The organism is Streptomyces clavuligerus, assembly GCF_005519465.1.
GTDB classification, from domain to species: domain Bacteria; phylum Actinomycetota; class Actinomycetes; order Streptomycetales; family Streptomycetaceae; genus Streptomyces; species Streptomyces clavuligerus.
Map to the genome: position 1 here is coordinate 1,379,271 of NZ_CP027859.1, position 57,671 is coordinate 1,436,941.

Genomic DNA, 57,671 nt, shown 5'->3' on the forward strand with positions numbered 1-57,671 from the left:
CCGCGATGCCCAGCCAGGAACTGGCGGCGATCCGCACCCCGGCCTGGAGGGCCTGAACGGTGTTGGCCAGGCCGAGGCCCAGATCGTTGTGGAGATGCGCGCCGAGCACCGTCCCGGCACCGGCCGCGGCGCCGACCCGTGCGAACATCCCGGCCGCCTCGGCCGGGAACTGCCGTCCCACGGTGTCGGCGAGGATCACCGCACCGGCCCCGGCGGAGGTGAACTCCCCGGCGGCGTCGCCCATCAGCGCGGGGTCGGCACGGGAGGCGTCGGCCAGGCACACATCGGCCGCGACCCCCTCGTCCAGCTCCCGGACCGCCTTGACCAGATCCGTGCCGCGCGCCAGCGCCGCACGGGCATCCTGATGGACCATCACCCGCGCCATCGGGTCGGACGCCGGGACGACCACCATCACCCGGGCATGGGCGCTCCCGCGCACCGACGCCACCGCCTGCCGGACGTCGTCCCGGGTGCCCCGGCACACGGCCGCCACGCTGACCTGTCCCTCGGCCTCGACCGCGACCTGCCGCACCGCCTCGAACTCCTCGGCGCACACGGCGGGAAACCCCGCAGCGAACACCACATGGCGCGGCCCGTCGGAGCCGAACACCGCACCGTGCTCGCGCGCCAGCCGCACCCGGAAACCGGGCGGCATCAAGGTCTTGGCCTGAGCGCCGTCGCGTGCGGACTCCTCCCACACCACCAACCGGCCGGCCAGCGCGGATTCACGGACGACATCCCGCATCGGCGGGCCCCCTCTCCCTCGTACGCCCACCGGGCGGGAACCCCCGCGCAGCGGCGCACCGACGAGGGGAAACGATAACCCTCCCCGGCTTCGACCAGCACCGCCGGGGAGACGTCCGCGTCACGCCCGGTCTTCGGCGGTCAACGGTGGGGCCGGGGAGACCACTTCCGGGCACGGGCCCGTGCCGCCGAGGGGATCGGGGCCGGGGGGCAGCCGTCGGTCGACCGCCCACACGGCCAGCGCGCACACCGCGAATCCGGCTCCGAGGAGAGCGGAGCCCGTCCAGCCGTGGGCGGTGAGGACGGCGGTGGTCGCCGCCGCGCCGAGGGCGGAACCGAGCGAGTAGAAGACCATATAGGCGCCGATGACGCCGCTGACGCGCGCGGGATACGCGGCGGTGAGCAGATGCTGGTTGCTCACATGCACGGCCTGGACCGCGTAGTCGAGCAGCACGACGCCGACGACGAGGAGCCACAGCGACCACATCAGCTGTCCCGTCGCGGCCCAGGAGAGGACGAGCAGGGCGAGCGCGGCCCCGGTGACCGGGGCCGCCCGTCCCGCGTCCGCCCACCGCCCCGCGCGGGCCGCGCCGAGGGCCCCGGCGAGACCGGCGATCCCGAACAGCCCGATCTGACTCTCGCTCAGCCGCCATGGCTCGCCCCCCAGCGGCAGGGACATCCCGCTCCACAGGGTCCCGAACGACGCGAACAGGAAGAACGCGATGAGCCCGCGCGTCAGGAAGACGCGCCGCCCGAAGAGCCCGCCGAGCGCGACGACGGCCCGTCCGTACCCGGTGGGCCGGTCGGGGCGCCCGTCCGGCGGCAGCGCGACGAGGACGAGGACGGCGAGTCCGAGCGAGACCACCGCGAGCACGAGATAGACACCGCGCCAGCCCGCTGTCTCCGCGAGCGCGCCGGTGACGATCCGCGCGCCCAGGATGCCGACCACGACACCCGAGGTCACGACGCCGATACCGCGTCCGCGTTCGGCGGGCGGCGAGACCGACGCGGTGTAGGCCACGGCGGTCTGCACCACGACCGCGAACACCCCGGCCACCGCCAGCCCCGTGAACGCCACCCACGCGGTCGGCGCGGCTGCCGTCAGGAGCAGGCCCACCGCGGTGATCGCCAGGTGCGCGGCGATGAGCCGTCGCCGGTCGACCACGTCACCGAGCGGCACCAGCAGCACCAGCCCGGCCAGATAACCGATCTGACCGGTCGCCACGATCCACCCGGTGAGCCCGGTCGGCACACCGAGGTCGCGTCCCATCGGCTCCAGAACGGGCTGTGCGGCGTAGACGCCCGCCACAGCCACTCCGCACACCGTCGCGAGCAGCGCTCGCCGCCTCGCGTCCATGACCCTCCCACGGTAAATGAGTAGCAAATTGCAACTGATTTGACCGTAGGGCATGATGGTTTCACTTCGCAACTCATCGTTGGATCCGGCTCCCTCGTGAATCCGGCCTCATCGTTGAATCCGGCCCGATCGTGAATCCCCACCCACCGGGAGCTGCCATGTCGCCCCCCACCCGGCACGCGCCCGGCTCCGACTGGACCGACCCGGACTGCCCCGTCGCCCGCGCGCTCGACCTCGTCGGCGACAAATGGAGTCTTCTGGTCGTCCGTGACGCGATGGACGGGGCCCGGTCGTTCACCGAGTTTCAGCGACGCACCGGCATCGCCCGCAACATCCTCACCGACCGCCTCAGGAAACTCTCCGAACGCGGGCTCCTCACCCAGCGCACGGCCCCGACGGGCCGCCGCCAGGAGTATGTGCTCACCGATGCCGGACGGGACCTCTTCCCCGTCATCGTCACCCTGCGGCAGTGGGGCGAACGCAACGCCTTCGCCCCCGGGGAGCCCCGCTCCACCCTGGTCGACCAGCACGGAACCCCCGTTCCCGACCTCACACCGACCGGCGGCGACGGCACCCCCCTCGACGCGGGCACCACGCGGGTGCGCCGGACGGGATAGGCGGCGGACCGGCCGCCGCGCGCGCCCTCACCAGCGCGTCCGCCCCCTTTCGCGGCCCCCGGCGGTTCTGTAGGTTCGGCGGCGATCACCGGAGCAACTGCCCCGCGGGTCACTGTGTTCGCCCCCGTACCGCTGTTACCACCGGTTCACCCGTTCAGGAGAGGCAACACCATGCGCAACCCCCTGCGAAGAACCCCCCACCGCCGACTGCGCACCACCGCGGCCGGAGCCCTCGCGACGGCGCTCGCCGCGCTGGGGCTCGTGGCTCTCCCCGGCCCCGCCGCCGCGACGACCGCACCGGCGCTCACCGTCCAGTACCGCACCGGCGTCACCGGTGCCACCGCCGGGCAGGCGGCGCCCTGGTTCACCGTCCGCAACACCGGTACCGCCCCGGTGCGGCTCGCGGACGTGAGACTCCGTTACTACTTCAGCTCCGACGCGCCGGACGCCTCCTACCGCTTCGCCTGCGACTGGGCCGTCCGCGGCTGCTCGAACCTCACCGGCGCGTTCGCGGCGCACACACCCGCGACGGCCACCGCCGACCGCTATCTGGAGATAGGCTTCACCGCTGCCGCGGGCACCCTCGCGCCCGGCGCGGACACCGGCGACATCCGGCTCCGGATGCACCGGAGCGACTGGAAGCCGCTGCGGCAGGGCGACGACCACTCCTTCAGCGCCGAGCGGACGACGTACGCCGACTGGGACCGGGTCACCGCCCATCTCTCCGGCACCACCGTCTGGGGCTCCGTGCCCGGCGGCGGCCCGGTCGACCCGCCGCCCGCGCAGGCCCTCTTCGACGACTTCGCGTACACCGCGCACGACGACCCCCGGCTCGCCGCCCGGGGCTGGGCGCTCCGGAGCTGGCCGGGCGGGCCCGGGGTGCCCGGCGCGGGCTGGTCGCCGCGGAACATCTCGTTCGGCACCGAGAACGGCGCCTCGGTGATGACCCTCAGGACCGAGACCGACGGCACCGCGGCAGGCACTCGGCAGGCCGAGATCCTGGCCACGTCCATGAAGTTCCGCAAGGGCACCTACGCGGCCCGGGTGAAGTTCAGCGACGCCCCCGTGCACGGGCCCGACGGCGACCACGTCATCCAGACCTTCTTCGCCATCAACGACCTGAAGGCGCCGATGGCGGACGACTACGCGGAGTACGACTTCGAGTACCTGCCCAACGGTGGATGGGGCGAGACGGGCAACACCCTCTTCGCCACGTCCTGGGAGACATACGACTCGACCGGCGCGCAGCCGCCCGTGAACACGCACACCGCCGACCGGGCGGGCTACGCGGGCTGGCGCGACCTGGTGTTCACCGTCGACGACACCGACGTCCGCTACTACGTCGACGGGCGGCTCTTCGCCACCCACGGCGCCGCCTATCTGCCGGAACGCCCGGTGCTGATCAGCTTCAACCAGTGGCTGACGGATCTCGCGGGCCCGCCGGAGCGCACCCCCCGCGCCTATGAGCAGGGCGTCGACTACGTCCTGCATGTGAAGGACAAGGTCCTCACCCCGGCTCAGGTCGCCGAGCGGGTCGCCGCGTACCGGACGGCGGGCACGGCCTTCGAGGACACCGTCCCCGCGCTCTGACCCGTCCGTCCCCGTCCGGCCTGTTCCCGTCCGTCTTCGTCCGGTCTGCTCCCCTCCGTCTTCGTCCGGCCTGTTCCCGTCCATCCCCGTCCGGCTTGTTCCTTTCCATCCGCGTCCGGCCTGCTTTGGCCCGGTTGCTTCAGCCGGCAGACCTCTGCCATGGCCTGCCATGGCTCCCTGTCAGGACCGCTGTCCTGACGCGCGCCCACCGTCCCCGGCCACCAGATTCCTGCTCTGGGACGGAGGGCGTCCCCCCTGGTGGAATCGGGACACCGGCAACGGCCGGACGAAACAGGGCCACGACGGAGGATCACCTATGAACACGGAAGACCTCATGGGCGGCTACGCCGCGTACACCAGCCCCAACGCGGCCGTTCAGGAGGCCGCCACCACCCACGCCGAGGCGTTCACCCCGACCATCACCGTGACCCCGACGACCGAGGTCATCGTCAGCGTCGTCGTCTCGCTGCTCACACCGCACGTCTGAGCCGAGCCGGACCGGGCGGGAAACCGTTCGCCGGGCGTTCCATCGGGTCCCGGGCACCGACAGGTGCCCGGGACCCTTTCCGTGCGCCCCCCTCGTGCCCCCTTGCGCCGGTATCTCCGCGCCCCTGTGCCCGGGTGCCTCCGCGTCCTTCGTCCGGATGGTCCGCGACCCTGAACTTCCCCTGAATCATGGCCTTATGTGACGGGGAACCTCTGTTCGCCTCTTTCATGATCAGTATGATGTGCGGGCAGTGGGTCGACGGGTGGCGGACGTCGGCGGAGAGCCCGGGGCGGGGTGGCCCCGGGCAGAACGGCGGGCCGGTCACGGCCGGAGGACGGACGCGTGGCAGCGTCCTTCGTCCCGCCGGAGCGGTCCCCGAGCCACCCGGAGGAGGCGTACGTGCGTGCAGGGAGACAGGCGCGGCGGATGTGGCGGCGCACCCGCCGACTGGCCGACACTCTGGAACTGCCCACTCCGTTCAGTGCGGAGGCCCTGATCACCGCCCTCGCCGAACGCCGGGGCAGACCCATCGAGATCCTGACCGCCCCACTCCCCGCGCCCGTCCCCTGCGGGCTGCTGGTGGCCACCGACCGCGCCGACTACATCGTCTGCACGGCGCAGACGACCGAGCTGCACCGCCAGCACATCCTGCTGCACGAGGCCGCCCATCTCCTCTGCGGACACGACCGGACCGCGCTCCCCGAGACCCCGGCCCTCCCGCTGCTCGTCCCCGGCCTCCCCGACGGGCTGGTCCGGCGCGTCCTCGGCCGCACCGGCCACAGCGAGCCCCAGGAACAGGAGGCCGAACTGCTCGCCTCGCTGATCCTGCGGCGGGCGCTGCGCGAGGCGGCCGGCCGGGCCGAGGACATCGCCGCCCAGGGCGGGGCCGGCGCCCTCATCGGCGCGCGGACCGCGGTGCCCCCGCGGTGAAGGCGCTCACCGGCTACCTCCCCGCCGTCGTCGCCCTCGGCGTCGGCTGGTACGAACTGCTGCTCGCCCGCGACCGCCGCCAGGAGCGCGCCGTACGGCTGCTCTGCCTCTTCGCCCTCTTCCTCGCGACCTCGATGGCCGTGCTCGCACCCGCGACCATGGACGCCGTGGACCGGGCGCTCCCCCGCCACTCCGAACTGGCCCATCTGCTCGGCCGGGAGCTGGAGATGGCGGCGCTCGCGCTGCTCCCTGCGGTGGTGGGACGGCTCGCCCCGCGCGGCCCCTGGGAGGCCCGGCAACGGACCCACCTGGCGGTGTCCGCCGCCGTGCTGACGGCCGCACCGGTGCTGTTCCTCCTCTCCGGCGCCGATCTGACGGCCGGCCGGATCGTCGCGGACGGCCGCGGCGGATACGCCCTCGCCGGATTCGGCCTGCTCTTCGCGGCGTTCAGCCTCTGGTGTCTGTGGGGACTCGCCGCACGGGTCCACCGGCACGCGCGCACCCTGCCGCCGGGCCCCCTGCGCACCGGGCTGCGGCTGATCGTCGCCGGGGCCGCGACCGGCGCGCTCTGGGCCCTGTGGGGGCTGACCGGGGTCGCCAACGTCCTCCTCCACCAGGGGCAGGGCGCGGGCCAGGACCCCGTCGCGCTGCTGCTGGGCACGGCCTGTCTGCTGATCTCCGCGTCCGGGGTGACGGCGGCCCGCTGGGCGCCCGCGGCCTCGGCCGTACGGCGCTGGCGGCGCTGTGTGCGCGGCTACCGGGCGCTGGAGCCGCTGTGGTCGCCGCTGGCGGAGGCGGTGCCGAGGAACGCGCCGACGGCGCCGCCCGGGCGGGTCATGCTGCTCCGGGACGCCGAACTCGCCCTCTACCGCAGGGTGATCGAGATCCGCGACGGCTATCTGGAGCTGCGGCCCTATCTGCCGCCGGGCTTCGCGGACTGGGCGGAGGACGGCTTCCGCCGCCACCCGGTCGCCCCGCCGTCCGAGGCGGCGGCCACCGAGGCGGCGGCGGTCGGCGCGGCCCTGGAATACCTCCGCTCCGGCCGCCGCCCGTCCGCCCCCGGCACCGCCCCCTTCCTCCCGTCCGCCCCGGTCCCGGGCGCCACGGTCGACGCGGAGGTGATCTGGCTGACCCAGGTCGCCCACGAGTTCGCCCGCTCCCCGGTGGTGGCGCATGTCCGGCGGGTGGCGGCGGAACGGGTCTGAGGGGGCGGGGACGCGGGTGGCTGTGCCCAGTTGGGTGGGACGCCCGGTCCGGGGTGGGGCGGGGGTGCGCTCGGGGTCGCGGGGTGGGTGGTCGGGTATCGATTGCGGGGTGGGTGGTGTCTCGCTTGCGTAGGGGGTGACGGCCGCCGTGCGAATGGTCAAGGGTGGGTAAAGGGCTTGCTGGGGTGCAGGTCGGGGAGGGGTTTCCCCACGCGGGTGGGGGTGTTCCGGCCCTGCGCGAGCATGGCCGCGGCTCCGAGCAGTTTTCCCCACGCGGGTGGGGGTGTTCCGTAGCCCATCTGCGTGATCGTGGCCCCGATGTCGTTTTCCCCACGCGAGTGGGGCTGCTCCGGGGACCCGGGGCGGGCCCGCCCCCGGGTCCCCCCTCAAACCGCGTCGCGCCGCACCCCCGCCCCAGGCGACAACGACATCCCCGCCGTGGCGGCCCGGCGGTGTTCCGCCTCGTGGGCCCAGCGGGCGATGCCGACGCGGGAGGCGCAGCCCAGGCGGCGCATCACCTCGCGGATGTGGTTGACCACGGTCCACTCGGAGATCTCCAACTGGCGGGCGATCTGTTTGTTGCTCAGCCCGAGGGCGACCAACTGCGACACCTCGGTCTGCCGAGGGGTCAGTTCCTCGGTGGCGGCGGCGGTGGCGGGGGCGCGCCGCTCCAGGACGGCGGGCGCGGGCGGCCCGCCGTACCCCGCGCGGGGGGCCTCCGGGGCGGCGGGGGCACCACCGTCCCGGCGGCGGGCGGCGAACGCGGTGACCAGGTCCAGCAGCGACAGCCCCGCTCCCTCGGCCAGCGCGGCCCGGAACGCCTCCTCGCCGAGCAGCCGCCGTACGGGCTCCTCACAGCGGGCCGTGGTGAACGGGGACTCGTCGGGGTCGTCCAGGAACGCGGCCCGGGAGGCGTAGAAGCAGCCCAGGACCCGCGCGGTGGCCCGCGCCCGCCCGGTGGGCCCGGGGAGCAGCGGCCCGGCGAGCAGGGTGAGATGCGCGCCGAGCACGGCGGGCGCACCGAGCGAGCGCAGGCTCGCCAGGGCGCGGGCATGGCGGTCGGCCGCCTGCCGGGTCCGCCCCGCCGCCGCCGCGAACAGCGCCAGGTGCAGCAGCGCCGAGCCCGCGGCGAAGACATCGCCCCGCCGCAGGGCGCCGCAGAGCGTCTCCAGCGCGGTGTCCTCGCCGCGCCGGACCTCCCCGTACAGGAGATCCGCGAGCGCCGCCTCCAGCGCGACCCGGGCGGCGCCGTGCCGGTCCCCGTCCGCCGCGCGGCGCTCGGCCGCCCGGCGCAGTGACGCCGTCCCGTCCGCCGGGTCGGAGTGCACGGCGGCGAGACCGCGCAGCCGCAGCAGCCGCCCCCCGTCCGGCCCGGACGTATCCGCTCCGGCGGCCCCGTCGAGCAGCGGCCGGGCCGCCTCCGGGTGCCCGGCGAGCACGGTGGCCTCGGTGAGCAGCGACTGCGCCCGCCGACAGGGCCGGTGGGTCGCGGCCCGCCGGGCCAGCGGGTCGAGGACCCCGGCCCGGATCGCCGTCGGCCCGGTGGCGTACCAGTGGACGAGCAGATCCTCCGCGAGGTCGAGCGCCTCGTCCGGGTCCCCGTCCCCGTGGGTGAACAGGGTCTCCAGCGCCGCCCGCAGATTGGCCTCCTCGGCGCGGAACACGGTGATGCCCGCGCGCTGGTCGCCCTCCGCGATCTGGCGGGCCGCCGTGCGCGCGACCCGGGCGTAGTAACGGGCGTGGGCGAGCCGCGCCGTCTCCGCGCCGGGGTCGGGCGGCAGGGGGAGCGCCGTCAGCGGCACCTGGAGCCGGGTCCGCACCGGTCCGTCGAGCTGTCCCGAGGGCTGGGCGGAGAGGGTGAGCAGCCCCTGGGCCAGCAGGGTGTGCAGGGCGGTGGCGAAGCCGGCCGTCCGGACGCCGGAGATCTCGCGCAGCGCCTCGGTGCCGAAGCCGTCCGCGAACACGGCGCAGCGCGCCAGCAGCCGTTGGGCCGAGCCGCCGTCCCCACTGTCCCCGCCGTCGTCCCCACCGCCCGCCCGGCCTCCGTCCGTCTCGGCGTCCGTCCCGGCCGACGGAACGCCGTACATCCGGAGCAGGTCGGTCAGCCGTCCCCCGTACGGTGCGCTGAGCGCGTTCCACACCGTCTCGGGCCCTTCCAGCGCGGCCATCCGGGCCGCGAGCCCGAGCGCGCCGGGGACCCCGCGCAGTTGCGCGCAGGTGCGGGCGATCGCCTGCTGGTTGCCGCCGTGGACGGCCGCCTCCGGGTTGAGCGTGCGCAGCCGGGCCAGATAGAGCTGTACGGAGGGGACGGCCGCGAAGCCCTCGGGGTCGGCCGTCGAGCAGTCCCGGGGTAACCGCAGCCCGCGGACCGGGACGGAGACCAGCCCGGCGGCGGGCCGGTCGGCACGGGCGGTCGCGAGCACCACCACCCCTGCGGAACCGGCGGCGGCCAGCAGGTTCCGTTGGTCGACGGCGTCGGCCCCGTCGACGGTGAGCAGGGGCGCGGGGCCCTGCTCACCGCGGACGGCGGCGAGCGCGAGGGCCGCTTCCACGGCGGCGGACCCCGGGTCCCCTGTGGCCGTCGGCGGGACGACGGTGGCGGTGGCCGCCCCGGTCGCCCCTCGGTACGCGGCGGTGACCGCCGCGGCCAGCCGGGACTTCCCGACGCCGGGGGCGCCGTGCAGCAGGACGGCCGCCGGGGCGGGCCCGGGACGGGTCAGCAGGGAGAGCAGGTGCGCGATCTCCTCGTCCCGCCCGATGAGTTCCGCGGGGGAGGGGGACGAGAACGAGGAGGGGGGCGGGGTCGGGGTCGGGGGCGGTGACGGGGGCAGGGACGGGGACGGTACCGGGGCGTTCGGGAAGGGCAAGGGGTGCTCCGCAGAGTGGGACCCGGGCGGACGCCGCCGCGAGGGCATTAGCTGAAATGAATCAACCTCAACTGCTCATTTATCTTGGCTAATGTGCATGCTGGGCGACGGCGGCTCCTCTGTCAACTAAAATGAAACCCGGGCCAGTTCATTCACATCGGCTGATCGGAAAGAGGTGGGCATGGCCGACGACGACCGCGTGCCGTCGACGCTCTCCGGGAAGATCGAGGAGCTGTTCCGGGTCGTCCGCCGCCCCGACAACCAGCCCTACAGCAACGAGGAGGTCGCGGCGAGCTGCCGCCGCACCACGGGGGAGTCCTTCTCCGCCACCTACCTCTGGCAGTTGCGCACCGGCCGCCGGGACAACCCGACCAAGCGCCATCTGGAGGCGCTGGCCCAGTTCTTCCAGGTCCCGCCCGCCTACTTCTTCGACGACGCGCAGGGCGCCGACGTCTCCGCCCAGCTCGCCCTGATCGCCGCGCTGCGGGACGCCGGGGTGCGCAATGTGACCCTCCGGGCGGTCGGGCTCTCGCCCGAGTCGCTCGGGACCGTCACCGAGCTGATCGAGGTGATCGCCCGCCGGGAGCGCGCGGCGCGCCGGACCGACACCGCCGGGGACGGCTGAGCCCCGGCCCTGTCAGCCTCCCCCCGCCGACGGGCCGCCCAGCCTGACAGAAACCTGCCGTACACCGGTTCCCGCCCGCGCTCAACCGGCGGACTCCTGCCACTGTCCGGCCCGGTCCGCCGCTGCCTAGCGTGACCGTCATGGCAGCGACGACGACCGCAGAACAGCCCGCCCGGACGGCGAGCGCCGGACCGCCCGGAGCGCTCGCACCGTTCCCCCTCGACCATGCGCCCGAAGTCGCCACCGCACTGGACCGGCTCCGGATCGCCCCCCTCGTCCCGTCCACCCTCAGCGGACTGCCCGGCCGCAACGACAACTGGAGCGGGCTCACCGAGGACGGACGGGCCGTGTTCGTCAAACGGCTCGCCCAGCCCGGCGCCCAGGACCGCTTCGACCGGGCGCTGGCCTTCGAGAGGGCCCGTTCCGCCGCCGGAACCCTCAGTTGGCGCGCGCCCCGCTTCCTCGGCGGCGACCGGGAGAACGGAGTCCTCGTCCACGAACGGCTCGACGGCCCCGTCACCGCCGCCGCCCTCGCCGACGAGGGCCGCCACACCCCGGACCTGGCCCGGCGCACCGGCCGCGCCGTGGCCGAACTCCACTCCCTGCCGTACGCGGAGGCCACGTCCGGGGCCACGTCCAGGGCCACGACCGAGGTCACATCCGGGTCCGGGGGCGGGTCCCAGGCCGGGGGCGGAACGGCGGCGGGGGAGGGCGGCCGGAACCGAGTAGGTTCGTCCGCTCCGCCGCACCCCGCCACCACCGCGCTCAGCCTCGACACCTACCTCCGCGGCAGCGGAGCCGAACTGGAGGCATGGGCCCTGCTCCAACAGGACCGCAGGGTCGTCGCCGCCCTCACCGGACTCGCCGAGGCCGCGGCAGCAGCACCCCGGCTGCCCGGCCACGGAGATCTCCGGCTCGACCAACTCCTGCTGATCGGGGACGAGCTGTATCTCACCGACTGGGAGGAGTTCCGCCCGGCCGACCCCGCCCGGGACCTCGGCGGCTACCTCGGCCAGTGGCTCCACCGGGCCGCCACCCGCATGTTCAGCGAACTCGACCCCGACACCTCCGCCGACCCCGCCGAGGCCCACGAGGCCATCGTCCGCAACGGGGAGCGGCAGCTCGCCGCCGTCCGCCCCCGGATCAGCGCCTTCTGGCAGGGCTACCACGCCGCCCGCCCCGAGGCCGCCGACGATCCCGGACTCGCCCGGCGCGCCACCGCGCTGGCCGGATGGCATCTCTACGACAGGCTCTTCGCCGCCGCCACCTTCGGCCACCGGCTCACCGCCGCCCAGCGCGGCTGCGCCGGAGTCGGCCGCAACGCCCTGCTGCGCCCCGCCGACTTCGCCTCCGTCATCGGGCTGGTGGCGGAGTGAACCCCGTGCCCCCGCCACCCGCCCCGACGGCCGCGCCGCCCACCGGCCCGGTGCCACCCAGGACTTCCAGAACAACCAGGACAACCAGGACTCCCATGAACACGACTGCGGCGACCTCGCCCACTCCGCCGACCTCACCGCCCCCGATGACCCCGCCGTCCCCGATGACCCCGCCGGTCGGGGAGACCCCGCTCTGCCCGGCCCTGCGCGAGGCCCTGCGGACCGTGGAATTCCCCGGCGCTGGCCGGATCTCCCTCGCCGGGGAGACCTTCGACGAGGACTCGCCGAGGAAGCTGCGCGCCGTCCTCGCCGGAGCGCTCTACCGGAACTGGCACGCGGGCGCGGCACCCGACGCCGACGGGCGCGGCACCCCGCTCCGGCGCGTCCCCGCGTTCGAGGACCGGCTCACCGCCGTCGTCCCCCACACCCACACCTCCGTCCCCGCCGAACTCGCCGAGACGCCCGCCGCGCCCGACGCCGAGTCCGTCACGGTCAGGATCGGCCGGCTGCTGGTGCGGGTGCCCGTGGCCGCCGTCCGCCCGAGGGGCGGGCCCGGCGGGGCCCCGCGCCCCGGCACCCCGGTCACCGTGGAACTGCCCGCCGTACGGCCCGCCCTCTCGCCGGGCTTCCTCCTCGTCGACGGCGGAACGGGCCTCCCGGCGGGCGGGGCCGGGGACCGGCCGCTGCGGCTGTACGCGCACATCACCGACGCGGACGCCGCGCCCGCCGTCTGGGGCACCGTCCTGCTGACCCTCGCCGACCAGGACCTCCCCTACCGGGCCAAGGTGCTCTCCCGGCCCTGGTCCTACCCCCGGCGCGACGCCCTCGTGGTCTATCTGCACGGCCCCCACGCCGAGCGCGGTCCGGCCGCGCGGGCGCTGACCGCCGCGCTGGCCGACGTCCCCGGCGTCGGCGACACGACCTCGCTCTTCGCCCACCGGACCGGGCCCGGGACCGCGCTCGCCTGGGACCCCGACGACGAGCGCCCCGCCCACCGGGGCACCAGTTTCGGCCAGCACCGCTCGGCCGCCGTCGCGGAGGGGATCGTCCGCCATGCCCTCGCCCCGGACGCCGGACCGCTGGAACGGAGCGTCGCCGAGGCCCTGACGGAGGCCGGGGCCGACAGCGCCGCCCCCTTCCGCAACACCGGCTCGCCCGTCCTGCCCCTGGCCCCGGTGTGACCGCCGCAGCCGGAGCCCGGGCGACACCGAAGTCGGCGCCCGCGCCCGCGCCTGCTGCCGCTGCCGCTGGTGCGGCTGCGCCTGGTGCCGTGTTCGCTGTTGCCGGTGCGGTTGTGTCTGGTGCCGCTTCTGCTGCCGGTGGTGCGGTTGCGCCCGGTGGTGCGGTTTCTGTCCCGGCGCCCGCGCCCGCTGCTGCTGGGGTGGCTGTGTCTGCTGCTGTGGTTTCTGTTCCGGCGGCTGTGGTCCCTGTCGCCGGTGCGGCCGCACCCGGCGCCGCGTCCGCCGTTCGCGGAACGGCCGCACCCAGCGCCGAGGCCCTCGTACCCGGTACCGGCACCGGCACCGCAACGCCCGCTCCCGGCACCGGCACCGGGGGCACGGGCCGGGCCACCACCGCCGCCGCAGCCCTCCCGGCATCCGCGTGCCTGTCCGTATCCCCGTCCGGAGCCGTCTCCGAGGCTGTCTCCGGTGCCGGTGCCGGTGCCGGAGACACGGCCCCGGGGCGGGGCCGGGTCTCCGTCCTCTTCCCCCATCAGATCCACGACCTCACCGAACTGACCGCCCTCGCCGCCCTCGTCCGCGACGGCGCCGCCGACCGGCTCTGGCTCGGCCAGTCGCTCGCCGTCGAGAGCCACCACGCGCTCGCCTGGCTCGCCGGAGCCGGTTACCGCGTCCCCGTGGGCCTCTCGGTCGCGCTCACCGCGCTCCGGCACCCCTACGACGCCGCCGCCCAGGCCCGCTCGCTCGCCCTGCTCACCGGGCACGCCCCGGTCATCGGCTACGGCGCGGGTCGGCCGGGCTTCGTCCGGGCGCTGCACGGCCACCCCTACGAACGGCCCGCCGCCGCGGTCGCCGAATACCTCGGCGCCGTCCGTGCCCTGCTCCACGGCGACCCCGCCGCCCACCGGCCCGAACTCTTCCCCCTCGGCGCCGACCTGCCCGCCGCTCCCGCCGCACCCCTTCCGGAACTCGCCGCCGGGGTGCTCCGCCCCGGCATGGCCAAGGCCGCCGCCCGCACCGCCGACACGGCCGTCGGCTGGATGACACCCGCTCCCTATGTTCGCGATGTACTGATTCCGGCGCTGGACGAGGGGGCTCGCACCGCGTGCCGCCCCCGGCCCCGGATGGTCACCGTGACCCACGCGGCCGTCGCCCGCCGGGGCCGCAGCCCGCTCATCCTGGCCCAGCGCGGGGCCGCCGCCCATCTCGCCGCCCCGCACTATGCCGCCATGCTGCGCCGGGCGGGTCTGGCCGTCGATGCCTCCGACCCCGTCGCGGGCGCCAGGGAACTCGTCGAGGAGGGCGTCTTCCTCTACGGCGACCCCGCCGAACTGGCCGACCGTATCCGGGACTGCTTCGCGGCGGGCGTGGACGAGGTGGTCCTCAACCCGGCCGGCACGGCCTGGACCCATGGCTTCGCGGCGGCGCTCGACGATCTCCGCGACATCACCGAAGCCCTGGGCACACCCCACGGCTGATCCACGTCTCAGCGGTCCCGTCCACGTCCGCACCGGCGACACCACGGCCTGGCACGGGTCGCGGCGGGCCGCCGTATCCACCGGTACGGGTATCCACCGGTACGGCCGTGGTCGCGCGGCTGACGCCGCTCAGCCGAGGCGGCTCCGCGTCCCCGGCGCCGACACGCCGCGACGGCCCCGCGTCCGACGGCTGTTTTTCGGCCGCTGCGGCTCACCCTCCAGCCCGGCGGCCCGCCGCGCCAGTTCGGCCAGCCGGGCCGGGGGGAGGCCCAGAGCGCGGACCATCGCCGTCACCCGGCGGGCGCACCCCGGCCTTCCGCAGTCCAGGACCACCCCGGCATCCTCCGACGGCAGACGCAGCACGCGACAGGCCAGGCATACATACCAGGTTCGGGTCATATCAGTGCCTTTCTCCGGTACCGGAGCAGACCGTGCACGAGCCTGTCCACCTGTGGACCAGGGGCCGCAGCTCGCCCGTCTCGGGGTGAGGCTCCACAGTATGCCGCTCGTGCTCGGTGAGCCCGGTTCCACCGCACCCCGGGCAGCGCTCTCCGCTCATGGCTCCAGCATGGCGGAGCAGGGGCTCGCGGGTCAGCGGGACGGCGCTCTTCACGCGAGCGGGTGCGGGGTGCGGGTGCGGGTGGCGTGGTCGCCGTGCGGAGCCGAGGAGTGTTGAACGATCGCCCGAGGGTGACCGAGCGCGCGAGGGCGGACGGGCCTCCGGGAGTGAACGAACGCCCAAGGGTGGACGGGCAGCCCGAGCGCGTCTCCGGCGAGTGATGACCGCGCGAGTGAGCACCGCCCCCTCGGGCCGCCCTACCGCCCGCCGGGATCTCCGTCGACGGTATCGGCGCACTCCTCGGGCACCGCTGTGGCCAGGATGACCAACGGCCCTTCTTCCGTGACAGGCGGCGCGGTCGCTCGTTCCCCGAGGCCGTGCCCCGTCGTGAACTGCTCGCACTCCACCACGAGAGCCGGATCGACGGCCGGATCGGCTGTCGGTCCGGCTGTCGGTCCGACAGCCGGTTCCCACCGGCGTTCCCCGGCGGTCGGCCCCGGGTCCAGCACGGCGATGGCGGCGAGGCCGCCGAGGCATGACACCGCCCAGAGACCGGCGATCCAGACGCGGGCTCTCACCGTTCGAGCGCCGGAACGGCCGGGGCGGCCCCCATGGTCACCGGGGAGGCGGCGCCCGCGCTGCCGGCGTTTCTTATGATCTTCACCTGGGCGCGTCCATGCCGTCCACCGTACCCAGGGCACGGGAACAGGATCAGGGAGACAGGTTGATCACGGAGTATCAGCAGCGGCTGCGCGAGCGTTACCTCACCGCTCCCGTCATGCCCGCCCCGGCGCCCTGGAAGCCGGTCCCGGACGGGGGGATCGCCGTCGGCGGCCTGCTGGGCATCGGCTTCGCGGCACACCCGGACACCGGGCACGACCTGGTGATGGTCGTCTCCAGCGCCGGACACGGGCTCTTCGACGCGGTCACCGGCGAGAAGATCGCACGCGACCGGGACCCCGACCCCGACACCAGCACCCCTGACGCGCACCCGGACCTCACCTGCCCCGGCCTCGGTCCCCTCGCGGGTGTCCCGGTGCGCATCGCGGGACTCTTCGGCGGCGGTCTGCACACCACCACCCCGGACGGCTGGACCATGGACGTCGTCAACCCCGACTGGCCCCACGACCGCGTCGTCCTCTCCGCCGACGGCGGAGCGTACAAGGGACCGGCGGGAGGCACCTGGTGGCATGTCCACCACTCCGTGCATTCGGAGCTGCGCACGGCCGGTTTCTCCCCGTCGGGACGGACCCTGGCGGTCGCCACCAGCAGCGACCTCACTCTCTGGGCCCGCCCGGAGCTTCCCGCCCCCGGCCTCACCGACTGACACAGGACATCCCGGCAACCGGGTACGGAAAAGGGTGACCGTCCTGGCCAAGTCGCCCACTTCGTGGGCCTGTCGAGGCAACCTCCGGGGTTCCCTCCTCCTCTTCTTCCGCGGTTGCGCCCCCGGGCGAACCGCCGTACCGGTCCGGAAGGGGCCGGTGCTCACCGATACCGAGAGGCAGCAGGACTTGAGGGCAGGAACAGGTACGAGCGTTCTCGCGGTCGCGTGCGCGGCCGTGTTCATGGCACCGTCCCCGGCCGCCGCGGCCCAAGCGCCCCAGGCGACGGCCGGTTCCCACTGTGTCGCCGATCTCGACACCCAGAAGACCACCTGCTACGACACCTTCCGCGAGAGCGTCGCCGCCGCGACCGGCGGCAGGATCACCGACGCCGCGCAGGAGAGAGCCGCCCGGGACAAGGATTTCGTGGCCAAGCTCAATACGCGTACGGACACCCGGACCTCACGAGCGGCTTCGAACACGCATGTGGTGGGCGTCTTCTACTGGGAGGGCAACTACACGGGGCACACCTGGATAGCCAGGGCGGGCCGCCCGTGCTTGAACGATGGATCGTGGGACCACAGATGGCGTGACCTGGGTGGCTGGAACGATGCCATCAGCTCTTTGCAGCTCGCGGGCAACTGCTACGTCCGGGCGTGGGAGCACAGCGATTACGGCGGCGCCACCCAGTACTACACCTCCGACACCGCCTGGGTGGGGGACGCGATGAACGACCGCATCAGCTCACTTCAGTTCCAGTAGTCCTCCATAGGCCGCCAGCGCTGATTCACCCACCGGTCGCGGTGGGTGAATCAGCCCCTCCGGCATGTCCGGACGGGTTCTCAGGGCACGAAGACGACGTCGGGGAAGTGCGGCGAGGGACCGTCGAGGAGACCGCGGTCGTCGTCGCCGCGCAGATGGCGGCCGAAGAAGGCGGTGATGTACGCCCGCTGGGCGAGGACGGAGCGGTCGGCGGGGGCGGCGCCGAACAGGGCGGCGATCCGCTCCGGGGCGACCCCCACCCCGGCGGCGAGCTGCTGGTGCACGGGGGCGCTGGTCGTGAACGTCATGTGCCGGGAGCCCCGGAGGGTGACATCGCGCTTCCAGCTCCGGGTGGCGGACCAGAAGCTCTTCCAGGACGCCTCGAACCGGTCGTTCTCGTGGTCGTGCGGGGACGGCCCGCCGGCCTCGCTGCCGGGAGGCGCCGCGTACTCGGCTCCCATCAGCGGGAACGCCTGATCGCGCCGGACGGGGCGGGCTCGGGGAGCGCGGAGGGGACACGGGCGGCGGTCATGGACGTCCTTCCGGTACGGGCCCGGCCCGCGCACCCCGGTCAGGGGCGGGGCCGGTGGCCACGGGACGGACGCCAGCCTGCCGGGGGGCCGGTAGGAAGTCCGTACGTAAGTTCTGTGTGGCTGCCGTGCGCTGTCCATGAACGGGCCGTCCATGAACGGGCCGTCCATGAACAGGCTTTCCGCGAACGGGTTTCGCGGCACGGGAGTCGCCGGGGAGCCACCCGCCCCCTCCCGCGCCACGGCTCAGAAGCACTTCGTGGCGACGGCCACCCGGTGCCGCTGGAGTGTGACGGCCGTCTGACCGCCGACCAGAGGCACGATCTCATCGAGCTTCCCCATGATGACCCGGGGGTCGCTGGTGTGGGGATCGCGCCCCAGACCGGTCAGAAAGATCCGTGCCTCCACCACGGCGGTGCGGCATGCCGGGCTGTAGGCGTCGGCGCCGGTGGTGACGGCCCGTGCCACGGGGGCGGCCAGGGACAGCAGGGCCGCGGCGGCCAGGGAGGCCGCGGTGATACGGGCGGGGCGGGGCATGGTCATGACGAGGCTCCAGGGGAGTGGCGGAGGGGAGGAACACCTGAAGTCTGTCCCGGCGGCGGCGGGCCGTGTTGCTCGTGCGTGCACGCCTCTGGTCCCTGGCCGCAGCGTCGCCCCGGCAGTCCGGCCCGGCAGTCCGCCCCGGCAGTCCGGCACGGGCGGCGGACCGGCGGACCGGTGGGCCAGGCAGGCCAGATGGGTCAGACGGATCAGGTGGCGGACTCCACCCTCTGATGGAGGCTCCCGACCCGGGAGCCGAAGTACGGGCTGAGCGAGAAGCAGCCGCAGCAGGGCGGCAGGGACTGCACACGCCGGCTGCCGAACGAGGCCGGACAGGGGCTTCCGCCCGTGCCGCCCGCCCAGTCGCAGTTCACCGGGACGCGTCCGTCCGACGGGTAGGGGCGGCCGGAGGCGCCGCGGTGCATCCGTCGTTGTGGTTCCTGACCGGGTCCGGGTGGGCCGACCGCGTCATCCCCCATCTGAACGGCTGGTCAGGGCCAGTGGTTCGTCCTGTTCCGGTCCGGTTCTTCGGAGAGTTCCGTCCACAGGTCGAGCAGGGCCCGCAGCGGCGGACCCGGCCGGGGGCCCAGCCGCCAGGCGAACACCTTCGGCAACCGGATGACGGGTTCCAGCGCCATCGCGACGATCCGTGGGTCCGAGGCGACCACCGGACTCGCGTGCGAGGTCAGCGCGATGCCGATGCGTTCGGCGACCAGCGCCACCTGGAGGGCGACATCGTTGGTCGCGTACGCGATGTCCAGCGGCAGCTCCTGCGCGGCGAAGGCGTCGCGGATGAACGCGTACGCCCCGCTGTCGGGGCCGTAGCTGATGAGGGTGGAGCGGGCCGCCTGGGCGAGCGTCAACGGGCGGTCCGCGGTCCGGGTGCCGACGGGCACCACCGCGATGATCCTGTCCTCCAGGAGGAGCCGCGAACCGATGTGCGCGGGCAGGCCCTCCGGCGGTGCCGCGACGATCGCCGCGTCGAGCGTCCCGCTGCGGACCTGCGCCAACAGGGCGGGGCTCGACGCCCCGGTGAGACGGACGGCGACGCCGGGGTACCTGCGGTGGTACTCCCCGAGCAGCCGGAGGACACGGGTGCCCTCCAGTCCGCCGACGGTCCCCAGCGCGAGCGAGCCGCTGAGCAGACCGGAGCGGTCGGCGAACTCCAGGGCGGCTGCCGCGGCAGCCGCCAGACAGGCCCGTGCGTGCGGCAGCAGGGCGATACCGCCGGAGGTGAGCGCGACCTGCCGGGGCAGCCGTTCGAAGAGCGGCTCGCCCAACTCCTTCTCTAGGGCCTGGATCTGCTGGCTGATCGCGGGCTGGACGACATGGCAGCGGGCCGCCGCCTTGGTGAACGAACCCTCCTCCGCCACGGCGACGAAGTACTCAAGGGTGCGCAGCTCCATGGTCACGAGGCTAGCAACTCCCGCTGGGGGAGGCCGTGTCGAGGGTGGGTGCCGGTCCGGGGCGGGGTCCGGGTCCGGCTGGTTCCCGGGGGTACGCACCGTCAGCCGTCCCCCCGGGGGAGCGCTGTGGCATGTGCCGGCGCACCGGCGCCGATGACGGGGACGCGCTCCGTCCCGTCCGCCGGGGCGCCGCCGGTGGCACCGCCCGCGCTGTCCGTGGTGGCGTCGGAGGCGCTGCCCGCGCTGCCCGCGCCGCCTGTACCGCCGCCCGCGCTGCGGCCTGTGCCGCCGTCCGGGTGTCTGTGCCCGCCCGGCCCGTGCCCCCGGGGGACCGGCAGTGGCGGACGGCGGGGGCGGCCCGCCGGAGGGGTGGGCTCCCCGGTGCCGTCGGAGCCCCGTAGTCCGGCGACCGAGGGGGCGGCCTTCCCGTCCGGGCACGCGGCTGCGGGCGGTGCGGCGGCCACCGGGGCGATGGCCAGCAGAACGGCGGCGACCAGGGTGATCGCCCGCAGGACGGCCGCGCGCGGAACGGTACGCCGACACGGCGACCGGGGCGCGGCGGCGCGACCGGCGCCCCTGGCGGAACCGTGCGCCGCGGCGGCACGCGTACACCGGACGGGTGCCGGAGCGCGCGCTGTCGTCATCGGCGTGCGACGGTTCCGCGCGCCCCCTGCCGCCACGGCGCCCCCTGCCGCCACGGCGGGCCCGTGCCGACCGGACCCCGGCGGAATCCCGTCTGCCGGGCAGCGGGGCCCCGACGGCCGGGACGGCGGCCGACGGAACCCGTGTTCCCGGGGGACGGGATTCCGCTCGGCTCCGCCCGGGGAACCGGTCCGGGCCCTTCGGCGCCCCGCTCTGCCGTGGGCCCCCTCGGGCGGGGGACAGCCGGCCCACCGGTCGCGAGGCCGCGCCCCTCCACCCGGTGGTTCCGGCGGTCCGGACATGACCATGACTACGCCTCCGCTCGCTGGGGTACTGGACGTGGGCCGCGGACGGGCGGCCGTCCCCAGCCTCCGGCCACCGCCCCGGGGGCGTCCAATACCCGTCCGTGATGGCAGCCATCACCCCCGGTGATCGTCGCCGGACGGGCCCGGGAGCGGGGGGCGGGGGAGGGCCATGGGACGCTCCCCGGGCGGCACAGCCGATTTCCAGACCGGATGTATCACGCCACTCCCGGCCGGATTCATCGAGTAGTTGAGCGCCTTTCGGTCATGTGGTCGGGACATAACGGCTGTCAACGGCTGGCTGAGGAGAGAAAAACGGTCATCTCGGCCGAGCCCCTTGCGCCGCCTTCCGCAACCGCCGTCTACTGAGGCGGCATCAGCCCGGCCCCGTGCCGACGAGCTGATCGACACCGGCGTGCCCGCCCCCCGGGACGGTAGGGACGCGGCAGCCGGACGACACCGCCCCCGAATCCCGACGCCTGGGCGACCGCACGGCACGGGCCCCGCGCCCGATGGCTGGACGGCCGGTCCGGGCCACGGGGCCGTTCCGCCGGGTGACCGGCCCCCGAGGCCCGCGCCGGACGACCGCGGCCCGCCCCGGACGACCGCGACACCGACGCGCGGCCCCGTATCCGCCGTATCCCCGTACCCGCATTCCTCTCCCTATCTCTATCCCTATCCGTACTGCCCTATGACGTGTCCCTTTCGCGTACCCCGCGTACGGGACCGACAGCCCTGGAGGTGATGACGCTGAGCACGACAGCGGTGATCGGATCCGGCGTGGCGGGACTCACCGCCGGCTATCTGCTCGAACGTGTCTCCCGCGTGACCCTGTACGAGGCCGACACCCGGCTGGGCGGCCATGCGCACACCCACACCGTCGAGGTGCCCGGCCGCCGTTCCCCCCTGCGGCTGGACAGCGGCTTCACCGTCTACAACGAGCACGCCTACCCCCTGCTGACCCGGCTGTTCGCGGAACTCGGCGTGCCCACCCGCCCGACCGAGATGTCCCTGAGCGCGGGGTGCGCGGGCTGCGGCCTCTCCTACGCGACGGGCAGCGCGCTGCGGGCCCTGCCGCGCGGACTGGCCGACGCGGGCCGTCCGCTCGGCGCCGATCTGCCCGGGGAGACGGCGGAGTTCAACCGCCGGGCCCGCGAGCTGTCGGCCCGGCACTCCCCGCCGGGCCCGACCCTGGGCGAGTTCCTCGCGCAGGAGGGCTTCTCCCCGGTGTTCACCCGCCATGTCGTCCTGCCCCTGGTGGGCCTGGTCTGGTCCTGCGGACCCGAGCAGGCCCTGCGCTACCCGGTACGGCTCCTCGTCGCCTGCCTCGACCACCACGGCATGCTCACCGCCGGGCGGGCGACCCGCTGGCGGACCGTCGTCGGCGGTTCCGCCACCTATGTGCGACGGGTGGCCGCGCGCATCGGCGAGATACGGACGGGGACGCCCGTCCGCGCGGTCCGCCGCGACCGGGACGGCGTACGCGTCGAGGACGCGAACGGCGGGGTGCGCCGCTTCGACCGTGTGGTGATCGCCGTCCACCCCGGCCGGGCACGGGCCCTGCTCACGGACCCCACCCCGGCGGAGAACGAGATCCTGTCGGCGATCCCGTACACGCCCACCCCCGCCGTGCTGCACACCGACAGCTCGGTCCTGCCGCCCCGCCCGGGCGAGCGTTCCTCCTGGAACCACTGGCAGCCCGCCTGCCGTGCCGCCGACGGGGACGTCCGGCTGACCTACTGGCTCAACCGTCTGCACGGCCTCGACGGGGACACCGACTATCTGGTGACCCTGGGCAACACCGACCAGGTGGACCCCGCGCGGGTCCTGGCGCGCATGGAGTACGAGCATCCGCTCCAGACCCACGGGAGCGCCGCGGCCCGTGCCCGCGTCGGCGAACTCACCACACCGCGCACCGCCTACGCCGGGGCCTGGGCAGGCATCGGCTTCCACGAGGACGGCTGCCGGTCGGGCGCCGCCGCGGCCCGGTCCTTCGGGGCCGTGTGGTGAGCGCCGCACCTTCGGACGTCCCGCCCGTACCTCTCCCCGTACCTGCCTCCGACCGTTCTCCCGGCCGTTCCCCCAACCTCGACCGTCTGACCGTTCCTCTCCCCGTACCTGCCTCCGGCCGTTCGCCCGGCCGTTCTCCCGACCCCGCCCCGGCCGTTCCCCCGACCCCGACCCCTCCTCCGGCCGTCTGACCGTTCCTCCCCGTCCCGTATCCCCCTCCCCCCTCTTCTCGGAAGGCGCCCCGCCATGCCGGACCACCACCTCTTCCTCCACGGGGACACCCTGCCCGAGGCCCTGGCCCATGTGGTCCAGGAGACCCCGGACACCCCCACCCTCTTCCCGCAGCAGCACAGAGAACTCACCGCACGCGACCTGGCGGTGGCCGCCGAGCGCCACGCCCGCGGCCTGATCGCCGCCGGGGTCCGCCCCGGCGACACCGTGGGCGTCCTCGGCGCCGCCGTCCATGAGGTCCTGCCCTGTGTCTTCGGCACCGTCCTGGCGGGCGCGTCGGTGAGCGTCCTGCCCCCGCCCGACGGCCCGCGCACCGCCGAACGGCTCGCCCGGCGCCTCGCCGCTATCGCCACCACCGCCCGGATGCGGCACCTCGTCACCGGCGGCGAGGAGAACGGCGCCGCCGCCGCGATCCACGCGCTCCTCCCGTCCCTGCGCGTCCTGCCCCTGCCCCTTTCCCCGCCCCTGGACGGGGGCGGGGACGGCCCGGCGGGTCCGGGACGGCGTCCGCTGCCCGCGCCGCGCCCCGACGACACCGCCGTGGTGCAGTTCACCTCGGGCAGCACCACCCGGCCGAGGGGTGTCGTCCTGAGCCATCGCGCGGTCCTCGCGGGCCTGCGGGCCATCCTCGTCTCCGCCCGCTACACCCGCGAGGACACCGTCGTCCAGTGGGCCCCCTTCCACCACGACATGGGCCTCTTCGGCTGCCTCGCCCAGCTCCTCAACGGCGGCACCTCCCATGTCTTCGACCCGCGCTTCCTGATCCGCCACCCCGGCGAGCTGCTGCGCCACTTCGCCCGCTGCCGGGGCACCGTCCTCACCGGCCCCAACTTCTCCTACGACCTGCTGATCCGGGCCGCCCGCCCCGAACTGGTCCGGGAACTCGACCTGTCCTCCTGGCGCCTCGCCTTCAACGGTGCCGAACCCGTCTCCGCCGCCACCTGCGACGCCTTCCACCGGGTCCTGGAACCCGCCGGAGTCGGGCCCGCCGTGATGTTCCCGGTCTACGGGCTCGCCGAGGCCACCCTCGCCGTCACCTTCCCCGAACCCGGCACCCGGCCCCGGGTGGTCACCGTGGACCGCGAGGAACTCGGCGCCGGGCGCGTCGTCCTCGTTCCGGAGGACCACCAGCGGGCCAAGCCCCTCGTCGCCGTCGGCACCCCCGTCGAAGGCGCCGCGACCGAGATCAGGGACGAGTACGGCCTGCGCCTCGGCTCCGGTCTGCTCGGCGAACTCCACATCAGCGGCCCCATGGTGACCAGCGGCTATCTGGGCGAGTCCGAACCCCTGCTGAGGAACGGCTGGCTGCCCACCGGGGACCTGGCCTTCCACCTCGACGGCCAGTACTTCATCGCCGGGCGGCGCAAGGAACTGGCCGTCGTCCACGGCAGGAACTACTTCCCCGAGGACGCCGAGTCCGCCGCCCGCGCCGTCCCCGGGGTCCACCGAGGACACTGCGTGGCCGTGCCGGGGACCGACCCGGGCGGGGGCGAGCACATCAGTGTGATCGCCGAGACCCGGCTCACCGGCCCGCCCGCCGGAGCCCTCGCGGAAGCTCTGCGGGAGAGCGTGGTCACGGCCCTCGGCATGCCCCACGTCCGGGTCCACCTCGTACCGCCGCAGTGGCTGACCCGGACCACCAGCGGCAAATGGCAACGTCTGGCAGCCGCCCGGCGGCTGCGCGGCGAGAAGGGAGCGGCATGACCCCCGACACCACCTCCACCCCCTCCGACACGCTCGGCACCCCCGGCATCACCGCGGCCGATGCCGTCGTCGCCACCAACCACCACTACGACCTGCCCCCCGAGGTCTTCGCCACCTTCCTCGGCGAACGCATGAAGTACACCTGCGGCCTGTACGGCACCGCCGATCTCTCCCTCGACGAGGCCCAGACCGCCAAACTGCGCTTCATCGCCCGCCGGCTGGGCCTGCGCGGCGGCGAGCGCGTCCTCGACATCGGCGCGGGCTGGGGCTCCCTCACCTGCTATCTCGCCGCCGAGTACGGCTGCGAGGTCGTCGCCGTCACCCCCTCCCGGGTCCAGATCGACCACCTCACCGAGCGGGCCGCACGCCTCGGCCTCGGCCACCGCGTCACCACCGACCGGCGCTCCGTGTACGACCTCGACCCGGACGGCTCCTTCGACGCCGTCGCCCTCGTCGGCGTCATCGAGCACCTGCCCGACCACCACGCCGCCCTCGCCACCGCCGCCCGCTCGCTGCGCCCCGGCGGACACCTGTACGTCTCCGCGAGCTGCTACCGCAGCCAGTGGCACCGCGCGGTCTACGCCCCCCGCCCCGCCAGCAGGGACGTCGCCGAGAACATCTTCGGCCACGCCGACCTGCGTCCGCTGTCCGCCCTGCTCGCCGCCGTCGAGGACACCGGACTCAGCCTGGTGTCCACCACCGACCTCACCCGTGACTACCGGCGGACCGTGCGGGCGTGGGCCGACAACGTCCGCGCCGCCCGCACCCGCGTCGACGCCCTTGTCCCCGGCCTCGCGGACAAGCTGCTGCGCTATCTGGAGACCACCGAGGCGGGCTGGGGCCGCACGACCAAGCACTACGCCTTCACCGCGGTGCGCTCCCGCTGGGGACACCACGAGGAGACAGCGTGACCACCTCCGCCCCGCGCGCCTCTGCCCCCGGCGGTATCCCGCCCGCCCCGCTGCCCCCGCTGGGACTCACCGTCGTCCGCGAAGCCGTCGCCCCCGTCGTCCAGCGCGGCGCCGACCGCGCCTGGAGCCTCGCCGACCTCGACTGGCGGCAGGTCCGCCCCGAACTCCTCACCGACGAGGACCGCTCGGCGGTCCGCTTCGTCACCTTCATCGAGGACCACATCCCCGGCTATCTCACCTGGCTGCTGCGCACCGCCCCGGTGGACGGCTCCGACCTGCCCACCGCCCGTGTCGCCGTCCACCGCGAGTACGTCCGCTTCTTCATCGCCTGGGCGTACGACGAGGAGCGGCACGCCGCCGCGCTCACCCGGTACCAGGAGGCGGCGGCCGTCGACACCCCCGACGCCCTGCGCCTGTCCCTCGCCGAAGCGGGACGCGCCCACTTCGACCGGCCCTGTCCCGACCTGCTGGGGACCTTCACCTACACCATGCTCCAGGAGAAGGCCACCCAACTCTTCTACCAGCGCTTCCGCGCCGTCACCCGGGAACCCGTGCTGCGCAGGCTGCTCACCCTGCTCGCCCGCGACGAGGCCCGCCACTTCGGGCTCTACTCCCAGCTCGTCGAGGCGTACGTCCGCCGCGACCCGAAGGCCGCCGCGCCGCACCTCAAGGACGTCCTGCGGACCTTCCGCATGCCCCTCGCCGAGACCCTGCCCCGCTACCGGCGCTGGTCCCTCGACGTCGCGGACCACTGCGGCTACGACCACACCGAGGCGTACGGGGCGCTGGAACGCCTGCTCCGGCGCTACACCGACAGCCGAGGCGGCGACGGGGTCGACGACCTGGCCACCTTCGTCACCTCGCTGCGCGCCCTGCCCTGACCGCGCGGGCCTGCCGCGACCCCTCCCGTCCCGTCGACCCCCAGGAGAATCTCAATGATCGTGTCAAGCCGTCTGTGTGACCGGCGGAGCGGGGGTGAAGAGCCTCTTGTCACGCAGCATCGCCCAGAGCACGTCGACCCGTCGGCGGGCGAGGGAGAGCAGGGCCTGGGTGTGCAGCAGCCCTTCACCTCGCTTCTTGAGGTAGTAGTCCCGCGATGGGCCGGGCCGCATCATCGCGGTCTGGGCGGACATGTAGAACAGCCAGCGCAGGCGCCGGTTGTAACGCTGGGGCCGGTGATAGTTGCCGGTGCGGCGGCCGGAATCCCGGGGCACCGGGGCCAGGCCGGCGTGGGAGGCGAGTCGGCCGGCGTCCTTGTAGCCGGACAGGTCACCGACGATGGCGACGAACTCGGCGCCCAGGACGGGACCCATGCCGGGCATGGACTCGATGATCTCGGCGCGGTCGTCGGTGCGGAAGGTCTCGCGGATCTCGCGGTCGTTGTCCTTGATCCGCTCGTCCAGGGCAAGGAGCTGGTGAGCAAGGTCGCAGACCAGCTTGGTGGCCCGCTTCTCCCCGGGCAGCACGACCTGCTGGGTCCGGGCGGCCTCGATCGCCTTGGCGGCGACGGTGTCGGCGTCGCGGACCTTGCGGCGTCCCAGCCACGTCGTCAGCCGTTTGACGCCGGTCCGCCGCAGGGCGGCGGGGGTCTGATACTCGGTCAGCATGACGACCGGGCCCTTGGCCGCGGAGTAGTCGAAGGCCCGCTCCAGGGCCGGGCAGATGCCGGTCAGCAGGTCGCGCAGCCGGTTGATCAGCCGGACCCGGTCGGCGATCAGGTCGGCCCGGTGGTTCGTCAGCAGGCGGAGCGTAGTGACCAGCTCGGGGGGCCTGTCCAGCGGGGCGAAGTCCCGGCGCATCCGGGCCTGGTCGGCGATGACCCGCGCGTCCTTCGCGTCGGTCTTTCCCTCGCCCTTGTAAGCCCCGGACATCCGGTTCACGGTGCGGCCGGGCACGTAGACGACGTTCTGCCCGTGGGCGACCAGCAGGGCCAGCAGCAGCGTGGAGGCCCGCCCGGAGATGTCCACCGCCCACCGGACCTCTTCAGCCCGCTCGCGGGCCGTCTCGATGAGGGTGAGGACCTGGGCCTCGTCGTTGATCACCTTCGTCGAGAACAACGTCTCCCCGTCGGCGTCGACCGCCACCGCCCAGTGATGCCCCTTGCCTGCGTCGATGCCGACCCATATCCGATCATGCCGCGTGCTCAACCGCCTCGCTCCGTTCCACCACCGTGACCAGCACTTCCGTGGCCCGGAGAACACCCCGCCGACAGGTCCCTAACCAGCGATGACCGCAGTTCTCAATCAGCAGTCGGAGCATCCCGGAGGACCGGGCGGCCATTCTCCTGGAGCCATCAATGGCAAACCACCATCAGCCACACCCGGTCCTCCCGGACCGCCTCACATTCTTAGGGAGACCACCATGTCCCGGAACCCCGCCCTCGACCACCCCGCCGTCCTCGCCACCGTCATCCGCGTCCTCCGCTCCGAACTCGGCTTCGACGCCCACCCCGTCGAGCCCGGCGATCGCCTCGACCTGCTCCCCGAGGCGGACTCCGTGCGGCTGATGCGGGCCGTCAGCACTCTGGAACGCCTCTACGGCACCGAACTCGACGACAACGACGTCCACGCCGCCGAGACCGTCGCCGACCTCGTCGCGCTCCTCCAGGAACACGCCACCACCGGACCCGTCGCGGAGCCGACCACCGAAACCGGGGCCGAAACCGGGGCGGCGGCCGGGACCGGGGCCGGGGCCTCGCCCGAGCGGCCCTGAACCGCCGTCTGCCGCCCGCGCCCCGTGGCCACCGCCCCGCACCCCGCGCCGCCCCCGACGGGCGGCGCGGGCCCCCTCCTCGTCGCCGCCGACTGGACGGGCCGACAGCCGCCGACGGCCCTCCTCGGCCCGTGGGAACGGCGGCACGCCGAAGCCCTGCCGCCCCGGCGGCGGCGGCAGTTCACCGCGGGCCGCCTGACCGCGCGCGCCGCGCTCGGGCTCGCCCACGGCACGGCCCCGCCGCCCCTCGACATCCCCGCCGACGGGAACGGGGCCCCGTACCCCGTCCCCTGGACCGGTCGCGCGCTGTCCATCTCCCACACCGGGACCTGGGCCGCGAGCGCCATCGGCCCGCCCGGTGCCCTCGTCGGCGTCGACATCGAACGCGCGGACGCCTGCGATCCGGCGCTGCTGCGCCGCGTCTTCGCCCCCGGCGAGGCGCCACCACCGTCCGCGCGCACCGCCACCGCCCACTGGGCCCGCAAGGAAGCCGCGCTCAAGGCCCATCGCGGCACACCGCCGACCCTCGGCCACTACCGGGTGGACGGGGACCACGTCCTCGTCCACGGAAAGGAGAACGTGCCCGCCGTGCGTACCTGGGAGATCCCCCTGCCGGGCCTGGTGCTCGTCGTCGCCTCCGGAGCCGACGACCCGCCCGTGCACCACATCCTCACCGGGGCGCGGATTCTGCGGCTGCTCGGAGCAGACCGGGCACCCGGCCGCCGCCCGGCGGAACGACCATGAACGGGAACGGGGCCAGGAACGGGGCCAGGAACGGGAACGGGGCCGGGGGCAGGAGCCGGGGCGGGAGCGGCAGCCCGGTTCCCGCCCGGCCGCCCTCCCGCCGTCTCCCGCCCGGGTACGTGGCGCTCTTCCCCGGGCTGGGCGGCCGACCGCCCGCCCCGGCGCCGGAGCTGCCCGGTCTGCTCGCACCCGCCGGACAGATCATGGAGACCGTCGACGGGTTCGCCCGGCGCACCGGCTGCTGCCCGCCGCCCTCCGGGCTGCTCACCGGGGCCGCCCCGCCCCGCTCCCCGGGCCGGGAACTCCAGCACGAACTGCTGCTCTACGGTCTGTCGCTGACCCTCCACACCCTCCTCGCCGCGACCGCCCCGCCCGTCGCCCTGCTCGGACACAGCCTCGGCTTCCTGCCCGCTCTCGTCGGCGCGGGCGCGTTCGGCGTCGAGGACGGCTGCCGACTCGTCCTCGTACGCCACCGCGTGCTGGCCGAACACCCCCCGCCCCCGGGCGGCATGCTCCATCTCGACACCGGTGCGGACACCGCCGCAGCGCTCGCCGCCTCGGTCCCGGGCACCACCGTCGCCTGTGTCAACTCCCCCGTCCGGACCGTCCTCAGCGGCCCCGCCGGGGCCCTGGCCCACGCCGAGGAACGGGCGCGGGGGCTCGGTCTGTCCCCGCTGCGGCTCCCGGTGCGCCACGCCTACCACGGACCCGGCCTGGAACCGGCGCTGACCGAGATGCGGCGGCGCTGCCACGGCATCCGCCGACGCCCGCTGACCACACCCCTGTACTCCGCCACGACCGGCACCTTCCACGGCGACGACGAGGACCTGCTCGACGCCCTCTTCGCGTCGGTCGCCCGCCCTGTCCACTTCCGTGACGCCCTGCGCGCGCTGGCGGCCCGGGGCGCGACCGCCTTCGTCGAGTGCGGCCCCACGCCGATGCTCACGAGGATGGCGGAGGAGACCGTCCCCCGGCTCCCGGCGCTCCCCGCCCTCCACCCGGGGCGGCCCCCGGCCGAGACCCTGCGCAGCGCCCGTGACCTGGCCGCACCCGTCAAAGAGGTGTCAGGGACCGCGCCCCGAGCGGCAGGAACACGTCAGGAACCCCCACCCGGCGGGCTCCCCGCCCCAGGATGATCACGTGACGCCGCCGCGGCGGGATGGTGGCGAGGGCGTCCGGACGGAGGCGACCTCACCGCCTCCGGACGGAGGCGTCGGCTGTCCGGCCCGTGGGGGGACCGGGCGGCCGACCACCCGCCGCGGGGCGTCGCACCGCTGGACCCGAGCGCCGGGAGCGAGCGGACAGGCGCGCGCCGGGGCCGTGGCCGAGAGCCTGTCGGGACCGGGGCCGAAACACCTCCGGGCGGAGTCCGGACAGCCAGCCGAAACGTGACGCCGCACCCATGCGGAACCAGCCGTACACGGTGGTGTACCCCAAGGTCATATCCCGGTGCCTGCCTCCGGTTAGCCGTCCCCGTGCAGGGGCGTCCCAGCTCAGTGCCGTGTTCTTACCTCTTCTTTCCGGGTCCGTGGGGGATGGCGCATAGCCGCCGCGTCGGCGTATCCGGAGCCAGGTCGCTCTTTACGGTCGCGGAGCCCCGGTGCAACGATCTACCGACGGCTCCGCCTGCCCGACCATGGTCGCGCGGGCCGTTCTGCCCCGCCCTCCCCGCCGGAGGGAACGGCACCACCGGAAACCGGATTCTGTCGCCGCCGAGTACGGGAGAGACATCTCGCCGTGCCCGGAAGCGGGCCTTCGGCCCTGCCTCTCGTCCCGTCCCCCTCAGGAGGAACGTTCCCCATGCGTGTACGGTCCGTGCTCGCCGCGCTCTCGGTGGTCCTGCTGCCCCTCGTCTCCCCGCCGACGGCGTCCGCCGATCCGGTGGAAACGCTCACGGTCACCACGTTCTTGGGGAAGAACTGCCCGGCCAACAGCCTGTGTCTGTTCGGGAACGGCAACCTCAGCGGTGGCGGGATCGCCCTCAGGCCCGGTGACAGTGTCGCGTATCTGGGCGATTACCACTTCAACGATCAGATGTCCTCCTGGTCCAACCACACCGGGCAGGAATGCACCTGGTTCGGCGACATCTTCTGGGCGGGGCCCACCCGCACCATGTGGGACCACCACGCCCAGAACCTGGTGGCGTCCGACAACGACACCGCCTCCTCGGTGATGTGCTGACCCGCACCCCGGCCGGTTCCGTCCGGCCCGGTGTACGCAAGGAACCTTCCCCTCCTCGTACGGAAAGGTGTTCCCATGTACCGACTGGGGCGGACAGCCCTGCCCGCCGTGCGGCGGACGACCCGCGCCCTGAGGCGGGTGTCGCCCGCCACGAGAAGGGCGGCTCTGCCCATCGGGGTCGCGGTCTCCCTGATCCTGGGGATGAACGGGGCGTCCTCCGCGCAGCCCGCCACCTCCGCCCAGCCCGCCGCCGTGGCGGACCGCTCGGCGAAGGCACCTGTGGTCAGCGCGCCGAACCGGCTGCCCAACGGTGAGATCATCGACACGGAGCAGGAGGAACAGCAGCTCCGCGCGTTCTGGACCCCCGAGCGGATGGAAGCCGCCATCTCCGCCGACGCCGCTGATGGACCGAGCGGCGACGCCGAGGGAGCGACCGGCGACGCCGGAGCGGTCGGCGGCCAGGGGCCCGTCGACATGGGGGCCGAGGAGATCGGCCCGGACGGACCGCCCGGTCAGTGGCCCGCGAAGCTGCCGGAGAACGAGCCGCCCAGGGTCGAGCTGCCGAGGGTCGACACCTCGTCGAAGGCGGCGGCGGACAAGGCGCTGAGGACCGGCGCCCCGGTGGGGAAGCCCCGGCTGAACGGCATCCCCACCGTCGGCAAGGTGTTCTTCCGCAACCCCCTCGACAATCAGACCCACGCCTGCTCGGCCTCCTCCCTCCTCAGCCCGTCGCGGCTGCTGGTGCTGACGGCGGGGCACTGTGTGCACACGGGCCCGCAGGGCGGGCGGCCCGGCAGATGGGTGGACAGCTGGCTCTATATCCCCGCGTACTACGAGACCAGCCGGCCCTTCGGCAGCTGGGTCGCCCGGCAACTCCACGCGCTCGCCGGGTTCACCGACAACAGTGAGCTGCGCTGGGATGTCGGTATGGCGGCCATGATCCCGCTCCACGGGCAGCGGCTCACCGATGTCGTGGGCGGTCTCGCCTTCACCTGGAACCGGCCCATCGGCTTGCGGGTCCGCGCCGTCTCCTACGCGGGGAACTACGGCTGGGGACAGACTCCGTACTACTGCGACGGAACCACGCAGTGGGTGCCCGGCGACACCCGTATCCAGTTCGACTGCGACATGCAGCACGGGTCGAGCGGCGGTCCCTGGATCTACCAGTACAACGACGGCAGAGGGTTCGCGCTGGGTGTCCTCAGCTCGGTCTACTGCTGCCGGAAGGCCCGCAGCCCGTACTTCAACAACTCGATGCGGGACCTGTACTACCAAGCCGGTTCCTGACCGAGGGCCGGTCGCGGGGTGCCCGGTGGGTCAGGGCACCGGGCACCCCGCTTCCCCGGCCCGCCCGGTCGGCCGCCGGGTGCCTCCCTGCCCGGTCGGCCGCCGGGTGTGCCTCCCCGCCCGTACCGCGTCCACCACCACCCAACAGGAAGGACGTTCTCCCATGCGTGTCCCGTCCGTGCTCGCCGCTCTCTCGGCGGCTCTGCTGCCTGTCGTGTTCCCGCAGGGTGCCGCCGCCGACCCGGTGGGGATCAACCGGGTCCAGACCTTCTCGGGGACGGTCTGTCCGGCCCACAGCCTCTGTCTGTACAACGACATCAACTTCAGCGGCGGCGGTATGGCCCTCCAGCTCCACGACGGCGTGCAGAACCTCGACGACTACCAGTTCAACGACCGGATGTCCGCCTGGGCCAACGGCAGCGGGACCATCTGCTACTGGTACGGGGACGCCTACTGGCAGGGCCCCAGCCGGCAGATACCGGTCCACACCGTTCACAACGCCACCTGGTGGGAGAACGACACCGCCTCCTCCGTGAGGTGCTGACGCGGCGGACGCCGTCCGGACCGGAGCGGTGAGCCGTCGCCGGTACGTCCGATTGCGCGGAACCCCCTCCCTCCTGGAGTCGTTGACCGTTGAGAAGGGGCCGCCGGAGCAACACGAGGGGGACGCATGACGGACGTTCGCGCGGAGTTGGTCCGCCCGTTGGCCGAGGCGCTGCGGGCGCATGCCGCGCGGAGCGGGGAGAGGGTCGCCTTCCGGGACGCGCGGCGGGAGGTGGGCTGGGCGGAGTTGGAGCGCCGGACGGGGCGGGTCGCGGGGCATCTGGCCCGGCTCGGTGTCCGTCGCGGGGAGCGGGTGCTGCTCTGCCTGCCCAGCCGGGTGGAGACGGTGGAGACCTGCCTCGCGGTCCTGCGTGCCGGTGCCGTCGGAGTGCCGCTGGACCCGGGGGCGGACGACAGCGAACTGGCGTATGTCCTCTGTGACAGCGGCGCGGTCGCGGCCGTCGCCGAGGCCCCGCTCCTCGAACGGCTGACGCGGGCGGCGGCGCCCGGAAAGACCCCGCTGCGGACCGGTATCGTCGTCGGCCCGGTGCCGCCGCCGCGCGGACCCTGCGCGAACGCCGTGCCGTACGAGGAACTCGCCCGCACCGACGCCCCGGAACCCCCCTACGACGGCCTCGGCCTCGACGAACCGGCGTGGATCCACTACACCTCCGGCACCACCGGCACCCGCAAGGGCGCGGTCCAGAGCCAGCGGGCGATGCTGTGGTCCACGGCCGCCGCCTACGCGCCGCTCCTCGGGATGTCCGAGCGGGACCGGCTGCTGTGGCCGCTGCCGCTGCACCACGCCTACGCGCACTCGCTGTGCGTCGTCGCGGTGGTCGCCACCGGCGCGAGCGCCTGCCTCCTGGACCGGGGCGTGGACACCGTGGGGACCCTGCGACGGCAGCCGCCCGGTGCACCGTTCACGATGCTGGCCGGGGTCCCGGCCACCTACCACCTGCTGGTGGACACCGTGCGCCGGACCGGGCCGCTCCCCGGCGGGCTGCGGGTGTGCGTCAGCGCCGGAGCACCCTGCCCCGCGGAACTGCGCGCCGCCGCGGAGGAGTCGCTCGGCGCACCGCTGCTGGACGGCTACGGCGCCACCGAGACCGGCGGCAAGATCGCGCTCGCCCGGCCCGGCGCACCGGGACCGGACCGGGTGCCGCGGCCGCTGCCCGGCGTCGACATCCGGATCGTCCCCCCGGCCGCCTCGGCGGACGCCGTCACCGCCGTCACCGCCGTCACCGCCGTCACCGCCGTCGCGGACGGCGACGAGGGCGAGATCTGGGTGCGGAGCCCCGGTCTGATGGCCGGTTACCACAACCTCCCCGACAGCACGGCACGCGTCCTGCGGGACGGCTGGTACCGCACCGGCGACCTCGGCCACCGCACACCCGACGGCGGGCTGCGGGTCACCGGCCGCGTGGGCGACCTGATCATCCGCGGTGGCCAGAACGTCAACCCGGTGGAAGTGGAGGAGGCGCTGCTGTCGTGCCCCGGAGTCGCGGACGCGGCGGTCGTCGGCCGCGCCCACGACGTCCTGGGCGAGGTCCCGGTGGCGTTCGTCGTCCCCGGCCCGGACGGCGGCGCCGACCCCGTGGCGCTGCGGGCCGCGTGCCGTGAGCGGCTGTCCCCGTTCAAGGTGCCGGACGAGATCCGGACGGATGCCGCCCCCCTGCCCCGTACCTCCTCCGGCAAGATCCGGCGGAACGTCCTCGCCGCCCGGCTCGCCGAGGCCGTCGCGCACGACGGCACGGCGACCCGTGCCGCGCTGCGCGCCAGGCTGCTCGCCCTGCCCGCCCCGGAGCGCCGCCGTGCCGTGCTGGGCCTCGTCCTCGACGCCATGAACGAGAACGGGGTGGACAGGGCGGACGGGACGCGGCCGACCGGGCCCCGCCCCGAGCGGACCTTCACCGACCTCGGACTCGGCTCCCTCCAGGGCGTGCTGCTGCGCGACCGGCTCGCGGCGGCCACCGGCCTCGGCCTGCCCCCGACCCTGGTCTTCGACCGTCCGACACCCGACGCGGTGGCGGGCCTCCTGCACGACACGCTGCTCGGCACCCCGCCACCGGCGGCCCGCCCCGCCGGGCCCGGCACCCGCGGTGGCGGCCCGTCCCCCGCCGAGCCGATCGCGATCGTCGCGATGGCCTGCCGTTTCCCGGGGCCCGTGGACGACGTCCGCACACCGGAGGAGCTGTGGCGGCTGCTCGCCGACGGGGCGGACGCCACCTCCGCGTTCCCCGCCGACCGGGGCTGGGACCTGGCCGCCCTCCACGACCCCGACCCCGACCGGACGGGCACCTCCGTCACCCGGCGCGGCGGATTCCTGCGCCGGGCCGCCGACTTCGACGCGGCCTTCTTCGGCATGTCCCCCCGCGAGGCCCGGGCCACGGACCCCCAGCAGCGGCTGCTCCTGGAGACCGCCTGGGAGGCCGTGGAACGGGCGGGCCTCGACCCCACCGCCCTGCGCGGCAGCGACACCGGCGTCTTCGTCGGAGTGATGCACGGCGACTACGGCGGCCGGCTGCTGCACCGGAAGGGCGGCCACCCGCAGGAGGCCCACCTCGCGCTCGGATCGGCGGGCAGCGTGGCCTCCGGACGCATCGCCTACACCCTGGGCCTGGAAGGCCCCGCGGTCACCGTGGACACCGCCTGCTCCTCCTCGCTGGTGGCCCTCGACTGGGCGGCGCGGGCGCTGCGCTCGGGACAGTGCTCGCTCGCCGTGGCGGGCGGCGCCACCGTCATGGCCAGCCCGGTGCCGTTCGTCGCGTTCAGCAGGCTGCGCGCGCTCGCCCCGGACGGCCGCTGCAAACCGTTCTCCGCCGCCGCCGACGGAACCGCCTGGGGCGAGGGCGTCGGACTGGTCCTGCTGGAACGTCTCGCCGACGCACGCCGCAACAACCATCCGGTGCTCGCCGTCCTCCGGGGCTCCGCCGTCAACGCGGACGGCGCGTCCAACGGGCTCACCGCGCCCAGCGGCCCCGCCCAGGAGCGGCTGATCGGCGACGCCCTGGCCGCCGCCGGGCTCGCTCCGGCCCAGATCGACGCCGTGGAGGCGCACGGCACCGGCACCCCGCTCGGCGACCCCATCGAGGCCCGCGCGCTCCTCGCCGCCTATGGGACGGACCGCCCCGCCGACCGGCCGCTGTGGCTCGGGTCCCTGAAGTCCAACCTCGGACACACCCAGGCCGCCGCCGGTGTCGCCGGGGTCATCAAGACCGTGCTGGCGATGCGGCACGGCGTGCTGCCGCGCACCCTGCACCTCGACGAGCCGTCCCCCGGGGTCGACTGGTCCTCGGGCGCGCTGCGACCGCTGACCCGGGAGCAGCCGTGGCGGCCCGCCCCCGGGCAGCCGCGCCGCGCGGCGGTGTCGGCCTTCGGCATCGGCGGCACCAACGCGCATGTGATCCTGGAGGAGGGCCAGGAGTCCGAGCGGGACACGGGGGACCCCGGCGCCGCCGTCCCGGTCGTCCCGGCCGTTCCCGACCCGCCGCATCCGCCGCATCCGCCGCACCTGCCACATCCGTCACTTCTGGCGCTTCCGCCGCTCCTGCTGTCCGGTGCCGACGCGGGCGCGCTGCGCGCCCAGGCGCGGAACACGGCCGCGTTCCTCCGGGAGTACCCCGGACTGCCCCTCGTGGACGTGGTGTTCTCCGCCGCCACCGCACGCGCCGCGCTCCGCCACCGGGCGGCGGTCCCCGCCGACGACCACGCGGCCCTGCTGAGCGGACTCGACCGGATCGCCGCCGGGACGACGGTGCCCGCACCCGTCCGCACCGGCCCACGGCTGGCCCTGCTCCTCACCGGACAGGGCGCCGCACGACCCGGCCTCGGCCGGGAACTCCACGCCGCCTACCCGGTCTTCGCTGCCGCCTTCGATGCGCTCTGCCGCCGGTTCGACGCTGTCGGAACGGGGGAACGGCCGCTGCGCGAGAGCCTGTGGCCAGGGCCGGACACGGACCCCGACGCGGGCACGGACACCCCAGCGGGCACGGACGCCGAAGCGGGTACGCACGCCGACGCTGATGCTCTCGACCGGACGGACGTCTCCCAGGCCGGCCTGTTCGCGTTCGAGGTCGCCCTCTTCCGGTTGCTCGCCTCCTGGGGAGTGCGGCCCGACGTCCTGGCCGGGCACTCCGCCGGGGAACTCGCCGCGGCGCACATCGCCGGAATCCTCACCGAGGACGACGCCGTCGCCCTGGTCGCGGCCCGGGGCCGGCTGATGCAGCGGCTCGCGGCCGGGGGCGCCATGGCCGTCCTGGACGCCACCGAGGAGGAGGCGGGCGCGGAAGTCGCGAGAACCCCGGCCGGGGCGGGGCCGGTGGCGGTCGCGGCGGTGAACGGCCCCCGGTCGGTCGTCGTCTCCGGAGCGGAACGGGCGGTGGCGGACGTGATGGCGCGCTTCGCGGCCCGGGGCCGCCGCGCCGAACGCCTGCGGACCCGGCACGCGTTCCACTCCCCGCTGGTCGAACCGGCGCTCGCGGAGTTCGCCCGCGCCGTTTCGCGCGCCGCCTTCCACGAGCCCCGTATCCCCGTCGTCTCGACCCTCACGGGACGCCCGGCCACCGGGGACGACCTGCGCTCCGTCGCCTACTGGGTGCGCCACGCCCGGGAGACGGTGCGCTTCGCCGACGCCGTGCGCCATCTCGCGGACGAAGCGGGAGTGACGGCCTTCGCCGAGGTCGGCCCCGGCGCCCAGCTCACCTCGGCCGCGCTGCGGACCGTCGGGGAGCCCGGGGACCGTGTGTTCACCGCGACGAACAGATCCGGCCACCCGGAGCCCCGCACGCTCCTCGCGGCACTCGCCCGGCTGCACACCCACGGCCTCCCGGTCGACTGGGAGGCGGTCCTGCGCGGCCGCACGGGTCCGCCCGCCCGGCGCGTCGATCTGCCCACCTACCCCTTCCAGCGCGCACGCCACTGGCTGGACGAGCCCTCCGCCACGGCGACGGGCCCGGCGCACCCGGCCGCGTACACCACCGGCCGTCCGGCGGGGGCCGAGCGTGCCACGGACCGTCCGGCGCGGACTGCGGACCGCACGGACCGCACGGACCGTCCGCTGCGGACCGAGGACCGCACGGGCCATCCGGTGCTGTCCGCGACGACGAGCCTCGCGGGCACGGACAGCCTGCTGAGCACGGGCGTGCTGTCGTCGGCCGGACAGCCCTGGCTGCGCGACCACGTCGTGCACGGCCGGGTACTGGTTCCCGCCACCGCCCTCGCCGACCTCGCGCTCCACACCGGCGCGGCCTGCGGCCTGCCGGAACTGGAGGAGCTGACGCTGCTGCTCCCGCTGCACCTGCCCGGCCCCGACGGGCAGGCGGAGGTGCAGCTGACGCTCGGCGCGCCGGACGCGTCCGGCCGCAGGCCCGTCGACGTGCACGCGCGCCCCGGGGACGGCGGCCCGCTCGGGGCGTGGACCCACCACGCCACCGGCCGACTGGGACCGCCGGCCGACGGCCCCCGCCCGGCCCGCCGCGACGAGGAGACCTGGCCGCCCCCGGAGGCGGTGCCCGTCGACCTGACCGGAGCGTACGAGCGTCTGGCGGAGGCGGGACACGCGTACGGCCCGGCGTTCCGCTGTGTGCGGGCGCTGTGGCGGCAGGGCGACGACCTGCTGGCGGACGTACGGCTCCCCGACGAGAACGTGTCCGAGGCGCAGCGGTACGGGCTCCACCCCGCGCTGTTCGACGCCGCCGTGCACGCGCCGCTGCTGCTCCCCGGGGACCCGGGACGCCCCGGCGGGACCGGTCGGCTGCCGTTCGCCTGGCGGGGCGTCAGCCGACAGGCCGATGGCGTCACCGCCCTGCGCGTCCGGCTCCGCCCCAGCGGGGACCACACTGTCGCGGTGTCCCTCACCGACCCGGCGGGCCGCCCGGTCCTGAACGTGACCGCCCTGACCACCCGCGCGGCCCCCACCTCCGACACCGCCCTCCGGCCCCACCCGCTCTACCGCCTTCACTGGCTCCCCGCCGCACTGCCCGCGACGGCCCCCGGCACGGCACCCCCGGACGCGCCTGTCTTCGTGCCGCCTGCTCCCGGGGCGCCGTCCGCGACGCTCCCGGACCCGGCTTCGGGTGACCCTGCGCCGGGTCCCGGCGTGCCTTCTGCGGGGCGGTCGGCGGAGCCCGGTCCCATGGGGCGGCTCGCGGCGGCCCCGGTCACGACTTCCGTCGGCGGCGCACCCGTTCCCGGGGCGTTGGGGCCCGGTGGGGTGCCGGTGGCGGTGTCCGCGGTGTTCCCGGATGTGGCTTCGGGCGGCGGGGTGTCCGTCCCCGGTTCGCCGGGTCCTGAGGCGTTCTCCGCGGGGCGGTCGGCGGGGGTCGGTTCCGCCGGGTGGTCCGGGGCGTCCCCGCCCACGGCTCCGGCCGGTGATGTCCCTGCCTCCGGGGCGCCGGACCCCGGAGTGCCGTCTGCGGCGCCCGGTCCCGCTTCCGCCGTCCCGTCGCCTTCGTCGCCTTCGTCGCGTTCATCGGCTTCATCGGCTTCATCGGCTTCATCAGCGGTGTCCGTGGGCCCGGCGGCCGGTGCGCACGGTGGGGTCACGCCCCCGGGCGGAGGTGTGTCCGTCCCCGGTTGGCGGGGCCTCGGGGCGCCGTCCGATCTCGTCGTCCCGCTGGCGCCGCCCGGCACGTCGTCCGAGAACATGGTGGACCGTACGCACGATCTGGTCACGCGGGCCCTGGAGCTGCTGCGCGGCAGACTTCCGTCCCTGGGGCCCGGGGGAGGGCGTCTGGTGCTGGTGACCCAGGGGGCCACCGGGGCCGACCCCGATCCGGCCGGTGCCGCCGTCTGGGGGCTGGCGCGCAGTGCCCAGTCCGAGTACCCCGGTCGGCTGACCCTCGTGGACATCGACGGACACCCGGAGTCGGCTCATCGGCTGCCGGCCGCCCTCGCGACCGGTGAACCCCAGCTCTCGGTGCGCGCGGGCCGGGTGTACGTACCCCGGCTGACCGGGCCGACGGACGCCGGGCCCACCCGGGCGGCCGACGGCTTCGGGAGCGGCACCGTGCTGGTCACCGGCGGGACGGGGGCGCTCGGCGCGCTGCTGGCCGGGCACCTGGCGGAGCGTCACGGCGTACGGCGGCTGCTGCTCACCAGCCGCAGCGGCCCCGGCGCGCCCGGTGCGCGGCTGCTGCGGGAGCGGATCGAACGGGCCGGTGCCCGGGTCGACGTGGTCGCCTGCGACGCCGGTGACCGCTCCGCGCTGGCCCGGCTGATCGACACATGCTCCGCCGACCTGACCGCCGTCGTGCACACGGCCGGGGTCCTCGACGACGGGGTGCTGGAGGGCCAGACGGCAGGGCGGGTCGCGGCCGTCCTGCGGCCGAAGGCGGACGCGGCCTGGTATCTGCACGAGCTGACGGAGGGCCTGCCCCTGTCGCGGTTCGTGCTCTTCTCCTCGGCGGCGGGCCTGCTCGGAAACCCCGGCCAGGCCGGTTACGCCGCCGCCAACGCCTTCCTCGACGCCCTCGCGCTGCACCGGACGGCCCGGGGGCTGCCCGCGCTCTCGCTGGTGTGGGGACCGTGGGCGGGCGGCGAGGGGATGGCCGCCCGCACCGGCCGGACACAGGACGGCGTGCTCCGCGCCGTCACCGCGGCCGACGGCCTGGCGCTGTTCGACGCGGCGCTGACGGCGGGCGGGCCCGTCCTCGCCCCGCTGCCGCTGGACCGGCCGTCCGCCCGGCCCCGGCGGCCCCTCCCGCCGCCGCTGCGTGACCTGCTCGGTCCGCCCGGCACTCCGCCGAACGGGGACGCGGACCCCGGCACCGGCCCGGAGACCGCCACCGGCGGCCCGGTGCCGGACGGGACACCGGACGAGTCACCGGGCGCGTGGCGCGAACGGCTGGCACGGCTGCCCGCCCCCGACCGCGCCCCCGCGCTGCTCGTCCTGGTCCGCGAGGCGGCGGCCGACGTACTCGGGCACACCGGCGCCGACGCCGTCACCGCCGACCGCGCCCTCGGTGAACTCGGCCTCGACTCCCTGGCCGCCGTTCAGCTCCGCAACCGGCTGAGCCTGCTCACCGGCCTGGAGCTGCCCCCCACCCTCACCTTCGACCTGCCCACTTGCGAACAGCTGACGGAACATCTGCTCGCCGGAGTCCTTGACGCACAGCCACCCCGACGGGAGGTGCCCGCCGCCGGTCCCGCGCGCCCCGCGAAGGCCCGTCCGCCCCAGACCCTCGCCTCCCTCTACCGCCGCGTGTGCGCGACGGGGGACGTCGTCTCCGCGATGCACCTGCTCGTGACCGCCTCCCTGGCCGTCCCCGGCTTCGCCCCCGAGGACACCGCCGCACACGCCCTGGACCCGCTCCACCTGGCCGGGGGCGAGGCCGACCGGCCGCCGCTGGTGTGCTTCCCCGGCTTCTCCCCGGCCCCCGGCAGGCCCTGGTACGCCACGCTCGCCCGCCACTTCGCGGGGGAGCGGGACGTGCTGGAGATGCGGCACCCCGGGGTCGCGACGGGCGACGCGCCGCCGCGTGACTGGCGGACCCTGGTCGATCTCCACGCGGCCGATGTGCGCGAACGGCTGGGCGGGCGCCGCCCCGTCCTGCTCGGATGGTCGATGGGCGGCTGCCCGGCCCACGCGGTCGCCGCACGCCTCGCGGCCACCGGCACGCCGCCCGCCGGTCTGGTCCTTCTCGACCCCCACCACGTGGCCGCCGAACGGGAGAACGACCCCCTGCTGCTCGCCATGCCCGCGCGCGCGGCCCTCGTGATGGGAACGGAGTTCGACACGGCGGTGGACGACATGGCCCTGACCGCGTTCGGCGCCTACACCCGAATGCTCAGGGGCTGGCACCCCGACCCCCTGGAGCTGCCCGTTCTCCTGCTCCGCCCCGCCGACCGCCCCCCGGCGGCGGCCCCCGCCGACGGCTGGCCCGGCCGGTACGACACCACGGAGGTCCCGGGCGACCACTGGACCCTTGTGGAGCACGACGCCGCCACCACGGCCCACGCGATCCGCGCCTGGGCCGACGACCTCCCGGCCCGCCCGGCCTGACCTGCGGCGACGGCGACGGCAGGGGGCGACGGGAGGGGGCGACGGCAGCGGTCGCACGATGTGCAGCGCCCGTCCGTTGCCGCCGTACCGACGCGGCGCGGGCCCGGCCGGACCGCCCGGAACGTCCCCTGACCGGCCGCCGCCCGTCCACCGCCCGTCCACCGCCGTGGCCCTCCTCCAGGAAGCGCTGAAGCTCCCGGGGTGGCTTGAACTCCCTGGTTCTGAGGGCCCCCGGGACGGGTGGACCCCTGGCTGGCCGCGACGTGCCGGGGAAGGGTGGCACCCGGCCGCCGCGAGGCCCGTACCACTGTCCGCCCTCCCGAGCACGACCGACGAGAGAGCACGCGTGACCATGCCGTACACCGTGACCACGCCCCACCCGACGCACCCCGCCGCACCGGGGGAGCCGCTGGGCCGCACCGGCCGCCGGAAGGCCCTTCGGACCCGGGCGGCGGTGCTCGGGGCCGCGCTCACCGCGGCCCTGTCGCTGGGGGCGGTGACCGCGCCCCCGGCCGCCGCCGGGAACCCGTACTTCTGCCCGCAGTCGAAGTTCTGCCTCTGGGAGGACTCGAACTACGACGGCGCCATGGCCACCGCGGTGGCCGGCATCTCCTGGATCGGCCCCTATATGAACGACAGGGGCAGTTCGTACTGGAACCGTACGGGCGAGTGGGTCACCCTCTACCGCGACATCGACTTCCAGGGCGGCTGTCTCATGGGCTCCATCGCCCCCCAGGAGAGCGCGACGGTGCTCTCCGCCCAGGCCAACGACCAGACGTCGTCCTTCAGGTTCTCCCGCGACCGGATCTGTTAGCCGGACGGTGCGGTGCCCCGCCGCGCCGTGCTCTGTCGTACGGCGCCCGGGTCGTGGCCGCCCGGCCACGACCCGGCAGCCGTCCTCCGCCCCGTAAGACCCGTAAGACCCGTGCTCCGCGCCCTCGCTCCGTCCCGGCCTCCCGCTTCCGCGCGAACGGGGCTCCGGCGTCACCTGCCACCGTGTGACGGCCCCGGCCCCGGCCCCGCGTCAGGAGCCGAAGCGGGCGGCCAGTTCCCGTTTGAGGACCTTGCCGCTCGGGCCGAGGGGCAGTTCGGTCAGGAACTCCACCCGGCGGGGGTACTTGTAGGCGGCGATCCGCGCCCGGGTCCAGGCGATGATGTCGGCGGCGAGGGCGCCGTCCGTCACCGTCTCCGGGCGGACCACGACCACCGCGCAGACCTCCTGGCCGAGCCGCTCGTCGGGCACGCCGACGACGGCGGCCTGGGCGACGGCCGGGTGCCGGGCGAGGATCTCCTCGATCTCCCGGGGGTAGACGTTGTAGCCGCCCCTGATCACCATGTCCTTGGTGCGGTCGACGACGGTGAGCACCCCCTCGGCGTCCTTGGTGCCGAGGTCCCCGGTGCGGAACCAGCCGTCCATGATGACCTCGGCGGTGGCGGCGGGGTTGTTGAGGTACCCGGCCATCACATTGTGGCCGCGGACGACGATCTCCCCGGTCTCCTCCGGCGGCAGCAGGACGATCCGGTCCCGCACCAGCGCGTCGGCGATCTCCGCCTCCACCCCGGGGATGGGCCTGCCGACCGTGCCGGGAAGACAGGGCCAGGGGTGCTGGTTGAAGGTGACGACCGGTGAGGTCTCGGTGAGCCCGTACCCCTCGAAGACCGGGCAGCCGAACGTCCGCGTGACCTCCTCCAGCACCCGCACCGGCAGGGCGGAGCCGCCGGAGTAGACGCGCTCCAGCGGGGGCCGCTCCGGGGTGCGGGCCGCCGCCTCCAGCAGTCCGATGAACATCGTGGGCACCCCCATGGCGACGGTGCACCGCTCGGCGTTCATCAGGGCGAGGGCGGCGTCCGCGTCGAAGCGCTCCATCAGGACCAGGGTGGCCCCCGCGCGGAAACAGGTGCCCATGCCGCAGGTCTGCCCGAAGGTGTGGAACAGCGGCAGACAGCCCAGGAGGACGTCCTCCGGGCGCATGGCGAAGGGGGCGAGCACGGTGGTGCCCACATTCATCGCCAGATTGAGCTGGGTGATCATCGCGCCCTTGGGACGGCCGGTGGTGCCGGAGGTGTAGAGGATCAGCGCGATGTCGTCGGGGGCCCGGGGCACCCACCCCGCGACGGGGGCGGCCACGGCGGCGCGCGCGTCGAGGGCGCGCCCGACGGCCGGGGCGGCCACAGCGGTCCCGGCGGTCCTGGTGGTCCCGGCCGCCGCCGGGACCACCGGTGGGCCGACCGTCAGGAGCGTGGTGCCCGTCGCCGCTGCCGCGCGGGCGCCCTCGCCGGTCAGCGCCGTGTCGCAGATCAGGACGGAGGCGGCGGAGTCCTTCAGCACAAAGCTGATCTCGTCCGCCTTCAGCAGCGCGTTCACCGGGACGACGGTCGCGCCGAGGGCGAGCGCGCCGTAGTAGGCGCGGGGGAAGTCGGGGGTGTTGGGGAGCAGCAGCGCCACCCGGTCCCCCGGGCCGACGCCCTCCTCGCGCAGGACGGCGGCGTAGCGGCGGGCGGAACGCCACAGCTCGTGGTAGGTGATCCGCTCGGCTCCGGCGACGAGGGCGGGGTGGTCCGGGCGGCGGCCCGCGGTGTCCGCGAGGACGGTGGCGGCGGACAGGGTGGCGTTCACCGCGTGGGAACGGGGGAGTCGGGACGGCTGTGACGGTCCATGCGCACACTCCGGGGCGATCGGGTCCCGTCGGCACGGGACCGGGCGGGATCGGAACGACCATGCTCGGTGAGCGGAAGAAACCACGGGTGACCAGTGAGAACGAAGGAACCCCAGGTTTTGTGCGAGATCACTGGGGATCATGGGGGATCGGTGACGGGCCCAGGGAATGGGAGATCGGCTCTGTGCAGAATCCGCCGGGCATTCTACGATGAGCCGCGCCGGATCGGGAAGCGACCAGAGAGCGAGCCTGGATCATGTCCCAGTACATGGACTTCTTCGCACGACTTGCGCATGAATCCGCGGACCGGAAAAGAGAGTTTCTGGAGCTGGGCCGGATCGCGGGCCGCTTTCCCGCGGCCACTACCGCGGAGAACGGCGAGATCGCCGTCTGGTGCAGCAATGACTATCTGGGTATGGGGCAGCATCCCGCTGTTCTGGAGGCGATGCACCGGGCGGTCGACGAATACGGTGCCGGATCGGGTGGTTCACGGAACATCGGCGGAACACATCACCACCATGTCCTTCTGGAGCGGGAACTCGCCGATCTCCATGGAAAGGAGGAGGCACTGCTCTTCACCTCCGGATACTCCGCCAATGAGGGCTCTCTTTCCGTGCTCGCGGGCCGGATCGACGGCTGCGAGGTCTTCTCCGATCAGGGGAATCACGCCTCCATCATCGACGGCCTGCGGCACAGCGGGGCCCGCAAGCACATCTTCCGGCACAATGACCGCGCCCATCTGGAGGAGTTGCTCGCGGCGGCCGACCCGGACGTCCCCAAGCTGATCGTCACCGAGTCGGTCCACTCCATGGGGGGCGATATCGCGCCACTCGCCGAGCTCGCCGACCTCGCCAAGCGGTACGGGGCGGTGACCTTCCTGGACGAGGTGCACGCGGTGGGGATGTACGGTCCGCAGGGCGCGGGCATCGCCGCCCGCGAGGGGTTGGCCTCCTCGTTCACGGTGATCATGGGGACGCTGGCCAAGGGGTTCGGGATGACGGGCGGCTATGTCGCCGGTCCCGCGGTGCTGATCGACGCGATCCGGGCGCACGCCCGCTCCTTCGTCTTCACCACGGCGCTGCCGCCGTCCGTCGCGGCGGGCGCGCTGGCGGCGGTGCGGCATCTGCGCGGCTCGGAGGAGGAACGCCGTCGGCTGACCGCGAACGCCTCGCTCCTCCACGGGCTGTTGCGGGAGCGCTCGCTGCCGTTCCTCTCGGACCAGTCGCACATCGTCTCGGCGCTGGTCGGGGACGAGCGGCGGGCGAAGGGGATGTCCCGGCTGCTGCTGGAGCGGTACGGGATCTATGTGCAGGCGGTCGACGCGCCGAGTGTGCGGGTCGGCGAGGAGATCCTGCGGATCGCGCCCTCCGCGGTGCACCGGCCGGAGGAGGTGCGGGAGTTCGCCGCGGCGCTGGACACCGTCTGGACCGGGCTGGACGGGCCCCGGACGACCGCCGCCGTGTGATCCCGGGCCGTCGCCGCGTGATCCCGGGCCCGTCGTCCTGACGCGCCCCGGGCCGTCCTGATGTGCCCCCGGGGCCCGGCCGTTTCGGCCGTCCCGGGTCAGCCGGTCCAGATCCGGCGCATCTCGGGCGAGGCGGACAGCACCTCCTCCAGGGTGCCCGCCGCCTCGACCCTGCCGTCCTTGAGGACCACCACCCGGGCGGCGGCGCGCAGCAGCGCGGGCCGGTGCGAGACGGCGAGGACGGTGGGGCCGCGGGCCAGCAGCCGCTGCCACAGCAGCCGTTCGGTGTCCGGGTCCAGCGCGCTGGAGACATCGTCGAGGACGAGGAGTTCCGGGTCGCGGGCGAGCATCCGGGCGATGGCGGCGCGCTGGAGCTGCCCGCCGGAGAGCCGTAGCCCGCGCGGTCCGACGACGGTGTCCGCGCCCTCCTCCAGGGTGGCCAGATCGGGCCCGAGCACCGCCGTGTCGACGGCCGGTCCGAAGGCCGCCCCGTCCGCCCCGAGCAGGATGTTCTCCCGGAGGGTGCCGCTGAACAGCCGGGGTGCCTGGGGGGTGTGGCCGCAGCGGGGGGCGACCAGGAAGGCGGCGGGGTCGGCGACCGGCTCCCCATTCCACAGGATCTCGCCCCGTTCCCGGGGCAGCAGCCCCAGCACCGCCCGCAGCAGCGTGGTCTTGCCGGAACCGATCCCTCCGGTGATGACGGTGACGGAGTGGCGGACGACGGTGAGATCGATGTCCTCGACGCCGTGGCCGCCGCCGGGGTGCCGGGCTGTCAGCCCGCGCACGGTCAGTTCCCGCAGCGCACCGGCCGCATCCGCCCTCGCGGGTGCGGCGGGTGCGGCGGGTGGGTCCAGGCGGTGGCGGAGCCGGCCGCCGAAGAAGCCGCCGACCCGTTCGAGCGCCACCGACACCCGCTGGAACCGCACCGACAGAATGCCGATGGAGGCCAGCGCCTCGGTGAGGAGCTGGAGATAGAGAGTGAACAGCGCGAGGTCACCGACGGTGAAGGAGCCCTCCCGGGACCCGGTCGCGGTCAGCAGCAGCACCAGACCCACCCCGATCGGGGCGGCGTTGCCGAGCACGGTGCGCTGGAGGCTCGCGTACAGCTCCTCCCGGACGGCGGCCCGCGCGCGGGCCTCGTTCAACCGGACGACATGCGCGGACACATGCCGTTCGGCGGCGGCTGCCTGCACCGCCGCCACGGAGCCGATCGCCTCCCGCAGCGCCCCGGCGACGGAGGCGGAGGCGGTGCGGGTGGCCCTGCGGTGGGCGAGGAAGCGGCCGTGCAGCGCCCCGGTCGCCGCCGTCACCGCGATGAGCAGTGCCAACAGCGCCAGGGTGACCGTCGGATCGATCCTGATCATGATGGTGACCGAGGCGAGTACGAAGATCCAGTGGGCGAGGTTGGTCGGGGACCAGGCGGCGAAGAAGCCCGTCTCGTCGACGTCCTCGCCCACGGTGCGCAGTGCCTCGCCGGGTGCGGTGCGGGAGGTCGCGCCGGGCCGCCGCAGCGCGGAGGCGAGCAGGGCGCGGCGCATCCGGCCGGTGGTGTCGTACTGGAGGGCCGGTTCCAGCCGGGCCGCCATCAGCCCGAACTGAAGGCAGAGCCGGGCCGCCTCGACGGCGGCGACCCAGGCGATCAGCGACCACAGCAGCCGGTCGCCGCCGCTGCCGCCGCCCAGTTGGTCGAAGAGGCGCTGGAAGACCAGGCCGAGGGCGAGGGTCCCGGCGCGGACCAGGACCCACAGCGCGGTGAGGCCCCAGTACGCGGCGCGGCGGCCGTGCAGCACGGCGCCGAGCGCGGCGACGGTGGCGCGCACCCCGCCCCCGCCGTCGGCGTGCGTTCCCCTGCCGTCGGCACCGCCCCCGCCGTCCGCACGCGTGCCCCTGCCGTCGTCCGCGCGCTTCCCGCCGCCGTCCGCGCCCGTTTCCGCGCCGTTGTCGGCGTGCTTTCCCCCGCCGTTGGCACCGCGCTTCCCGCCGTCGTCCGCGTGCCTCTCCCCGCCGTCGGCGCGCTTTTCGTCGCCGTCGGCACGCGTGCTCCCGTCGCCGTCCGCGTGCTTTCCTCCGCCGTCCCCATCCATGCCCCTGTGCTTCCCGTCGCTGTCGCCGTCGCCGTCGCCGTCGGCCTCCGTCGCCGTCCGCGCGCCTCCGTCGCCGTCGGCTCCTGACGAGGCCCCCGCCGGGGCGCTCACCGGGTTCCTCCGCCGGGTGCGAGCAGCGCGTGGAAGCGGGAGCCCGGGTCCGCCGCGAGCCGTTCGCGCGGGCCGTCCTCGACGACGCGCCCCGCGTCCAGCACCACGATCCGGTCGACCTGGCGCAGGGTGTGCGGCCGGTGCTGGACCACGAGGGCGGTCCGGCCGCGCAGCAGCCGTTCCAGCGCGGGTTCCAGCAGGGCCTCGGTGTGCGGGTCGAGCCGGGCGGTCGGCTCGTCCAGCAGGACGACGGCCGGGTCGCGCAGGAAGACCCGGGCCAGCGCGAGGAGCTGCTCCTGCCCGCCGGACATGCCCCGGGCCCCGTCGGCGGTGCCGAGCGGGGTGTCCAGGCCGTCGGGGAGCCCGCGGCGCCAGTCGTCCAGGCCCGCCTGTTCCAGGGCGGCGAGCAGCCGCCGGTCGGGGACGGAACGGTCGAAGAAGGCGAGGTTGTCGCGGAGGCTGGCGTGGAAGATCTGGACCTCCTGGGTGACCAGGGCGACCCGGGCGCGCAGGTCCGCCGGGTCCAGCTCCCCGACCTCCCGGCCGCCGACGGTCACCGAGCCGCGCCCCGGGTGCTGGAGCCCGAACACCAGCCGGACCAGCGTGGACTTGCCGCAGCCGGTGCGGCCGACCACCCCCACCCGTTCACCGGGCCCCACCCGCAGACTCACCCCGCGCAGCACCGGCTCGCCCGGTTCGTACTGGAAGGAGACGGCCGTGAGACCGACCCCGAGGGGGCCGTCCGGCAGGGGCGCGGAGCGGGCGCGCGCGGGGGTGCCGGGGTCGCCGGGGGCGCCGAGCAGCTCGGCGACGCGCCCCGCGCTCACCACCGCCTGCTCCAGATCGTGGAACCGGGTGGAGAGGGTGAGCAGCGGGCGCCGCAGGAGCAGCGCGTACGAGAGGGTGGCGAACGCGGTCCCGGTGGAGAGCCGCCCGGCGGAGTGCAGCCAGACGCTGACCGCGAGGGCGAGGACGACGCTGAGCGCGGAGAGCGCCTGGACGGTGGCGGGCCAGCGGACGGAGACCCGGGCGGCGGCGCGGGCCCGCCCGCCGAGGTCCGCGAGCCGCAGCTCCAGGGCGCCGAGGGTGTGCGCGGTCGCGCCGTTCACGCGCAGCTCCTCGGCTCCGGCGAGCCGTTCCTCCAGGAAGCCGAGGAGATCGGCGGCGCTGCGCTGACGCGCCGTGACCAGCGGCAGGGAGCGCCCGGCGAGCCGGTGCAGCAGGACGACGGTGGCCAGCGCGAACGGGGCGAAGACCAGCCCGATCCGCCAGTCGAAGAGGAAGAGCGCGACCAGGACGCCGAGGACGAGGGCGAGATGGGCCAGTACCTCCAGCACGAGGGCGGACATCACCCCGGCGAGCCGGGTCACGTCCCCGTCGATCCGTTCGACCAGCTCTCCAGGGGGATGCTCCTGGTAGAAGCGGGCGGGGCGGCGCAGACAGCGGTCGACCAGCTCGGCGCGGAGGCGGTCGGTGCCGCGCCAGGCGAGCCGTACGGCGACCGCGTCGCCGCCGACGACCACGGCCATCTGTCCGGCCGCCGAGGCGAGATACCACAGGGCGATACCGGTCAGCGCGGCGGACGAGCCGTGGTGCAGGGTCGAGTCCACGAAGCGGCGCAGCAGTTGGGGGGCGGCGAGCTGAAGGGCGACACCCGCGGGAATCAGCAGGGCGAGCAGGGTCACGGCACGGCGCTCGCCCCTCAGATAACGGGTGAGTCCGGCCAGTTGCCACAAGGGACCGAAGGCCAACGGCTCCCCTCCCCGTTCGTGATCCGCGGCGGAAGCCGTCAGCATAAAGAGGCCGCGGGATTTTGGGAATGGGGCTGAGCGGCCCCGGCGAAGGCACCGAAGATCATTTCTCGGAGGCGCCGAGCGGTCGGCGGCCGGTCGACAGATGAACCATTGCTGCGGATTCCCGGCGCTGTTAGACTCCCGGCGTCTTGGGGGCCCTTCCCCTGCCGTCACGGTGAATTCCACCCGGCGGATACACCTCTCGCAGCCGCTCCTACCAGGTTTCGCCCGGCCCCGTATCTGTGTTCCCCGCGTAATAACGGCGCGGTGGCCGACCGTTCCGCCCGGCGCACTCCGGCGCCGATCGGAGGCGATTCCGGAGCGCAACTCCGCACAGCGCGTCCACCGCAGCGAACGGCGTCATGTGAACGGTTCAGCGAACGGCTTCATGCGAACGGCCCCATGCCCAGGTGAAAGGGGCGTACGTACAGGAAGGGCCGCACCCGAAGGCCGGACATGAACGGGCCGCACCTGAAGGGCCCGACGTGAACGGCCTCACCCGGAAACGAACAGGAACGAGCAAGGGGGATTCCCATGTCGGGCCACATCGATGTCCCGGGAAGAAGCGCACCGAGCGGAAATACTCCGGGAGGAAGCGGAAAAGCCGTGGTCACAGGTGCGGCCGGATTCATCGGATGCCATCTCGTCACCGCTTTGCGCGACGGTGGAACGGATGTTGTCGGAATTGATCGCCGGGACACCTGGGAGGACGGGGAGACCGAGCGGGCCGGGGACCGGGGCTCCCTGCGCGCCGTCCACGGCGATCTGGTCTCACTGGAGCTGGAACCGCTGCTCAGCGGCGTCGGCACCGTCTTCCACCTCGCCGCGCTGCCCGGGGTCCGCCCCTCCTGGACGCGCTTCCCCGAGTATCTGCACTGCAATGTGCTCGCCACCCAGCGGCTGATGGACGCCTGTGCCCGGACGGGGGTGCGACGGGTCGTCGTCGCCTCCTCCTCCAGCGTCTACGGAGGTCCCGGCGAATCCGGCACCATGAGCGAGGACCAGGTGCCCTCGCCGCTCTCCCCGTACGGGGTGACCAAACTCGCGGCCGAGCGGCTGGCGCTCGCCTTCGCCGCCCGCGACGACATCTCCCTCGACGTCCGGGCCCTGCGCTTCTTCACCGTGTACGGCCCCGGCCAGCGGCCCGACATGCTCATCACCCGGATGATCCGGGCGGCACTGGAGGGCGCCCCGCTCGCCATCCACGGCGACGGCACCCAGATACGGGACTTCGTCCATGTCTCCGACGTGGTCCGCGCCCTCACCCTCGCGGGCGCCGTCGACGGCCCGGCCGCCGCCAGCCCGTACGGCGGCGGCAGCGGGGGCGGCAGCGGCGAGGTGCTGAACATCGGAACCGGGAACTCCGTCTCCGTCAACGAGGTGCTGGCCCTCACCGCCGAGCTGACCGGACGCACACCGGACGCCCGGTACGGCCCGGCCCGCGCGGGCGACGCGGCGGCCACCGCCGCCGACACCGGGCGCGCCCGCGAACGGCTCGGCTTCACCGCCGCCGTGGACATCCGCACGGGGCTCGCGGGCCAGATCGAGTGGGCCCGGCACACCCCCGCCCCCGCACCGCCCGCACCGTCCGCCCCGTCCGCCGCGGGCGTGCGGACGACGGCCGGAGCCTGACGGCATGTGCGGCTTCGTGGGCTTCAGCGACCCCGGCGGGCCGGACGGCCCCGCGCGGACGACGGCCGGCCGGATGCTCGCCGCCCTCGCCCACCGGGGACCCGACGGCACCGGCTGGTGCCGCCACGCGGGCCTGACCCTCGCCCACTGCGCCCTCACCTTCGTCGACCCCGAAGGAGCGGGCCAGCCCTTCCGCTCCGCCAGCGGCGCCGTCTCCCTCGTCCTCAACGGCGAGCTGTACAACCACGGCGAACTCCGCCGCGAACTCGCCGCCACCGGCTTCGTCCCCCGTACCGGAAGCGACACCGAAGTCCTGACGGAGCTGTACGAGCGGCACGGCACCGCCGTCCTCGAACGGGTGCGCGGCATGTACGCGTTCGCCGCGCACGACGCCCGCACCGGCGCCACCGTGCTCGCCCGCGACCCGCTCGGGAAGAAACCGCTCTACTACGCGCGGATTCCCGGCGGCATCGCCTTCGCCTCGGAACTCACCGCCCTGCTGTGCCACCCCGAGGTGTCCCCGGCCCCCGACACCGACGCCCTCGCCGACTATCTGGTGCTCCGCGCCTTCCCCGCGCCCAAGTCGGCCTGCGCCCAGGTCCGCAAGGTACGCCCCGGCGCGTTCGTCCGGTACGCGGACGGGTCGCTCACCGAGACCGAGCACTGGCGGCCCCGCGTCGGACCCGCCCCCGGCGCACGGACACCCCGGGCCGGGGAGGCCGCCGAACGCTTCGAGGAACTGCTGCGCGCCGCCGTCGCCCGCCGCGTCACCAGCACCGGGCGGCGGCTCGGGGTCCTGCTCAGCGGCGGACTCGACTCCAGCGTCGTCGCCGCGCTCGCCCAGGAACTCTCCCCGGGACGCCCCGTGCCCACGTTCAGCGCCGGATTCGAGGACACCGACTTCGACGAGACCCCGCACGCCCGCGCCGTCGCCCGGCACCTGGGCACCGAACACCACGTGGTGCGGATCGGCGGCGCCGAACTGGCCGCCGTCGTGGAACAGGAGTACGCCCACGCCGACGAACCCCTCGCCGACCCGTCGCTGCTGCCGACCCGGCTGGTCTGCCGCGCCGCCCGGGAACGGGTCCGCGGGGTGCTCACCGGTGACGGGGCCGACGAACTCCTCCTCGGCTACCGCTACTTCCAGGCCGAACGGACCATCGACGCCCTGCTGCGCCACATCCCCGCGCCGCGCCTGGCCGCCGCCGCGACGCTCACCGCCCGTGCCCTGCCCGTCCGCTCCGGCAACCTGCCCGCCGCACAGGCGCTGCGGCGGCTCGCCCAAGGGCTCGGCGCCGCGCCCGAACACCGCTTCCACCTGGCGAACGCGCCCTTCGCCCCGGCCGCCCTGGCCACGGTGCTCGGGCCCGCCGCGCGCGGGGCACTCGACGGACACCGCCCCTTCGCGGAGATCGCCCGGCTGCTGACCGCCCAGCCCGGTCCGCTCAGCGGGCTCCAACGGGCCCAGCTCGCCGTCGTCGCCCACTTCCTGCGCGACGTCATCCTCACCAAGGCCGACCGGGGCGGCATGCGCAGCGCGCTGGAGCTGCGCTCCCCCTTCCTCGACGTGGACCTGGTGGAGTACGGCAACAGCCTGCCGGAAGGGCTCAAACTGCGCGGGCTCACCGGGAAGTACCTGCTGCGCCGCATCGCCGCGCCCTGGCTGCCCCGCCGCACGGTCCGCCGCACCAAACTGGGCTTCCGCGCACCGCTGGCCCGGCTGCTGCGGGAGGAGCTGCGCCCGCTGCTGCTGGACACCCTCGCCGCCCCGGCGCTGGAGCGCGGCGGCCTCCTCGACCCGGCCGCCGTGCGCGCTCTCACCGACGACCACCTCTCCGGGCGCCGCGACACCTCCCGCGCCCTGTGGGCGCTGCTGACCTACCAGCTCTGGTACGAGGGGCCGGGCCGGGGCGCCCGTCCGGCCCGGCCCCTGCCCCTCGCCCTCCCGGAGGAGATCCACCGTGCCCCCTGAACCCCGTATCCAGGTCCTCTCCCCGCGCACCTGGGGCAAGTTCGGCAACTACCTCGCGGCGACGAGCTTCTCCCGGGTCCTGCGGGAGCGGGTGGCCGCCGAGGTCGCGCTGGGCGAGGCCGAACCCCTGGTGCCGCTGCTCGGCGAGGCGGGCGCGGAGATCCGGGTGATCTCGGAGGAGAGCCCCGACCTCGCCACCCGCAACGCCCGCTACCGGGGACTCATGGAACGGCTCCAGGAGCGTTTCCCGCAGGGGTTCGAGGAGGACCCCACCCCGGCGCAGGCGGCCGTGCTCAGCGGGCTGACCGCGCATCTGCGGGAGACCTCCCCGGACGTCGTCGTCGGCACCAAGGGGTTCCTGGCCCGGCTGTGCGTGGCGGCGGTACGGCTCGCGGGCACCCCCACCAAGGTGGTCAGCCAGGTGACCAACCCGGGGCTGCTCCAGATCCCGCTGCACCGCAGCCGCTTCCCCGACCTCACCCTGGTGGGCTTCGAGTGGGCCGCGCGCCGCCTCCTCGCCGACGAGGGCGGCGACCCCGCGCGCGTCCGGGTGGTGGGGCCGCTGGTCGCCCAGCACGACCTGCGCGAGTTCATGACCGGCCCGGCAGCCACGGCGGACACCGCGCCCGGTACCGCCTCCGGGGCCGCGCCCTGGGGAGCGGACGACGACGACCCCGACCGCCCCCGGCTGATCGTCTTCTGCAACCGGGGCGGCGAGGTGTATCTGCGCCTCCTGGAACGCATCGCCGCCGACCACCCCTCGGTGGACCTGGTCTTCGTCGGCTACGACGACCCCGGGCTGGCCCGCCGGGCGGCGGGCTCGGCGGGACGGCAGCGGCACTGGCGCTTCCACAGCAGGCTCACCCAGACCGAGTACTTCGACTACATCGACCGCGCCGCGCGCTCGGCCCATGGCCTCCTCGTCTCCAAGGCCGGCCCCAACACCACACTGGAGGCGGCCTACTTCGGCATCCCGGTACTGATGCTGGAGTCCGGACTGCCGATGGAGGAATGGGTCCCCGGCCTGATCCACGAACACGCCCTCGGCCGCGCCTGCTCCGCCCCGGACGAGCTGCTGCGCACCGCGGACGACTGGCTCTCCCGCCCCGAGTCCATCGCCCGCCACAAGAAGTCCGCGATCGGCTTCGCGAGCCGCGTACTCGACCAGGACACGGTGGCGACCCGCATCGGCGCGGCGGTGGGCTCCCTGCTGGAGGAACGATGACGACGCGGGGCGCCTGGCGGGGAGCGGTGGCGGTGTGTCCGCCCGCCGCCGGGGGCGCGGTGTCGGCCCGTCCGTCCGCCAGGGTCGGGGTGTCGGGCCGGGCTTCCGTGGGAGGCGTGGTGACGGAACGTCGGTCCGCCGGGGGAATGGGGACAGCGCGTTTCCCCGCTGGGTACGCGGTGGCGGTGTGCCTGGCCGCCGGAGGTGTGACGGTGTCCCGTTTCCCCGGTGGGGGAGGGGTGGTGGCGCGTCCGTCCGCCAGGGGTTACGGGGGCACGGCGCCGACGCGGCCCCCCGGTGGCGGCGGCGGTGCGGCGGCCGGGCGGCTGCGCGGCCGACGGGTGGGGGCGGGCGTTCCTCCGGCAGGTCGGCTTTCCGGCGGGGAGACCGGCGCGGCACCCGCCCCGCCGGGTTTGCGTGCCGCGAGCGGAACCGTTCCACGGTCGGAGGCATGGTGAGCGCCCCGGTCACCGCCCCCGGGCGGCCCGGGACGGACGGAGGCGCGGGCCCGGCGCCCGTGTTGCGGCTGTGGCGGACGTCCGGCGGGGTACGGGCCGAGGGGGCCGTGGCGGCCACCCTCGGGCATCCGCTCGGCGACCCGGAGGGCGCGAAGATCCCCGAGGGGATCTTCGCCCGGTGGCGCTGGGACGGGGCCCGGCTCCACGTCCGCACCGACCGGTACGGGATGTGTCCGCTCTTCTACCGCGCCGGGGCGGACCGGTTCGCCCTCTCCCCGGACCTGCGCGCCCTGCTGGCCCCCGGCGAACCCGCCGAGCTGGACCACGACGCCCTCGCCGTCTTCGTCCGCCTCGGCTTCTTCCTCGCCGAGGACACCTGCTTCGCCCAGATCCGCGCCCTGCCCCCGGCCGCCACCCTGACCTGGACCGCCGCCGGGGGAACGCGCCTGACCAGCGGATGGCGTCCGCCGCCCGGCCCCGCCGCCATGGACCGGGAGCGGGCCGTGGACGGCTTCGTCGAGCTGTTCCGGGAGGCGGTGGCCCGGCGGCTGCCCGAGCAGCCGTACGTCCTGCCGCTCAGCGGCGGCCGGGACTCCCGGCACATCCTGCTGGAGCTGCACCGCCAGGGCGCCTCGCCCCGGCTCTGCCTGAGCGGGGCGAAGTTCCCGCCCGACCCGGGCGCCGACGCGCGCGTCGCCGCCGAACTCGCCGGACGGCTCGGCCTGCCGCACCGCACCCTCACCCCGCGCCGCTCCCAGTTCCGCGCCGAACTGACCGCGAACACCGCGCAGAGCATGACCACCCTCGACGGCGCCTGGGCGCTCCCGGTACTGGCCCATCTGCGCCGCCACACCCCCCTCACCTACGACGGCATCGGCGGCGGGGAACTCGCCCAGAACCCCAGCATCGGCCTGATCCGCGAACTCTCCGCGGCCCGCCCCGCCCCGCCCGAGCTGGCCGCACGGCTGCTGCGCGAGGCAGGGCGCACCGGGCGCCACGCCGAGCGGCTGCTCGGCCCCCGCCTCGGCCGGCTGTGGAGCGCCGAACGGGCCAGGGACCGGCTCGTCACCGAGCTGGCCCGGCATGAACACGCGGCCTTCCCGCTCGGCTCGTTCTTCTTCTGGAACCGCACCCGCCGGTCCATCGCGATGGCCCCCTACGCCCTCGCCTCCGGCACCGCCGTCCACGCCCCCTACCTCGACCACGCCCTCTTCGACCACCTCACGACCGTTCCGCACCGGTTTCTCCTCGACGGCGACCTCCACGACCGGGCGCTGCACCGGGCCTTCCCCGAGCACGCCGGGCTCGGCTTCGCCGCCGCCGTCCCCGGTCGGCAGGGCGCCGCCCTGGCCCGCCACCGGCTGGCGTTCCTCACCCGGCTGCTCGGCCACGCCCTGCTCACCGAACCGCGCTGGCTGCGCGCGGGCGACGGGCTGCTCGGCCGGCTGCTGGCCGCCGGGCGCGGCCCCGGCGCCCCGGCCCGGGTGAGCAGGCTGCTGCCGCTCGCCCTCTATCTCCTCCAACTGGAGTCCCTGGCCGCGGGCACGGGCCCCGGCAGCCGCCGCTGACCCCGCCCGCGTACCCCGTCGCACCACCCCGAAGGAGGGAACACCATGCGGAAGTCACTGCCCGTCATCAGCACCGCCCCGGCGGGCACCGGAGGCTGCGGGACCGCCGTCGCCGCCCCGGCCCGCACATCCGGACTGCCCCGCTGGAAACAGCGCAAGCTGCGGATCGCACTCGTCCGCCACCACGACCTCTGCCTCAACACCCGGCAGATCAGCCAGATCCAGCGGCGCGCGGGCGTCCTGCCGCACCTGGGGCTCGGCTATATCCACACCGCGCTGAAGACCGCCGGATTCCACCATGTCATCCAGGTCGACACCCCCGCGCTCGGGCTGGACAGCGAGGGGCTGCGCGAACTCCTCGCCGACTTCGGGCCCGACCTGGTCGGGGTGAGCACCACGACCCCCGGGCTGCCGGGTGCGGTGGAGGCGTGCCGGGCCGCCAAGAGCACCGGCGCCAAGGTGATCCTCGGCGGCCCGCACACCGAGGTCTACGCCCGGGAGAACCTCTACCACGACTGCATCGACTACGTGGGCGTGGGCGAGGGCATCACGATCATGCCGGAGCTGGCCGAGGCCCTGGAGCAGGGGGAGAAACCGGAGGGCATCCGGGGCCTGGTGACCCGGGACCACGACGGCGGGGCCGCCCCGATGGTCAATCTGGAGGAGGTCGGCTGGCCCGAACGCGGCGGCCTGCCGATGAACAGCTACTACTCCATCATGGCGCCCCGCCCCTTCGCGACGATGATCTCCAGCCGGGGCTGCCCCTTCAAATGCAGCTTCTGCTTCAAACAGGCCGTGGACAAGAAGTCCATGTACCGCACCCCCGAGGACGTCGTCGGGGAGATGACGGAGCTCC

At 74.8% G+C, this 57,671-nt stretch carries 42 protein-coding genes (2 of these 42 cut by a window edge); 29 read left to right on the forward strand and 13 right to left on the reverse strand.

Features of this window, described 5'->3' with window-relative positions; all coding sequences use genetic code 11:
* Together CRV15_RS34135 and CRV15_RS34140 are read right to left on the reverse strand one after the other, a co-directional pair.
* Positions 1–745, reverse strand: partial view of a 2-isopropylmalate synthase gene (locus tag CRV15_RS34135; protein WP_003963561.1) — the 5' portion only. It extends 497 nt beyond the left edge of the window; only the first 745 of its 1,242 coding nucleotides appear in the window; its start codon is at positions 743–745; its stop codon lies off the left edge, out of view.
* 120 nt (positions 746–865) lie between these two features.
* Positions 866–2,101, reverse strand: a complete 1,236-nt coding sequence (locus CRV15_RS34140; protein ID WP_003963562.1) for an MFS transporter — start codon at positions 2,099–2,101, stop codon at positions 866–868.
* A gap of 158 nt (positions 2,102–2,259) precedes the next feature.
* Between CRV15_RS34140 and CRV15_RS34145 the strand changes: the two genes are divergently transcribed.
* The 5 genes from CRV15_RS34145 (at position 2,260) to CRV15_RS34160 (ending at position 6,930) form a co-directional block, all read left to right on the forward strand.
* Positions 2,260–2,718, forward strand: a complete 459-nt coding sequence (locus tag CRV15_RS34145) for a winged helix-turn-helix transcriptional regulator (protein WP_003963563.1) — start codon at positions 2,260–2,262, stop codon at positions 2,716–2,718.
* A 171-nt stretch (positions 2,719–2,889) separates the two neighbouring features.
* Positions 2,890–4,308, forward strand: a complete 1,419-nt coding sequence (locus tag CRV15_RS34150; RefSeq protein ID WP_003963564.1) for a cellulose binding domain-containing protein — start codon at positions 2,890–2,892, stop codon at positions 4,306–4,308.
* Positions 4,309–4,624: 316 nt separating this feature from the next.
* A complete protein-coding gene (locus tag CRV15_RS36190; protein ID WP_009999544.1) occupies positions 4,625–4,795 on the forward strand; it encodes an LxmA leader domain family RiPP in 171 nt (56 codons plus the stop codon).
* Between the two features lie 399 nt (positions 4,796–5,194).
* A complete protein-coding gene (locus tag CRV15_RS34155) occupies positions 5,195–5,725 on the forward strand; it encodes a ParH-like protein (RefSeq protein WP_230864292.1) in 531 nt (176 codons plus the stop codon).
* Positions 5,722–6,930 carry an MAB_1171c family putative transporter gene (locus tag CRV15_RS34160; protein ID WP_003963567.1) on the forward strand — a complete coding sequence of 403 codons (1,209 nt, stop codon included), beginning with the start codon at positions 5,722–5,724 and terminating at the stop codon, positions 6,928–6,930. The genes CRV15_RS34155 and CRV15_RS34160 overlap by 4 nt, the downstream gene beginning before the upstream one ends.
* Before the next feature lie 386 nt (positions 6,931–7,316).
* Here the strand turns inward: CRV15_RS34160 and CRV15_RS34165 are convergent, their stop codons facing one another.
* On the reverse strand, positions 7,317–9,797 hold the full coding sequence (locus tag CRV15_RS34165; protein ID WP_044977653.1) for a LuxR C-terminal-related transcriptional regulator: 2,481 nt from the start codon (positions 9,795–9,797) through the stop codon (positions 7,317–7,319).
* A gap of 181 nt (positions 9,798–9,978) precedes the next feature.
* On the opposite strand from CRV15_RS34165, the gene CRV15_RS34170 reads away from it, so the two are divergent.
* From CRV15_RS34170 to CRV15_RS34185, 4 genes are all read left to right on the forward strand, one after another.
* A complete protein-coding gene (locus CRV15_RS34170; protein WP_003963569.1) occupies positions 9,979–10,422 on the forward strand; it encodes a helix-turn-helix domain-containing protein in 444 nt (147 codons plus the stop codon).
* Positions 10,423–10,562: 140 nt separating this feature from the next.
* On the forward strand, positions 10,563–11,798 hold the full coding sequence (locus CRV15_RS34175) for a hypothetical protein (RefSeq protein WP_003963570.1): 1,236 nt from the start codon (positions 10,563–10,565) through the stop codon (positions 11,796–11,798).
* A 95-nt stretch (positions 11,799–11,893) separates the two neighbouring features.
* Positions 11,894–12,979 carry a T3SS effector HopA1 family protein gene (locus tag CRV15_RS34180; protein WP_003963573.1) on the forward strand — a complete coding sequence of 362 codons (1,086 nt, stop codon included), beginning with the start codon at positions 11,894–11,896 and terminating at the stop codon, positions 12,977–12,979.
* Between the two features lie 239 nt (positions 12,980–13,218).
* Positions 13,219–14,457: an LLM class flavin-dependent oxidoreductase gene (locus tag CRV15_RS34185; protein WP_009999547.1), complete on the forward strand. Its 1,239-nt coding sequence runs from the start codon at positions 13,219–13,221 to the stop codon at positions 14,455–14,457.
* Positions 14,458–15,273: 816 nt separating this feature from the next.
* On the opposite strand, the gene CRV15_RS34190 is transcribed toward CRV15_RS34185, so the two are convergent.
* The gene (locus CRV15_RS34190; protein ID WP_003959107.1) at positions 15,274–15,594 is read right to left on the reverse strand and encodes a hypothetical protein; all 321 of its coding nucleotides are present in this window, start codon (positions 15,592–15,594) and stop codon (positions 15,274–15,276) included.
* Positions 15,595–15,740: 146 nt separating this feature from the next.
* Here CRV15_RS34190 and CRV15_RS34195 point away from each other — a divergent pair, with 146 nt between their 5' ends.
* Both CRV15_RS34195 and CRV15_RS34200 read left to right on the forward strand, forming a co-directional pair.
* The gene (locus CRV15_RS34195) at positions 15,741–16,343 is read left to right on the forward strand and encodes a hypothetical protein (RefSeq protein ID WP_003959106.1); all 603 of its coding nucleotides are present in this window, start codon (positions 15,741–15,743) and stop codon (positions 16,341–16,343) included.
* A gap of 187 nt (positions 16,344–16,530) precedes the next feature.
* On the forward strand, positions 16,531–17,103 hold the full coding sequence (locus CRV15_RS34200) for a beta/gamma crystallin family protein (RefSeq protein ID WP_230864291.1): 573 nt from the start codon (positions 16,531–16,533) through the stop codon (positions 17,101–17,103).
* Between the two features lie 80 nt (positions 17,104–17,183).
* On the opposite strand, the gene CRV15_RS34205 is transcribed toward CRV15_RS34200, so the two are convergent.
* From CRV15_RS34205 to CRV15_RS34225, 5 genes are all read right to left on the reverse strand, one after another.
* On the reverse strand, positions 17,184–17,564 hold the full coding sequence (locus CRV15_RS34205) for a hypothetical protein (RefSeq protein WP_009999551.1): 381 nt from the start codon (positions 17,562–17,564) through the stop codon (positions 17,184–17,186).
* Between the two features lie 315 nt (positions 17,565–17,879).
* The gene (locus CRV15_RS34210) at positions 17,880–18,176 is read right to left on the reverse strand and encodes a hypothetical protein (protein WP_003963580.1); all 297 of its coding nucleotides are present in this window, start codon (positions 18,174–18,176) and stop codon (positions 17,880–17,882) included.
* A 206-nt stretch (positions 18,177–18,382) separates the two neighbouring features.
* Positions 18,383–18,598, reverse strand: coding sequence for a hypothetical protein (locus CRV15_RS34215; protein ID WP_003959102.1), 216 nt, complete (start codon positions 18,596–18,598; stop codon positions 18,383–18,385).
* Between the two features lie 66 nt (positions 18,599–18,664).
* A complete protein-coding gene (locus CRV15_RS34220) occupies positions 18,665–19,579 on the reverse strand; it encodes a LysR family transcriptional regulator (RefSeq protein WP_003959101.1) in 915 nt (304 codons plus the stop codon).
* A gap of 101 nt (positions 19,580–19,680) precedes the next feature.
* Entirely contained in the window at positions 19,681–20,223 is a 543-nt protein-coding gene (locus CRV15_RS34225; protein WP_003959100.1) for a hypothetical protein, read from the reverse strand.
* Positions 20,224–21,267: 1,044 nt separating this feature from the next.
* On the opposite strand from CRV15_RS34225, the gene CRV15_RS34230 reads away from it, so the two are divergent.
* The 4 genes from CRV15_RS34230 to CRV15_RS34245 all read left to right on the forward strand — a co-directional run bounded on the left by CRV15_RS34230 (position 21,268) and on the right by CRV15_RS34245 (position 26,260).
* The gene (locus tag CRV15_RS34230) at positions 21,268–22,533 is read left to right on the forward strand and encodes an NAD(P)/FAD-dependent oxidoreductase (RefSeq protein WP_003963582.1); all 1,266 of its coding nucleotides are present in this window, start codon (positions 21,268–21,270) and stop codon (positions 22,531–22,533) included.
* Between the two features lie 246 nt (positions 22,534–22,779).
* A complete protein-coding gene (locus CRV15_RS34235; protein ID WP_003963584.1) occupies positions 22,780–24,468 on the forward strand; it encodes an AMP-binding protein in 1,689 nt (562 codons plus the stop codon).
* A complete protein-coding gene (locus tag CRV15_RS34240) occupies positions 24,465–25,379 on the forward strand; it encodes an SAM-dependent methyltransferase (protein ID WP_003959080.1) in 915 nt (304 codons plus the stop codon). Before CRV15_RS34235 ends, CRV15_RS34240 begins: the two co-directional genes overlap by 4 nt.
* The gene (locus CRV15_RS34245) at positions 25,376–26,260 is read left to right on the forward strand and encodes an acyl-ACP desaturase (RefSeq protein ID WP_003959081.1); all 885 of its coding nucleotides are present in this window, start codon (positions 25,376–25,378) and stop codon (positions 26,258–26,260) included. The genes CRV15_RS34240 and CRV15_RS34245 overlap by 4 nt, the downstream gene beginning before the upstream one ends.
* Before the next feature lie 63 nt (positions 26,261–26,323).
* Here the strand turns inward: CRV15_RS34245 and CRV15_RS34250 are convergent, their stop codons facing one another.
* Entirely contained in the window at positions 26,324–27,526 is a 1,203-nt protein-coding gene (locus CRV15_RS34250) for an IS110-like element IS116 family transposase (protein WP_003954162.1), read from the reverse strand.
* Between the two features lie 214 nt (positions 27,527–27,740).
* Between CRV15_RS34250 and CRV15_RS34255 the strand changes: the two genes are divergently transcribed.
* The 8 genes from CRV15_RS34255 to CRV15_RS34290 all read left to right on the forward strand — a co-directional run bounded on the left by CRV15_RS34255 (position 27,741) and on the right by CRV15_RS34290 (position 42,664).
* Positions 27,741–28,091, forward strand: coding sequence for an acyl carrier protein (locus tag CRV15_RS34255; RefSeq protein WP_003959082.1), 351 nt, complete (start codon positions 27,741–27,743; stop codon positions 28,089–28,091).
* A 24-nt stretch (positions 28,092–28,115) separates the two neighbouring features.
* Entirely contained in the window at positions 28,116–28,835 is a 720-nt protein-coding gene (locus tag CRV15_RS34260; RefSeq protein ID WP_009999558.1) for a 4'-phosphopantetheinyl transferase family protein, read from the forward strand.
* Positions 28,832–29,971, forward strand: a complete 1,140-nt coding sequence (locus CRV15_RS34265; RefSeq protein ID WP_003963587.1) for an acyltransferase domain-containing protein — start codon at positions 28,832–28,834, stop codon at positions 29,969–29,971. The genes CRV15_RS34260 and CRV15_RS34265 overlap by 4 nt, the downstream gene beginning before the upstream one ends.
* A gap of 664 nt (positions 29,972–30,635) precedes the next feature.
* Positions 30,636–31,016: a peptidase inhibitor family I36 protein gene (locus CRV15_RS34270; protein WP_009999560.1), complete on the forward strand. Its 381-nt coding sequence runs from the start codon at positions 30,636–30,638 to the stop codon at positions 31,014–31,016.
* A 75-nt stretch (positions 31,017–31,091) separates the two neighbouring features.
* Complete coding sequence (locus CRV15_RS34275) at positions 31,092–32,303, forward strand: trypsin-like serine peptidase (protein ID WP_003963588.1); 1,212 nt, start codon at positions 31,092–31,094, stop codon at positions 32,301–32,303.
* A 163-nt stretch (positions 32,304–32,466) separates the two neighbouring features.
* Positions 32,467–32,847 carry a peptidase inhibitor family I36 protein gene (locus CRV15_RS34280; protein WP_003963589.1) on the forward strand — a complete coding sequence of 127 codons (381 nt, stop codon included), beginning with the start codon at positions 32,467–32,469 and terminating at the stop codon, positions 32,845–32,847.
* Between the two features lie 126 nt (positions 32,848–32,973).
* Positions 32,974–41,850, forward strand: coding sequence for a type I polyketide synthase (locus CRV15_RS34285; protein ID WP_003963590.1), 8,877 nt, complete (start codon positions 32,974–32,976; stop codon positions 41,848–41,850).
* A 352-nt stretch (positions 41,851–42,202) separates the two neighbouring features.
* Positions 42,203–42,664, forward strand: coding sequence for a peptidase inhibitor family I36 protein (locus CRV15_RS34290; RefSeq protein WP_044972805.1), 462 nt, complete (start codon positions 42,203–42,205; stop codon positions 42,662–42,664).
* Positions 42,665–42,874: 210 nt separating this feature from the next.
* On the opposite strand, the gene CRV15_RS34295 is transcribed toward CRV15_RS34290, so the two are convergent.
* Positions 42,875–44,467: a long-chain-fatty-acid--CoA ligase gene (locus CRV15_RS34295; protein ID WP_003963593.1), complete on the reverse strand. Its 1,593-nt coding sequence runs from the start codon at positions 44,465–44,467 to the stop codon at positions 42,875–42,877.
* A gap of 296 nt (positions 44,468–44,763) precedes the next feature.
* On the opposite strand from CRV15_RS34295, the gene hemA reads away from it, so the two are divergent.
* Positions 44,764–45,972, forward strand: coding sequence for a 5-aminolevulinate synthase (gene hemA / locus CRV15_RS34300; protein ID WP_003963595.1), 1,209 nt, complete (start codon positions 44,764–44,766; stop codon positions 45,970–45,972).
* A gap of 98 nt (positions 45,973–46,070) precedes the next feature.
* Here hemA and CRV15_RS34305 read toward each other — a convergent pair whose 3' ends face one another.
* Positions 46,071–48,167 carry an ATP-binding cassette domain-containing protein gene (locus CRV15_RS34305; protein ID WP_003963596.1) on the reverse strand — a complete coding sequence of 699 codons (2,097 nt, stop codon included), beginning with the start codon at positions 48,165–48,167 and terminating at the stop codon, positions 46,071–46,073.
* Complete coding sequence (locus tag CRV15_RS34310) at positions 48,164–49,918, reverse strand: ABC transporter ATP-binding protein (RefSeq protein WP_009999566.1); 1,755 nt, start codon at positions 49,916–49,918, stop codon at positions 48,164–48,166. Before CRV15_RS34310 ends, CRV15_RS34305 begins: the two co-directional genes overlap by 4 nt.
* A gap of 648 nt (positions 49,919–50,566) precedes the next feature.
* Between CRV15_RS34310 and CRV15_RS34315 the strand changes: the two genes are divergently transcribed.
* From CRV15_RS34315 to CRV15_RS34335, 5 genes are all read left to right on the forward strand, one after another.
* Complete coding sequence (locus CRV15_RS34315) at positions 50,567–51,592, forward strand: NAD-dependent epimerase/dehydratase family protein (protein ID WP_009999567.1); 1,026 nt, start codon at positions 50,567–50,569, stop codon at positions 51,590–51,592.
* Between the two features lie 4 nt (positions 51,593–51,596).
* Positions 51,597–53,564, forward strand: coding sequence for an asparagine synthase (glutamine-hydrolyzing) (gene asnB / locus CRV15_RS34320; RefSeq protein WP_009999568.1), 1,968 nt, complete (start codon positions 51,597–51,599; stop codon positions 53,562–53,564).
* On the forward strand, positions 53,554–54,789 hold the full coding sequence (locus tag CRV15_RS34325; protein ID WP_003963600.1) for a glycosyltransferase family protein: 1,236 nt from the start codon (positions 53,554–53,556) through the stop codon (positions 54,787–54,789). The genes asnB and CRV15_RS34325 overlap by 11 nt, the downstream gene beginning before the upstream one ends.
* Before the next feature lie 451 nt (positions 54,790–55,240).
* Positions 55,241–56,815: an asparagine synthetase B family protein gene (locus tag CRV15_RS34330; RefSeq protein ID WP_003963601.1), complete on the forward strand. Its 1,575-nt coding sequence runs from the start codon at positions 55,241–55,243 to the stop codon at positions 56,813–56,815.
* A gap of 45 nt (positions 56,816–56,860) precedes the next feature.
* Positions 56,861–57,671, forward strand: partial view of a B12-binding domain-containing radical SAM protein gene (locus CRV15_RS34335; RefSeq protein ID WP_003963602.1) — the 5' portion only. 698 nt of this gene lie beyond the right edge of the window; 811 of the gene's 1,509 nt are visible here — the first part of the coding sequence; it begins with the start codon at positions 56,861–56,863; the stop codon falls past the right edge of the window.

Bases quoted from the DNA above. Each gene is read 5' to 3' on its own strand.
- CRV15_RS34170 (WP_003963569.1), top strand. From the start codon at position 9,979: ATGGCCGACGACGACCGCGTGCCGTCGACGCTCTCCGGGAAGATCGAG.
- CRV15_RS34210 (WP_003963580.1), bottom strand. From the start codon at position 18,176: ATGACCATGCCCCGCCCCGCCCGTATCACCGCGGCCTCCCTGGCCGCC.
- CRV15_RS34280 (WP_003963589.1), top strand. From the start codon at position 32,467: ATGCGTGTCCCGTCCGTGCTCGCCGCTCTCTCGGCGGCTCTGCTGCCT.
- CRV15_RS34145 (WP_003963563.1), top strand. From the start codon at position 2,260: ATGTCGCCCCCCACCCGGCACGCGCCCGGCTCCGACTGGACCGACCCG.
- CRV15_RS34240 (WP_003959080.1), top strand. From the start codon at position 24,465: ATGACCCCCGACACCACCTCCACCCCCTCCGACACGCTCGGCACCCCC.
- CRV15_RS34220 (WP_003959101.1), bottom strand. From the start codon at position 19,579: ATGGAGCTGCGCACCCTTGAGTACTTCGTCGCCGTGGCGGAGGAGGGT.
- CRV15_RS34140 (WP_003963562.1), bottom strand. From the start codon at position 2,101: ATGGACGCGAGGCGGCGAGCGCTGCTCGCGACGGTGTGCGGAGTGGCT.
- CRV15_RS34175 (WP_003963570.1), top strand. From the start codon at position 10,563: ATGGCAGCGACGACGACCGCAGAACAGCCCGCCCGGACGGCGAGCGCC.
- CRV15_RS34235 (WP_003963584.1), top strand. From the start codon at position 22,780: ATGCCGGACCACCACCTCTTCCTCCACGGGGACACCCTGCCCGAGGCC.
- asnB (WP_009999568.1), top strand. From the start codon at position 51,597: ATGTGCGGCTTCGTGGGCTTCAGCGACCCCGGCGGGCCGGACGGCCCC.
- CRV15_RS34150 (WP_003963564.1), top strand. From the start codon at position 2,890: ATGCGCAACCCCCTGCGAAGAACCCCCCACCGCCGACTGCGCACCACC.
- CRV15_RS34230 (WP_003963582.1), top strand. From the start codon at position 21,268: ATGACGCTGAGCACGACAGCGGTGATCGGATCCGGCGTGGCGGGACTC.
- CRV15_RS34330 (WP_003963601.1), top strand. From the start codon at position 55,241: ATGGTGAGCGCCCCGGTCACCGCCCCCGGGCGGCCCGGGACGGACGGA.
- CRV15_RS34285 (WP_003963590.1), top strand. From the start codon at position 32,974: ATGACGGACGTTCGCGCGGAGTTGGTCCGCCCGTTGGCCGAGGCGCTG.
- CRV15_RS34290 (WP_044972805.1), top strand. From the start codon at position 42,203: ATGCCGTACACCGTGACCACGCCCCACCCGACGCACCCCGCCGCACCG.
- CRV15_RS36190 (WP_009999544.1), top strand. From the start codon at position 4,625: ATGAACACGGAAGACCTCATGGGCGGCTACGCCGCGTACACCAGCCCC.
- CRV15_RS34215 (WP_003959102.1), bottom strand. From the start codon at position 18,598: ATGCACCGCGGCGCCTCCGGCCGCCCCTACCCGTCGGACGGACGCGTC.
- CRV15_RS34255 (WP_003959082.1), top strand. From the start codon at position 27,741: ATGTCCCGGAACCCCGCCCTCGACCACCCCGCCGTCCTCGCCACCGTC.
- CRV15_RS34225 (WP_003959100.1), bottom strand. From the start codon at position 20,223: ATGACGACAGCGCGCGCTCCGGCACCCGTCCGGTGTACGCGTGCCGCC.
- CRV15_RS34265 (WP_003963587.1), top strand. From the start codon at position 28,832: ATGAACGGGAACGGGGCCAGGAACGGGGCCAGGAACGGGAACGGGGCC.
- CRV15_RS34270 (WP_009999560.1), top strand. From the start codon at position 30,636: ATGCGTGTACGGTCCGTGCTCGCCGCGCTCTCGGTGGTCCTGCTGCCC.
- CRV15_RS34275 (WP_003963588.1), top strand. From the start codon at position 31,092: ATGTACCGACTGGGGCGGACAGCCCTGCCCGCCGTGCGGCGGACGACC.
- CRV15_RS34205 (WP_009999551.1), bottom strand. From the start codon at position 17,564: ATGGGAGCCGAGTACGCGGCGCCTCCCGGCAGCGAGGCCGGCGGGCCG.
- hemA (WP_003963595.1), top strand. From the start codon at position 44,764: ATGTCCCAGTACATGGACTTCTTCGCACGACTTGCGCATGAATCCGCG.
- CRV15_RS34180 (WP_003963573.1), top strand. From the start codon at position 11,894: ATGAACACGACTGCGGCGACCTCGCCCACTCCGCCGACCTCACCGCCC.